Raw genomic sequence first — 46,018 nt, 5'->3', positions numbered from 1 at the left:
GCGATTAACGCAATAAATGTGAACGTGCTGTCATCCGGTCTTAGGATACAAGCCACCCCCGCGAATCCAACCGCTACTGCAAGTAAGCTATAACGCCCCGCTCGTTCACCTAACCAGAGTAAGCCGATGAGCGGCATAAAGAATGGACTCGATAACTTAACCAGAAAGGCTTCTGTTAACGGCATATGGCCTAAAGCCCAAAAGTAGCAATACATGGCGGAAACACCCACTAATCCGCGCATGAGATGCCAGTGCCACACTTGCGTATACAGAAGCTTTCGCCCTTGTTGTAGCACGAGTGGGGCGAGTACGACTAATCCGGCGGCATTGCGGAAAAATACGATCTGTTCGGTGGATAGGGTGTCCGACAGATATTTGATCATGCCGCCCATTACCGCCAGTAATGCTTCGCCCATTAATAGAAATAGGGCGCCCTGACGGAGTTGATGTTGATGCACGTCGTGTCCTTCATACTGAGAAATTTGACCTATGCTGCTCTTGTGAAATCAAGCCGAAGTCACCATATACGCTAAAGTAGCGAGCAGTTTGCGTGGTGCATTATACGTCAGTAGTCGTTCAACTTGCTCTGGATCAATACGGACAAACATTAGAAATTCTAAACTTTTATCGATGGTAACTTGAATTTTATTAAAGCGACCGCATCTTAGCGTTAACAGAATTGAATCCCGAGAATGGGGAGCAGGAGACACATTATGCGTATGGATCGTTTAACAACTAGCTTGCAAAACGCTTTAGCTGAGAGCCAAAGCTTGGCATTGGGCCAAGATCACAATCAAATCGATACTGTGCACGTACTGTTGGCATTGTTAGAGCAGCCCAGTAGTTCCGTTAAAGATGTGTTGCGGCGCTGCAGCGTCAACGTGCCAGAGCTTGAAAAAATCTTACGTGGTGTTTTAAAAGATCAGCCGCGCGTCAGTAGCCCAGACGGCAATATTCAGATCGCGCCCGAGTTGGGTCGATTGTTGAATTTGGCCGATAAAGAAGCGCAAAAGCGCGGTGATCAGTTTGTATCAAGCGAACTCTTTTTATTGGTTGCTTTGGGTGATAAGGGTGCCACAGGACGAACCTTGGCCGAGGTTAAACTAACATCGGATGCGATTGCTAAAGCCATTACCGAAATGCGAGGAGGCGAATCCGTGAATGATGCCAATGCCGAAGACAATCGTCAGGCTCTGGGCAAGTACTGTATTGATCTCACCGAGCGCGCAGAAGCCGGAAAGCTCGATCCTGTGATTGGTCGTGATGATGAAATTCGTCGCACCATTCAGGTATTGCAACGTCGTACCAAAAACAACCCAGTATTAATTGGTCAGCCGGGTGTTGGTAAAACAGCTGTCGTTGAAGGCTTAGCGCAACGTATTGTGAATGGTGAAGTGCCTGAGAACCTTAAAAATAAGCGCATTTTGTCGCTGGATATGGGGTCTTTGTTAGCGGGTGCTAAATACCGTGGCGAATTTGAAGAACGCTTAAAGTCGGTACTTAAAGATGTGCAGAAAGAAGAAGGGCGCATCATTCTCTTTATCGATGAATTACACACCATGGTCGGTGCCGGTAAAGGTGACGGCGCAATGGACGCGGGTAATATGCTGAAGCCTGCCTTAGCGCGTGGCGAATTGCATTGCGTTGGTGCAACGACATTGGATGAGTACCGCACCTTTATCGAAAAAGATGCAGCCTTAGAGCGTCGTTTCCAAAAAGTGCTGGTGGATGAACCAACCGTAGAAGATACCATTGCCATATTGCGTGGCTTAAAAGAGCGTTATGAAGTTCACCATGGTGTACAGATTACCGATAGCGCGATTATTGCCGCCGCGAAATTATCAACCCGTTATATCGCCGACCGTCAATTGCCCGATAAAGCCATTGATTTAATTGACGAAGCCGCGTCGCTGATTCGGATGGAAATCGACTCAAAACCACACGATATGGATAAGCTCGAACGTCGCTTAATTCAGCTTAAAATTGAGCGCGAAGCATTGCGCAAAGAAAAAGACGATGCGGCTAAGCAACGCTTGTCGGATCTGAATGAAGAAATTAATAAAGCAGGTCGTGCGTACGTCGAATTAGAAGACGTTTGGAAAAAAGAAAAAGCCTTGCTCGAAGGCGCTAGCAAATCAAAAGAATTGCTCGAACAAGCACGTATTGAAATGGATGCTGCGCGTCGTATCGGTGATTTACAGCGTATGTCTGAGCTGCAGTACGGCACAATTCCGGAGTTGGAAAAACAGCTTGCTACCGCGAGTGAAGCCGAGGCTTCAGGCAGCCAAGAATTTACTTTATTGCGCAACAAAGTAACAGAAGACGAAATTGCAGAAATTGTTTCTAAATGGACCGGCGTGCCAGTCAGTAAAATGCTTGAAGGTGAGCGCGAAAAATTATTGCGTATGGAGTCTGTGCTGCATGACTCGGTTGTTGGCCAAGATCAAGCCATTGCCGCGGTATCGAATGCGGTAAGGCGCTCGCGGGCAGGCTTGTCAGACCCTAATCGCCCTAACGGTTCCTTCTTGTTTTTAGGACCAACTGGCGTGGGTAAAACGGAATTATGCAAAGCGTTAGCGAATTTTATGTTCGATAGCCGCGATGCCATGATTCGTATCGATATGTCGGAGTTCATGGAAAAACACTCGGTTGCGCGTTTAATTGGTGCTCCTCCAGGTTACGTTGGCTATGAGGAAGGCGGGCATTTAACCGAAGCTGTGCGCCGTAAGCCGTATTCAGTGATTTTGTTGGATGAAGTTGAAAAAGCACATCCGGATGTATTTAACATCTTGCTGCAGGTATTGGATGACGGTCAGTTAACCGATGGGCAAGGTCGTAAAGTCGATTTTAAAAATACGGTTTTAGTAATGACCTCCAACTTAGGTTCGGATGTTATTCAAAGCATGTTTGCCAATGAATCATACGAAGCAATGCGCGATGCCGTAATGGAAATTGTGGGTACACATTTCCGCCCAGAATTTATTAATCGCATAGATGAGGCCGTGGTTTTCCATCCACTAGAAAAATCGCAAATTCGTGGTATTGCCGACATTCAGCTGCAGTTGCTGCGTGATCGCTTGAAAGACCGCGATCTCGGTTTTGAAATGTCGGATGGTGCGATCGAACGTTTGGTGGAGGTTGGTTACGACCCTATATTCGGTGCTCGACCACTCAAACGTGCGATACAGCGATCGATCGAAAACCCACTGGCTCAGGATATTCTCGCTGGTCGGTTTATGCCGGGCAGTACTATTGTCGCTGAGGTAAAAGATAGCGAGCTGGTATTCACTAGTCGTTAACATTTGTTAAGGCTTGATTTGGAGGCCAGCCCTAAGCCCGATATACTGCGGCAACTTCACAACCAATTAGTGAAGTTGCCGTTTTTATTTGGGGGAAGGCAATATGACAAGACTCATGAGTCTAGTGTCAGGGATGGTTTTTGCCGCAACGGCAGTTATGGCAGGGTGCGCGGGACAGCCTGAACATATTAATATGCCAAATAATGCGGCTATGCATTGTGTGGTAATGGAAAGCGTCGTGGTGGTGGATGGTAAGCTGACTATTGCAGCCGGAGAAAGACCAACACCCGGCTATAGTGTCGAGTTGAGTAAGCAGCAGCGTGAAGATGGGGATCTCACGGTCGAGTATTTTATTGCGACGCCACCACCGGGGCGAATGTTACCTCAGATGATGACCAGCCCTTGCCGTCGCATCGAACTACCGCACGACTGGCATAGTATTACGGTGGTTAATCGTGATACGAGTCAGCAATGGGTGTTTGAGCATCCTTAAGCACAGCGATAAAAGGCAGCCTTATGGCGATTATCCTCGGTATTGATCCGGGTTCACGTTTAACCGGATTTGGTGTGATTAATACGGTTGGACAACGGATAGAATACATTGCCAGCGGATGCATTCGTACTGGGACCGGCGATCTTGCCGACCGTTTGAAAGTCATATTTGAAAGCGTCACCCAGCTGGTCGAATTGCATTGCCCGCAGCAATTTGCCATTGAGCAGGTGTTTATGGGGAGCAATGCCTCGTCTGCTCTTAAGCTAGGGCAAGCTCGGGGTGTCGCTATTGTGGCGGCTAGTATGCAAAATTTGCCAGTACACGAATACGCACCGCGCACGATTAAGCAGGCGGTAGTGGGTACTGGTGCCGCTGACAAAGAACAAGTGCAACATATGGTTCAACGGTTGTTAAAACTTCCTGGTATTCCTCAAGCCGATGCCGCCGATGCCCTAGCCATTGCGATCTGTCATGCACATACCACTGCAAGTTTAATCAGCCAAGCTGGGCTTACCCAATTTCGTCGTGGTCGGTCGCGTTAATCGAGAGCAAAACTCAATGATGCGTTGAGTCTCAGCGTCTTTTGCTGATAGGCTAGCCGCTTTCAGTCATCCCTTCGTTGTGTCGTCATCATGATCGGTCGTTTACAAGGTTTTATCATTGAGAAGCAAGCGCCAGAGCTGCTTATTGATGTTCATGGCGTGGGCTACGAAGTCCAAGCGCCGCTATCTACTTTCGCAGTACTGGGAAAGCTAGGTGATCCTGTCATCCTTTATACCCACCTCGCGATTCGCGAAGATGCTCATCAGTTGTATGGATTTAGCGATAAGAGCCAACGCAGTCTCTTTCGTACCTTGATTAAGGTGAGTGGCGTCGGTCCAAAACTGGCTTTAGCTATTTTGTCAGGAATGGACGTCAATGCATTTGCGCGTTGTGTGCATCAAGAAGACATTTCGAGTTTGACCAAATTGCCTGGTGTTGGCAAAAAAACCGCTGAACGCTTAATTGTTGAAATGCGTGATCGTTTAATTGAATGGCAAGCGCCAGCGCCGCTATGGGCGGCGGTTGAACAGAATGAGCAAGCGGGTAAAAACCAACTACTGCAAGAAGCTGAAGGTGCTTTGGTTGCTTTAGGCTACAAGCCTCAAGATGCGAGCAAGATGCTTATGAAAGTGGCGGATACCTGCACCAGTGCTGAAGATATGATTCGCCAAGCTCTGCGCAACACCTTAGGTGGCGCATGATAGAGAACGATCGATTCATTGCCGCAACGCCATTATCAGGTGAAGAGCGCGTAGAAGAGCGTCAAGATCGCGCGATTCGTCCGCGTATGCTCGCCGACTATATCGGTCAGCCTATTGTGCGTGAACAGATGGAGATCTTCATCGGAGCCGCTCGCGCCCGTGGTGAAGCGCTCGATCACACTTTGGTTTTTGGTCCTCCTGGGCTAGGCAAAACCACCTTGGCTAATATTATTGCCGAGGAAATGGGCGTACAAATTAAATCGACTTCTGGGCCAGTGATGGAGAAAGCAGGCGACCTCGCTGCCATGCTGACCAATTTAGAGGAGGGTGATGTTTTATTTATCGACGAAATTCATCGCTTAAATCCAGCGGTTGAAGAAGTTTTATACCCGGCAATGGAAGACTACCAACTGGATATTATGGTTGGCGAAGGTCCATCGGCACGTTCGATAAAAATCGATTTGCCGGCATTTACCCTTGTGGGAGCGACAACGCGCGCGGGGTTATTAACATCTCCTCTGCGTGATCGCTTTGGCATTGTGCAGCGTTTAGAGTTTTATAACGTTGATGATTTGAGCCATATTGTTGCGCGTTCGGGGCGTTTAATGGAGCTAGAGCTCGATAACGCAGGAGCGCGTGAAATTGCTCGTCGTGCTCGTGGTACTCCGCGTATCGCCAATCGCTTGCTGCGTCGAGTGCGGGATTATGCCCAAGTAAAAGGCACGGGAATTGTTGATCAAGATATCGCCAATGCGGCGTTAAACATGCTCAATGTCGATGCTCAAGGTTTTGATCACATGGACAGACGCTTATTGCTTACCTTGATGGAAAAATACGATGGTGGTCCAGCGGGTGTAGATAGCCTTGCAGCATCCATTGGCGAAGAACGCGATACCATCGAAGATGTGCTTGAGCCGTATTTAATGCAGCAGGGATATATCACGCGCACGCCGCGTGGTCGTATCGCCACTAAGCTTGCGTATTTGCATTTTGGTCTCGATTTACCTAGCCGTTTTAACTCGGAATCGAACGATGTTTGAATGGCCGTTACGGGTATATATCGAAGACACAGATGCCGGTGGTATTGTTTATTACGCCAATTACCTCAAGTTTTTTGAGCGTGCTCGTAGCGAGTGGTTGCGTAATATCGGATTCGATCAACAAGTTTTAATGCGAGACGCTATTCGTTTCGTGGTGCGCGAAGTGAATGTGAAATATCGTCAGCCAGCTTTGCTGGATGATGAAATCATCGCGACGGTTGAAGTCGCCGCGCTGGGAAAAGCGAGTATGACATTGAACCAGCGCATTGTTCGCCGGTCGGATAACCAGAGCCAGTTATCCTCTAGTGAGCAGATGTTAGCCGAAGGTTCGGTCAGTATTGCCTGTATAGATGAAAACGGACGCCCTAGGGTAATTCCTAAGGATGTCGCCCAACAAATTTCAATGACAGTGACAACTCAGGAGTCGTCGTGAACGAATCGATGTCTATTTTTAATCTGGTGATGAACGCAAGTTTTGTCGTCCAGCTCGTTATGTTAATGCTGGTGGTTGCCTCCGTTGTCAGTTGGGTCGTAATTGTGCAGCGTACGCGTTTGTTATCTGCTAACCGTCAACAAAATCTTGAGTTTGAAGAGCGTTTTTGGTCGGGTGTTGATTTCAACGAGCTGTATCGTGATTGTCAGCAAAGTGCAGTGCCGAGTCCGATGGAAACCGTGTTTATGGTGGGCTTAAAAGAATTCGGCAAAATGCACAAGCAAAATAACAGCGATCCAGAGACCGTAATGGCGGGAGTGCAGCGCGCCATGCGTGTTGCTATTACGCGTGAAAGTGAAAACTTAGATAACAATCTTTCCTTCTTGGCGACGGTTGGTTCAACCAGTCCGTATGTTGGTTTGTTTGGTACAGTGTGGGGGATTATGCATTCGTTCCAAGGGTTAGCCAGTGTTAAGCAAGCGACGATTGCTACGGTTGCGCCAGGTATTTCAGAAGCCTTGGTTGCAACCGCCATGGGTCTTCTTGCTGCTATTCCAGCCGTTATTTTTTACAACCGTTTTGTATCTCAGGTCGACAAAATGGTGAGCAATTTGCACATCTTCGGCGATGAGTTTTCTTCATTGTTATTCCATCGCTTGCATAAGATTCAACAATCAGCACGCGCAGGAGCAGCGGAGAAGTCGTAATGGAAACTATGCAGCCTGCACAAAAACGCCGCCCAATGGCGGAGATTAATGTTGTTCCTTATATCGATGTCATGTTGGTGTTGCTCATTATTTTTATGGTGACGGCGCCGATGCTGGTGCAAAGCGTCCCCGTTGATTTGCCGGACGTAGACTCTACGCCAACAGAAATTGACCCAGACGACAGCACCATTATTATTTCGGTTAATGAACGTGGTTTGTATTTTATTGAGCGCGATGAGGCAACGCCCAAAGCGATGACATTGGCTGATGTAACAAGCTATGCCGACAAAGTTCATAAAGCGACGCCCGCGACTCGCGTATTAATACGTGGCGATGAAAAAGTACCCTATGGACGCGTAGTGTCGCTGATGGGGGGACTGCAAGCTGCAGGTATTAATAACGTTGGTTTAATTACTGAAGCGCCAGATCCACAGGCGCGACCATAGTATGAGCTGGAAAAGCCCGAACAGCTATCATCTGCCCGTTGTTGCAGCCGTATTGATTCATGCTTTTGCAGCATTCTTGCTGGTGGCTGAGTGGCGACGCAGCGAGCCTCATGTGCCAGAGCCTGTTCCTCAGCATCTTATTGCCAATGTCGTGCAGACGGAAAATCAGGCGGTAAAGCAGCGTGAGAAAGAACAGCAGAAGAAAATGGATGACAAGGCTAAGCGTGAAAAATTAGCCCGAGAGAAAGCTGCAAAAGAAAAGGCGGCCAAAGCGGCCCAGGAAAAGGCTGCCAAGGAAACAGCGCAGAAGGAAAAAGCTAGCAAAGAGAAGGCTGATAAAGCAGCGAAAGAAAAAGCGAATAAAGAAAAGCTAGCGAAGGAAAAAGCAGCAAAAGAAAAATCTGCGAAAGAGCAAGCGCAGCGTGAAAAGGCCGCTCAAGCGGCAGCCGAGCAGGCTTTACTAGAGCAAATGGCGCTAGAAGAAGCCTCTGCTGAAATGGCTCGGCAAGAAGCGGCTGCTAAAAAGGTCGCTGATATCGAAAGGTCGAAGCAAATTGCTGCCGATAGCCAAACTCAGATTCGCTTAAAAATCGAATCTGTTTGGCAGTACCCGCCAGCCGTGCAGCCCGATCAAGAAGTGATTATGAAACTGGTTTTAGTACCAACCGGGCAGGTGATACAAGCCCAAGTGGTTAAAACCAGTGGCAATGCCGCGCTGGATCGCTCGGTGGAGCAGGCGATATACAAAGCGTCGCCGCTGCCAGTGCCGCAGGATATTCGAGTTTTTGAACAGAATTTCCGTACATTTACAATGAAATTTAGACCGGAGAATGCGTCGTGGTAAAGCGTTATAGTTGGTTGTTGTTTTTGTTTGTGATCAGTACTGCACGAGCTGAGTTGGTTATTGAAGTAACCCAAGGTAAGCAAAGCGCGATTCCGATTGCTGTTGTGCCATTTGAATGGGCTGGCGCTATTGCGTTGCCAGAAAATATTAGCCAGATCGTTACCAATGATTTGGCAAGTTCTGGTTATTTTAAAACACTGTCTAGCGCTTACATGATTAGTCAGCCGACGGAAGTCGCCGATGTTATCTATGCTGACTGGTCGCGGCTGAAGCAGGATTTTGTCGTCATTGGGCGCGTTACCGCTGCTGAAGGTGGGTATGCCATTGAATTTCATGTACTCGATGTTCATCAAAAGATTGAATTACTACGCCACCGTGTAAAGGCCACCGCAGGTCAGCTGCGTGATTTAGGCCATTATATTAGTGATTATATCTTTAAGCGCTTAACGGGTATTCCTGGTGTTTTCTCAACTAAGTTGGTCTATGTCACGACCAACCGCGAGCGTACCGCGTTTAATTTGAATTTCGCTGACGCCGATGGCGCCCGCGAGCAACTTATTTTTAAATCTAAGCAACCGATTATTTCTCCTGCGTGGGCGCCTGATGGTAAAAAAGTGGCTTATGTCTCTTTCGAAAATGGTCGCAGTGAAATCTACTTTCAAGAGCTAGCAACGGGTAAACGAGAGAAGGTAGTAGCCTTCAGTGGGTCGAATAGCGCGCCATCATTTTCCCCTGATGGAACTAAATTAGCCTTCGTTCAGTCGAAGCTTGGTAATCCAGATATTTACGTCATGGATTTGAACACCCGTAAGGCAACTCGTATGACGAGCCATTATGGTATTGATACTGAGCCACAATGGTTAGCCGATGGACGCCATATTGTATTTACGTCCAGCCGAGCAGGTGGTCCACAGATTTACAAACTGGACACTAAAGACCAGTCGGTTGAGCGGATTACCTTCAAAGGCAGTTACAATGCTCGTGCACGAGTGACCGCGGACGGTCGTAAAATGGTATTTGTGCATGGTAATGGCGATTCATTTCATATCGCATCTCAAGATTTAGAAACGGGAACGGTAAGAATATTAACGACAGATACAAATTTGGATGAATCACCTAGTGTTGCACCTAACGGAAGTATGGTAATTTATGCCGCAAGTGAATCAGACCGCAGTATTCTGGCCGCTGTATCCGTGGATGGTGAAGTGAAATTTCGTCTTCCTTCAAAGTATGGCGACGTTCGGGAACCAGCGTGGTCACCCATTTTAAAATAATCTCCTCTTAACTACTCGATTAGGAAATCTGTCATGCAAACAACAGCACTATATAAAGCTTTGGGTTTGGCCTTTGGCGCTCTTTTGGTTACTGCTTGCGCAAGCAAAGGTGACATGGAAGAAGGCGCGGGTTCTTCAATGACTGCGACTGAACAACAAGCGAACGAAGCGGCTGATGACGCAGCAACTCGTGGTGTTGAAACTGCCTCTCTTAGCGGCGAAGCTTTGCAAGCAGAAGCAAACGCCAAACTAATGGAAGTAACTGTTTTTTACTTCGATTTTGATCAAACTACGATCAAGAGCGACAGCAAAGCAGCATTATCTGCACACGCAGCGTATTTAGCGGCTAATAAATCAGCTCGCGTTGTATTAGAAGGTCATGCTGATGAGCGCGGCACTGTTGAATACAACCTAGCTCTTGGCGAGCGTCGTGCAATGGCTGTTCGTCGTTACTTGTTGGCTAACGGCGCTGCAGCTGGTCAATTAGAAGTTGTTAGCTTTGGTGAAGAGCGCCCAGCAATGATGGGTCATGACGACAAGAGCTGGTCTAAAAACCGTCGCGTTGAAGTGAAATACCAGAGCCGTTAATGAATAAAACAGTCCTCACACTGGCGCTGGTCGCTTTTGCGGCCGCCGCAAGCGCTGATGACGACTGGGTTTCGGTTGGTGCTACCCGTGTGGTAGCACCCGCTAGTTCGAGCCCCGTCGATACAACTCAAAGAAATTTTTCTCCTTCCATCCCCCAGTCCGTTGCCACTCCGGCAGCAGATAATACTCTTGTTTCGGAACTGCTGACTCAGATAGAGCAAATGCAGGAAGAGATAGCGATGTTGCGTGGTCGAGTGGAAGAGCAAGACAATCAAATTCAAACCATTCAGCAAGAGCAGCAAGATCGTTATTTAGATCTTGATCGTCGTATTGCTGCGCTGATGGTTGCAGACCCCGTTATTGATGATGTGCCTAAAGCCACCACTTCTGGGTCGAATATCGTACCCCCAACGACAAGTGTTACGCCTAGTGATGCGTACAAGGCTGCGATGACACTGGTACGCGAAAAGAAATTCTCGGAGGCGGGTGCCGCGTTCGATGCTTTCGTCAGCCAGTATCCCAGCGATCCATTAGTGCCAAACGCTCGATATTGGTCGGGTGAGGTGAATCTGGTGGGTGGCCAACTTGATCGCGCGGCAGAGCGTTTTCGCACTGTGATCAGTGATTTCCCTGATAGCGCTAAGGCGGCTGATGCAGCTTATAAGCTCGGTGTTACTATGCATCGTAAGGGTAACGATGAGCAGGCCCGCATTTGGCTGCAGCAAGTGATTGATCGCTACACCGGACGTGCAGATGGCACAGTGTCGTTAGCCAAGTCTTATTTAGGAAAAATTGGCCAAAAAACGCCATAATTCCTCAAATTTTTGGGCGATTTACTCGTTAATCGCGCACCTCAATTCCCCGTAATTCCTTGCCTAAGTCCCTGATAGTGAAACTTATTTTAAAAAAAGTCTTGCGGCTTTCTAAAAATTAAGTATTATATGCGCCTCTTCCGGGTCGTTAGCTCAGTTGGTAGAGCAGTTGGCTTTTAACCAATTGGTCGCTGGTTCGAATCCAGCACGACCCACCACTATTATCCTCTGTGTATAATTAGGGAAACGGAAGATCTAAGTTGCTGAATTTGTTGATCTTTTAATTTATTTTGTTAAGATGCACAGCAGCTAAGGGTCGTTAGCTCAGTTGGTAGAGCAGTTGGCTTTTAACCAATTGGTCGCTGGTTCGAATCCAGCACGACCCACCACTTATTTTTAAAGGGGAGAAAGTTTACTTTCTCCCCTTTTTTTTATTTGCACACCCCTGGCTTTTATTTGTTTAAAACAGTCTTGTGATAAAATGCGACGGCCTTTCTCAGCGTCATGTTTTGCTGAGATGTTGAGTTTAATGATGCGAGAGCACTATGTCTGTTGTTACTAATGAGCAATTGATTGTCCGCGATTTCTGGGCAAAACCTTCCGGTGATATGGACCCAGCGTATCGTGACGCCTTGATTCAAGAAATCCGTGAATTGTTAGTAAAAGAAGATGCCGTTATCGTCGCTCATTACTATACGGATCCTGAAATTCAAGCCTTGGCAGAAGCAACTGGTGGTTGTGTCTCAGATTCTCTCGAAATGGCGCGCTTCGGCGCTCATCATCCCGCTAGTACCTTATTGGTGGCTGGTGTGCGTTTTATGGGTGAGACTGCGAAAATTCTGAGCCCAGAGAAGCGCGTATTAATGCCAACTCTAGAAGCTACTTGTTCTCTTGATATTGGCTGTCCTGTTGAGGATTTCTCTGCTTTTTGCGATCAGCACCCCGATCGCACAGTCGTAGTGTATGCCAACACATCGGCAGCAGTGAAAGCTCGTGCCGACTGGGTGGTGACTTCTAGTATTGCATTGGACGTTGTTAATCATTTGAAAGATCAAGGCGAGAAATTAATTTGGGCGCCTGATAAGCACTTGGGTGATTATGTTGCCCGTGAAACCGGTGCCGATATGCTGCTTTGGGATAGTGCTTGTATCGTACATGACGAATTCAAAGCAAAAGCATTGGAAGATCTAAAGCGCGTTCATGCGAATGCGGCTGTTTTAGTTCACCCTGAGTCTCCCAAGGCAGTAGTGCAAATGGCCGATGTTGTCGGTTCAACCAGCCAGTTGATTGCCGCTGCTAAGAATTTGCCAAATGACACTTTGATCGTTGCGACTGATAAAGCCATTTTTTATAAAATGCAGCAGGCGGCTCCGGATAAATTGTTAATCGAAGCGCCAACAGCAGGCAATGGAGCAACATGTCGCAGTTGTGCTCACTGCCCTTGGATGGCGATGAACGGTTTAGAAAATATTCGCGATGTATTAAAAAATCACGACCAAGAAATTATTATTGAAGAGTCCTTGCGCCAACAGGCGGTGGTGAGCTTGCAGCGTATGTTGCAGTTTCATCCAGTGCCTGTGGTCTAATCGCTTTTTCTTTTTGTTGAGAGCTCCTGCATCACCCATGCAATTATTGCAGTGATTTAGGGCTTTCAGTCATCGCTTTTAAGCGTTCTTTGAGCGCTGCCTCCTGATAAAAATCATGACGTTTACGTGCTTCTAACAGTGCCACATTCATCTGCTTTAATGCGTTGCTGCGCTGTCCGCTAAAATACAAATATTCGGCTAAGGCTCGATGCGCAACAATAGGTTGATTGGCCTTGTAGGCAACGGTGCTGAGTTGCTGCCAAGCACTTGGCTCGGTTGGGTAGAGTTCGGTTTGTTTGCGTAGTAATTGACTGGCTTCCGTCGCGCGTCCGGCATCGACCAGTAACGGTGCGTAAGGTTTGACGAGAATGCGATCATTGGGATTAAGGCGTAAGGCATTGCTTAATACTTTGATGGCTTGATCATTCTTGCCGCTGAGTGCGAGCAGGCGTGCTTCTAGCGCTATGGTTGCACTATGTTGGCGCCAAGGGGCTTCTATTTGTTCAATCTGAACTAGGCCTTTGTCGGCGTCACGATTGTTGAGGTAGATATTGCCGAGGCTGTAATGTAAAGCCGCGTTTTTAACGCCGGTTGTTCTATCTAGCTCTTGCATAAATTGTTCTTCTGCCTTGCTGTCTTTTAGCTGATAGCGGCGGCGCGCATCATTGCGTAACACGCTAAATTCGAAGCTGGCTAAGCGTGGTCTAATAGGATATTGCTCAGCACGGTTGGCGGCATCGGAAACGCGGCTAGAAGTAATTGGGTGAGTCAGTAAAAACTCGGGTGGCGCTTCGCGGTAGCGGTTGGCGTTAAGCATAGCTTCGAACATACTTGGCATCGCTTGTGGATCTAAATCAGCTCCGGCTAATGTCAGCATGCCTAAACGATCGGCCTCGCGCTCAAAATCACGACTATATGCCAGTTGATTCTGTATGCTAGCGGCTTGGCTTGTAACCAATCCTGCAAAGCCTGCATCGGGGTTATTGGTAGCGATTAATAAAATACTCGCCAGTAGAGTCGCCAGAGCAATGGGGTCGCGACGTTCTGCATTTTCGATTTGGCGCGCGAAATGGCGTTGGCTTAAATGAGCAAGCTCGTGTGCGAGCACCGCGGCTAATTCGTCGGTGTCGTTGGCGTACAGAAAAATACCGTCATTGATGCCGACGATGCCACCAGGCACGGCGAAAGCGTTTAATTCGGGGCTATCGACAACTATGAATTCTAAATCCATTTCTCGTAGTGCACTGTGCGGTACTAAGCGATATATGAGATCTTCGAAGTAGGTGAGCACTAAGGGATCGTCTAAACTGGCGGCTTGGGAGCGAAGCTGCCTTAACCATAAGCGGCCAAGATCATGTTCTTGCTGCATGGAGACGTAGCCAGAGGCTCGGTCGCCTAGCGCGGGGAGTTCGCTGTCGGCAACACTGATGGAGGAACCCACTAGCAAACCTGCGATCAGACTGATCGTTCGAACATTCAAGAAGTCGTTCCTAAAAATGATACGTTGTTTAGACACAAACCTTAGTAAGAGTTCGCATAGAATATCGCGTTCGGACGGTAACGTGCATAGCGCTCTGGCGGCACTTCCGTATAATGCACAGCCCAGTTTGGCAAAAGGTAGTAAAGGTGTCTAATTCTATTGCGTCTACTGCTCAATTGGATGCTAGCGAGTTGATGTGTCCTATGCCGCTGTTAAAAACAAAGGTGGCTCTGCGTGATCTTGCTTTGGGTGAGGTGCTTCATGTCATTGCTACCGATTCTGGTAGTTGGCGTGATATTCCACGATTTTTGCAGTTGAGTGCGCACGAACTATTGGCTGCAACCGATGTTGATGGCCGTTATGAATTTTGGATTAAGAAGGGAGCTTAACTATGTTGAAGGTCGTTCGCGGCTGGATTGACCGCTATTTTTCGGATGAAGAAGCCTTGTTGTTGCTTTTCATCATCGGCGGTTTACTGCTCCTAATTATGGCCTTGGGTTCTGTGCTGGCGCCGTTTTTAACGGCAGTGGTAGTGGCTTATCTTCTTCAGGGCGCGATGAATTTATTTAAAAGGCTCGGATTAGGGCATTTATCGGCCACGGTGGTAGTGTTCCTGTTATTTTTATCAATTTTGCTGACGCTGTTGCTGATTATTTTGCCTGCCACTTGGAAACAAACCACAGAGTTCTTTTATGAACTACCGCGTATGGCAACGAAAGGGCAGGAGTTGCTTATGTTGTTGCCGGAGAAATATCCAGACTTAGTAACGGTGGAGCAAGTTAAGATTTGGACTCAGCAAATTCGTGATGAGCTAGCTTCGATTGGACAATTGGCACTGACCTTTTCGCTAACAGGCATTACTGGCGTTATGGGGCTGCTCATATATTGCGTTCTGGTCCCCATTTTAGTTTTCTTCCTGTTGAAAGATTCCACCAAAATCGTGCAGTGGTGCACTGCATTTTTGCCAACTAAGCGCAATTTATTGAATAACGTTTGGGCTGAAATGGATGTGCAGATTGCCAATTACATCCGTGGTAAAGCGGTTGAGATCATTATCGTCGGTGGTGTGAGTTACGTCGCGTTTGTCATTATGGGAATCAATTATGCTGCACTCTTGGCGATTGGCGTCGGCTTATCGGTATTGATCCCATACATTGGTGCGGCAGTCATCACCGTTCCCATTGCGCTTGTTGGCTATGTGCAGTGGGGTTGGACCAATGATTTTATTTATCTGTTAACCGTATATGCCATCATCCAAGGTTTGGATGGTAACGTGCTAGTGCCTTTGTTATTTTCAGAGGTAGTCAATTTGCATCCAGTGGCCATTATTGTTGCTGTTCTCGTTTTTGGCGGTCTTTGGGGCTTTTGGGGCGTCTTTTTTGCCATACCATTGGCGACTTTATTCAAAGCAGTGATACGAGCTTGGCCTGCAGGCACAACGAACGCGCCAGTATAGAGTAACTGACTTGTCACATAATGGTTGCGCCAGTAGTATTGCGCCTCTGAATTTTTCGCTCTTCGCGACCCTTTTTATTGGGAGTAGTGTTTCATGATTACCGGCAGTATTGTTGCGTTGGTTACCCCTATGCATGCCGACGGCCAAGTAGACTGGCAAAGTCTCGATCGCCTAGTTGATTTCCATATAAACGAAGGTACAGACTCTATCGTTGCTATGGGAACTACCGGCGAGTCGGCCACTCTGACAACAGAAGAACACATCAGTGTTATTGAGGCCGTGGTCAAAAAGGCTGCGGGTCGTCGTCCTATTATTGCAGGTACTGGGGCGAACAATACCGCTGAAGCGATTGAGTTAACCCAAGAAGCAAAACGCGTCGGTGCGGATGCTTGCTTGTTGGTGACGCCTTATTACAACAAACCGCCGCAGCGTGGTCTGATTAAACACCATGAGGCCATTGCGGCTGCAGTTGATATTCCACAAATTTTGTACAACGTACCTGGCCGCACAGCGATTGATATGCTGCCAGAAACCATTGCCGCGTTAGCGGATGTTGAGCAAATTATCGGAGTTAAAGAAGCGACTGGTGATTTAGACCGTGCGCGTAAGCTGATTGATCTGGTTGGTGACCGCTTGGCGGTATACTCAGGCGATGACGAAACAGCCTACGAACTGATTTTATTGGGTGGTAAGGGGAATATCTCTGTTACTGCCAACGTTGCGCCGCGACTAATGCATCAACTTTGTATGCTGGCATTGGACGGCAAAGCCGATGAAGCGAAAGCACTTAATGATTCATTGATGTCTTTGCATAACGCTATGTTTGTTGAAGCGAATCCAATTCCAGTGAAGTGGGCTCTAGCGCGCATGGGATTGATGCAAAATGGCATTCGTTTGCCTCTGGTTGAATTGGATGAACGTTTTTATCCAAAAGTGGAGCTGGCTCTGTCGGCTCTCAAACTGATTTAACGGAATACTATGCGAACTCTTTTCCTGCTTGTGCTGGCATCTCTAAGTGGATGCAGCTGGATGTTTGGTGACACTTTCCGTGACCGAACCAACGATTACCTGAAGGCAGAGGAAGCGCCTAGCACTCAGTTACCTGCGGAGATGGCTCCTTTGGTGGAAGATCGTTTTGCTATTCCTGATGCTCCGCAATCCGAGAAGTTAGCGAGCAGCGAAGAACCAAAAAAGTTTAAGGTGCCAAAACCGGATCCAATGCCTGATGAAGCAGCGATGGATGATGAGTCTGCGACGTTAAGTCAGTACCGTGATGACAGTTTGAATCCGCGTCTTGAGCGAGACGGTGCTGGCAGCCAGATTTTGCGTCTAGACAGCGGCTTTGCTAACGCATGGTCGAAAGTTGCGGATGCGTTAACTGAAACCTCCTTTAAGCTATCGGATCTTAACCGCAGTGTGGGTACGTATTATCTTGAACTGCCAGCACCTGTTGCGGAAGATGCCGAGAAGAAGAGCTGGTGGGGACGTTTGTGGAGTAGCGACGAGCCAGAGTTTGTGACTTACCAACTGAAGATGAATCGTGCCCGTTTGGGTGTGTATTTATCCCTCTTGTTGGATACCGAAACTTTGGCAGATGATGCTCTGACCAAAGAAGTGCTGACTGAGATTAAAATCCAGCTAACAAAGTGAAATACGCGTCGTTAGGGAGTGGCAGCAAAGGAAACGCCACGATAGTTCAGCAGGGTGATGTGTGCGTACTGGTCGACTGTGGCTTTTCTAAGCGCTCACTAATGCAGCGCTTATTAGAGGCTGATGTCGATCCAGCGCAGTTGCGCGCCTTATTTGTTACTCATGAACACGGTGACCACGCACGCGGGGTTGTTGCTGTTTGTGACCATCTCGATATTCCTTTTTATGCATCCTTTGGTACTGCCCGTAAAATGGATTGGGTTGGCCATGAGCGTTGGCGTTGCATTCGAGCCGACGAAGCTGTTCGTATTGGTAACCTCGAAATTATCCCTGTTGTTGTTCCTCATGACGCTCAAGAGCCACTACAATTCGTTTTACAGAATGCAGATGGACGCAGGCTTGGTATACTATCGGACCTTGGCTCCCTGACACCGCATTTGGTGGAGGTTTATCAGGGCTGTCATGGCTTACAAGTTGAAGCAAATCACGATTCTCTGCTATTGCAAACAGGGCCATATCCCCCGAGTTTGCGTGCTCGTGTTGCCGGTGCATTTGGTCATCTTAGTAATGAGCAATGTGCAGAATTTATACGACGGGTAAACTGGCCCGGCTTACGCCACATAACGGCAGGGCATATCAGTGAAAAGAACAATGACCGATATTTGGTAAGCCAAGTATTGGCAGAGGCAATCGGTTGTGAGCCGCACGAAGTGACACTGCTCGAACAAGATATGATATCCCCGTGGTATCACCTCAATGACCAGTAATTATTGACCAGTAACGAATTTTGAAATCATTTCCGGAGAACCCCATGGAAAAGCGCGAATTACTCTACTCAGGTAAAGCAAAATCTGTGTACACCACAGATGATGCGGACTACATGGTATTGGAGTTTCGTAATGACACCTCTGCCTTCGACGGTAAGAAAATCGAACAGCTTGATCGCAAAGGCATGGTGAACAATAAGTTCAACGCCTTCATTATGACCAAGTTGGCAGAAGCGGGTATTCCAACTCACTTTGAAAAGCTATTGTCCGACACCGATTCACTCGTGAAGCGCTTGGATATGATTCCTCTAGAGTGTGTTGTCCGCAACGTCGCTGCCGGAAGCTTAGTGCGTCGTTTAGGTGTTGAAGAGGGTGTTGATTTAGTGCCGCCAACATTTGAATTATTCTTAAAAAATGATGCGCTGGGTGACCCTATGGTTAACGAATACCACGCGCGTTCATTTGGTTGGGCGGAAGAAGAAGAGCTCGATAAAATGAAAGAGCTGACCTTTAAAGTGAACCAAGTGTTAAAAGCTTTGTTTCTTGATGGTGGTATGTTGTTGGTCGACTACAAGCTTGAGTTTGGATTGTTCAAAGGTGAAGTAGTGTTAGGTGATGAGTTCTCTCCAGACGGTTGTCGTTTGTGGGATAAAGAAACTCGCGAAAAACTCGACAAAGATCGCTTCCGCCAAGGTTTGGGCAATGTGATTGAATCGTATGAAGAAGTTGGTCGCCGTATCGGTGTTCAATTCTGATCGAACGTTTAATAAAATCTTAATCATTTGTGGGCAATATAAGGCCCGCAAATGATTGGCAAAGTTTCCAGTTGTGTGCAAACTAAGGCAACTGGTTTAGACCGGTTCCGTAGGAACAGATCACAACAATAGGAATATTCTGATGAAAAAGACGGCCATTGCAGCCTTTATCGTTGCGCTAGCACCCGTTGCATCCCACGCAGATTTATTGTTCACCGTTGGTGCGAAAGCCAGCGTATGGAACGCCGAACCAACAGGCCAAATTGACGATGGTATCTCCGTCGACAGCAGTAATAACGGTTTAGGGCTAGATTCAGAAAACGGTACTCAGTTATCGGTATTTTTTGAACACCCAATCCCTATGCTACCGAATATCAAGTTGAAGCAAACCAGCTTAGATCTTTCTGGTAACGGAATTCTTGCTACTAGTTTTAATGGTCAAGTGTATGCTGGCAATGTAGAAAGCGATCTAGATCTATCTCACACTGACGTAACTCTGTACTGGGGTTTACCTTTACCTCTGCCATATATCGACATTAATTTTGGTGTGACTGGCCGTATGTTTGATGGCTATGCAGAAGTCAGAAATACCACGGCAGGCACTGAGCGTGTTGATGTAGATGCCACCATTCCTATGGTTTACGGCGAAGTAAAAGTGGATACGCCTTTCGGTATTTATGCTCAAGTTGATGTGAATTATATTGGCTACAGCGGTAATACTCTGTCAGATATTTCTTATGGTTTAGGTTACGACCTTCCAGTGCCAATTGCGGATATCGGCCTAGAAGCCGGCTACCGCTCTTTAAGCATGAAAACAGATGAAGATTTAACTGACATCGCAACGGATGTTGATGTGTCTGGTCTTTATTATGGTGCTTCGGTTTCAATCGGTTTTTAAGATTTGAAGCGAGCTAAAAAAACCGACGTTAACGTCGGTTTTTTTATGCCCATAATTTTTCAGTAAAATCTTTGGAATATTAAATAGTTAATAATGAACTTGATTTATTAAAGTGCATCTCGGACAAATTCGGCCAGAATGTTATCAGTATCACGATTGCCAATAACAATGCTGATCACATCGGCTCGTACTCCATGGATTGCATGCTTGCGATAATTGGAGTCTAAATAACAACGATCAAGAGGGCAAAAGCGGAAACCTATTTGCATCGAGAGTGAACGGCTGCTGGTTTGTGGATAAGCAACTTCTGGTGGAACATGCCAGCTGATGTCATCAAATAAGCCTGGCTCCCAGCGCCAGCTATTTTGCAAAGTAACCAATGATTCGTAATCTTTAAAGTTAAGAACAGCAGCGACCCAGCGTTGCCCGTCTTCGCGCTCAACCAGCTGAGCCATTTTATTTTCTTCTTTTTGATCTTTCAAAGTAAATTCAAGTACCGACTTAGCTTTTTGCCCAGGCTGATATAGCGCGTTTTCGTCGGGAAATATCGGGCTATACACTTTGCTGCTAGGCAAGTTTCGCATACCAACAATGGTGAAACTTTGTTTGTCTTCGCCATAATTGTAGCGAGCTGCTTGAAGTTCAAATTCAACGAAGTAAGTTTTGCCTGCGGTTAGTTGGGCACCGCGATTCTCAAACAATGATGTGATGTCGATACTGGTTAAATTACGATCATTTTCCCATGCGTTGTGGGCGTCGTTAAGGCGAGTTTGAATACGAGTGTCGCGTTCGGCTGCAAGTTTTTGTGTCTCTCGAGCTGCTTCTTCAGCTCGTTGTGCCTCTAGCATTTGTAGGCGGCGGAGCTCGGCTGTTGATTGCCCACTGCAGCCAGCAATAAATACAAGTATTAGAGATAGGGAAATACTACGTAGCATGGTGTGTCCTTAATATTTTCTTTTGCTGAGATTATACCTGTTCTTAACGGTTGTGGGTTTTAAAGACGAAGATCTTTATAAGATATCTTCTTTTTCTTTGTTGTCGTGCCTAAGCAGCCAAACGGTGGACAAAACTTTAAGCATATGACACGCTTCAGCGTGGATTAAATGGTCATGGTGATTTGCGTGCGATATCTATTTATTGCTTTAGCAACCTTGTTAGTGGCATGTCAGCCATCGAATATGGCCGACGTCCCTGATAAAGAGTTGCGCCAGCGTAATTATAAATGTGCAATGGCTAGTGGGCTTTCGCCTGCGGAAATCCAAGTGTGTAAAAACATTCGACGCGAATGTGATGAACGTGCCAGTAAAGGTAATTACGTCTGTTAAGGGTTGTCGTCTAGAGTCTGCAAACAATCCTTTACGTTTATGGCCATAACCGCCGTAGGAATTGCTGCTTGGCTGTAGTAGGGTACCTGCCTTTATAATCTCTTCTTCAGGAAAGAAACATGAAATTATTGAAAATGGCTCCAGCGCTATTGCTGGGTACTGTGTTATTGACCGGTTGTGGTCAGGAGGAATCTGTGAAGTTAGAAAATGCCGCTGATCAGGCAAGTTATGGTGTAGGCCTTAACATCGGTCGTCAATTGTCTCGCGAACCATTTGAGATGAATGCTGAAGCTGTTATTACTGGTATTCGTGATGCGATTGGTAACGTAGAGCCAAAGCTGAATGAAGAGGCAATTCAAGCTGCCTTCCAAAAAATCACTGAAGAACAAGAGCGTAAGCAACAAGCATTGAATGATGCTGCTGCTAAAGTTGGTCAAGATTTCTTAGCTGAAAACGCTAAGCGTGAAGGTGTTAAAACTACTGAATCAGGTTTGCAGTATGAAGTGCTTACCGCTGTGGCTGAAGGTGAAATGCCAGCAGCAACAGACCAAGTACGTGTTCACTATCACGGTACTCTAATTGACGGTACTGTATTTGACAGCTCTGTAGAGCGTGGCGAGCCAGCTCAATTTCCAGTAAATCGTGTAATTCGCGGTTGGGTTGAAGCTTTGCAAATGATGAAAGTGGGTGATAAGTGGAAGTTGTTTATTCCTGCTGATCTAGCCTACGGTGCACAAAGCCCAAGCCCTAAAATTCCAGCTAACTCTGCTTTGATTTTTGAAGTTGAGTTGTTGGAAATCGTTGGTAAAGAATAATTTCTTAACTACGATAACAATAAAAATGCCTCCTTTTGGAGGCATTTTTATTGATGTGCGATTCGTGTAGACGTTAAGTCAGTGACTCGCTTGCAGCATTTTCGCTGTCGATAAGGGCATTGGTCGATGTTTGGTGTAATCCACAATTTTGCAAATGTGAGACAGTTTTTTTTAGCGTAGCCAATTGTTTTTCGTTCAGTGTTTGTTGGTGCTGGCAGCGACGACATTCAAATGTTTTGCTTTGCAGCAAGACAGATGCAGGGTTTGAAGTATAGAAGCTACATTCCGGGCAAGGAATAGGATATTGAACAAGAGGAGCAACAGAAGACATAACAGTAGCCACAACAGAATGATTTGTTGGGAGCTATTTATACACGATTTTGGAATGATTTTTAAGACTAACTGAGCAGAATGTCAGTTGTAATAAGTTGGTCGGGGTAGAGAGATTCGAACTCCCGACATCCTGGTCCCAAACCAGGCGCGCTACCAGACTGCGCTATACCCCGAATTTGCTGCTTGTTGGCTCCCCGAGTTGGACTTGAACCAACGACCAATAGATTAACAGTCTACTGCTCTACCGACTGAGCTATCGGGGAACTTCGTAACAGCGAGACGTATATTACGTAGCGTTTCGTTTTTCGTCAATGCCTTTTTTTGATAAAAAACGAAAAGCTGGGGCCGCATAGAGTAAATAATTAAGTTCTGGGGGGAATAGGCGATTCGCCCCAGAACTTCTGTCTATTTGTGGCTGCCCCACCTCGTTCGCTGGGTAGCGATTCCGATTAGCCTTTCTTAAATACGTTGTTGTAAACGTAGTTCGTTGCTTCAACAAAACCGTCGATGCTACCGCAATCAAAACGACGGCCTTTGAATTTGTAAGCGAGTACGCAGCCGTCTTGAGCTTGCTTCAGTAGCGCATCGGTGATTTGTACTTCGCCGTTCTTGCCTGGTTCGGTGTTCTCGATAAGCTCAAAGATATCTGGCGTTAAGATGTAACGTCCGATAATGGCTAGGTTGCTCGGCGCATCTTCTTTGGCTGGTTTTTCAACCATGTCGGTAACACGATACAGACCGTCTTTCATGTATTCGCCAGCGATCACACCGTACTTGTGTACCTCATCTTCAGGTACTTCCTGGATCGCTACGATAGAACAGCGGAACTGCTTGTATAGCTTAACCATTTGCGCCAATACGCCTTCTTCGCCTTCGTCAACAACACATAGGTCATCGGCAAGAACAACGGCAAAAGGCTCATCGCCCATCAGATAACGACCAGAAAGGATGGCGTGGCCTAAGCCCTTCATGTGGTTTTGACGTTTGAAGGCAAATTCGTTTTCGTCGATCAGCTTACGAATAGAGGTCAGCAGCTCTTCTTTGCCGCTACCAGCGATTTCGCGCTCTAACTCATAGCTAATGTCGAAGTGGTCGGCAATGGAGCGCTTACCGCGACCAGTGATGAAGCCGATACGGTTTAAACCAGCTGCCGCCGCTTCTTCAACGCCGTACTGCACCAATGGTTTGTTGACGATTGGTAGCATTTCTTTAGGCATAGCCTTTGTTGCAGGCAAAAAACGTGTGCCATAACCGGCAACAGGGAACAGGCATTTGCGAATCATATTTTTCTATCCTTGTCTGATACAGATGAGAAGGTGGAGTCTGCATAGATTATGTCAGATTTGTTGCGGTTTTACGTCAACCCTGAAGGGCGTTTCCCGTCACTAACAGCTCTAATGCTAAAACGTGCGTGCATTATATCAGCATCGCGCTGATTCACTATGGTGCAAAGATAATGCCGACGGTATAGAACCTGCTTGTCTACACTAGTAATACGACTATTTTGTGACAGGCGTTCGGTCGCGGGGCAACCCAAAGCATGACGTGGTCTACAGAGGCGTCAAATGGTACTAGCAGACTTGGCATGGACGTGACAGGATCATGGAAAGACGTTTTAGCACCATTAAGCAATTAGATTGAGGCGAGTTGTTATGGCGGCGCCCTGAAATTGAACAGCGGAGGTGAACGATGCACATTAATGCACCATATGAGCTGGTGTTATTTGGCGGGCTTGGAGATTTAGCATTACGCAAGTTAATGCCGGCGTTGTACCTATTGTACCGAGATGGTCGTTTACCTAAAGGGCGTATTTTTGCAGCTACTCGCCAAACACTAGAGCGCGAAGATTTTTTAGGGCGAATCGAAAAAGCACTCAAGTCACATCTGCCGCCGGAATATCTAGAGTTAGCAACTTGGGAAGGTTTTAGTGAATGCCTTCATTGTTTGACCATTGATCTCAATAGCTCGCAAGGCTATCTCCATCTCGCTCAGACGCTGGGCAGTGATGATCCAAATCGTGTTTATTATCTAGCCACAGGTTCTGATCTTTACACTCCTATTTGTCAAGGGTTACACAATAGTGGGTTGATCAAAAGTAACAGTAAAATTGTTCTCGAAAAGCCAATTGGCCATGATTACGATTCAGCATCCGCCATTAATAAGATTGTTTCTGAATATTTTGAAGAATGTCAGATTTATCGGATTGATCATTATTTAGGCAAAGAGACGGTGCAAAATCTGATGGTGTTGCGCTTTGCCAATTCATTGTTTGAGTCGCAATGGAATCAGCATTATATCGATCATATACAAATCACTATTTCAGAATCTATTGGAGTAGAGAAACGCGCCGAGTTTTATGAGCAAGTCGGTGCTATGCGCGATATGTTTCAAAATCACTTGTTGCAGCTCTTGTGTATTACCGCCATGGAGCCTCCAGCCCGATTAGATCCGGACTCTGTACGCGACGAAAAAGTAAAAGTATTACGCGCCTTAAAACCGATTGTTGGCAATCACATTAGCGATAACGTGGTGCGCGGCCAGTACGATGCCGGTGTTGCTGATGGCAAGCCAGTACCACGCTATCGTGATGAACCGGGTGTGCACCCTAAAAGCATGACCGAAACCTTTGTCGCGGTAAAAGTCGAAATTGATAACTGGCGCTGGGCGGGTGTTCCTTTCTATTTACGCACGGGCAAGCGTCTGGCTGAGCGGGCCTGTGAAATTGTGGTGCATTTTAAAGAAATACCTCATTCAATATTTCCATTGCAACATAAAAGTACCATGGCTAATAAATTGGTGTTTCGCCTACAGCCGGATGAAGGCGTAAGATTAATGTTGTGCGAAAAACGCGTAGGCCCTGGCATGAATGTGCGGCCAATGAATTTAAGTTTAAATCCTGCAAATCATAAGCAAACCCGAGTACCAGAGGCGTACGAGCGGTTATTGTTCGATGTACTGAGTGGTAATGCGACTTTATTTTTACGCGATGACGAATTGTTAGAAGCGTGGCGTTGGGTTGATCCTATTTTAAGTTACTGGGAGGAAATCGAACAACGTCCAGAACCCTACACCGCCGGCTCTTGGGGGCCAGCTGCAGCCACATTGCTGTTAGCGAAAGAAGGGCGATTATGGGACGAAAATAGCTAAATATGCTGTGTATATCGTAACTTTTAGAAGCAGCTGAGGAGTTTAGAATGAGTGGTAATAGATTTGAAAGTTCGGATGTATTAGCAAAACAATTGGCGGATGATCTTGCCGAGCGCATGGCTGAAGCGATTGAAGTCCGAGGCCGAGTGTGTATCGCCGTGAGCGGAGGGAGTACGCCAATTCGCTTTTTTGAAGAACTATCCACACGAGATATCCCTTGGCAAAAAGTATTAATTACGTTGGTTGACGAGCGTTGGGTTGATGAAGATAACGCCGCGAGTAATGCTCGGTTAGTGCGAGAGCATTTATTGAAGAATAACGCTGCGAGTGCCTACTTTTTACCCTTAAAAAATCGCGCGAAGGATCCGGTCTCTGGGTTTATGGAGTGCGAAAATAAATTACATGAATTGATGGTACGCCTAGATTTTGCTGTATTAGGTATGGGTAACGATGGGCATACAGCTTCTTGGTTCCCTGATTCCGATGCCTTAAGTAAATGTCTAAACGAAGGTGGTGCTGCTTGGTGTTGTCCGGTCATTGATGAGCCTATTGAACTTCCGCGTATGACACTCACATGGGGTCTTCTGTCTAACTGTCGTCACCTGTATCTGCATTTTGAAGGTGCTGATAAAAATGCGGTATATGAACAGGCAACGGAAAGAACAGAGCGCCAAAACATTGCGGCAATGCCGGTAAGAACCTTGCTGTACCAATCTCAAGTGCCTTTGAGTATTTACAGGAGTGAATAATGCATCCCGTTATTGCTAGCGTCACCGACCGAATTAAACAGCGTAGCCGACAAACGCGTGCTGCCTATCTGCAGCGTATAGCGGATGATTTAGCCAATGGCCCTGTGCGAGGGCAGCTGAGTTGTACTAATTTAGCTCATGATTATGCTGCCGCCCCAGATAACGACAAGCTGATTTTAAAGTCGAGTCACCGCGGTGCAAATATTGGGATTATTACTGCCTATAACGATGTTTTATCAGCCCACGCGCCGTACCAAGGTTACCCCGATATATTGAAACGAGCCTTGCTCAAGGCTGGGCATGTTGGCCAAGTAGCCGGTGGGGTTCCTGCAATGTGTGACGGTGTTACGCAAGGACAAACCGGTATGGAGTTGTCCTTGTTCAGTCGCGATGTCATCGCCATGAGTACCACTATTGCGTTGTCACACCAAGTTTTTGATGGCGCTTTAATGCTCGGTATCTGCGATAAAATCGTTCCCGGTTTATTAATGGCGGCGTTACGCTTTGGTCATATCCCTGCGGTATTTGTTCCGGCTGGGCCGATGCGCAGTGGTATTAGTAACCAAGCTAAAGCAAAAGTAAGACAGGCATTCGCTGCTGGAGATGTCGGCGAAGAGGAATTGCTCGATAGCGAAATGAAGTCTTACCACAGCAGTGGTACCTGTACTTTTTATGGCACTGCAAATTCTAACCAAATGCTGATGGAAATTATGGGATTGCAATTGCCGGGATCATCATTTGTGAATCCTGATGATGCTTTACGCCAGCCATTAACCGAATTAGCTGCGCAGCGCGTAAGCGAAATAACGGCATTGGCGCCCGATTATATTCCGATAGGGCAAATGGTGGATGAACGTACCATAGTCAATGGTATTGTCGGCTTACTGGCGACCGGCGGCTCAACGAATCATAGTATTCATTTAATCGCCATTGCGCGCATGGCTGGTATTCAAATCGACTGGCAAGATATGACAGATTTATCGGATGTTACGCCTGCTTTGACGCGAGTTTATCCCAACGGAAGTGCGGATATTAATGCCTTTCATCAAAGTGGTGGCATGGCATTTTTAATGCGCGAACTCGCGGATGCTGGACTACTTCATACCGATGTGAAAACCATTATGGGTAATGGATTACACCACTATTTTCAAGAACCATGGCTCGACGATCACGGCGTTATTCAATGGCGTCCGGCCGTCAGTGAGAGCTTAGATTTATCGGTGTTAGCCCCCGCACATGCGCCGTTTATGCGCGAGGGTGGAATGAAGCTAGTGCACGGTAATTTAGGCCGCGCCATGATGAAAGTATCGGCGGTTCCTGATGATCGTTGGATTATCGAAGCGCCTGCCCGGGTATTTACTGATCAAGAGCAAGTATTGGCAGCTTATAAAGCAGATCAATTAAATTGCGACGTTATTGTTGTGGTTAAAGGGCAAGGGCCTCGGGCAAATGGTATGCCGGAATTGCATCAGCTGACCCCAGCACTCACTAACTTACAAGATAAAGGCTTTTGTGTTGCTTTGGTAACCGATGGACGATTATCTGGGGCGTCAGGGAAGATTCCTGCCGCGATACACCTATCCCCTGAGGCTCTCGTTGACGGACCTCTGCACATGGTCAAAGACGGCGATGTTATTCGCTTAGATGGACATGCAGGAACGTTAAACGTATTAACCGAAGACTTCGCACAAAGGGATATATCAGCCTTTGCGCCTTTGGATGTGAGCAGTTCAACGATGGGTGTGGGCCGGGAATTATTTACGGTATTTCGTCGCAACGCCGGTTCTGCCGACGAAGGTGCGATTAGCATAGGATGGGAGTGAAGGATTATGTGGGATTTATGGTTAGAGCGCGCAAAACCTGTGATGCCAGTTATCGTTATTGATGATTTAGAAACGGCCGTTCCTATGGCTCAAGCCTTGGTCGCAGGCGGGGTTCGATTATTGGAAGTTACCTTGCGTACTGCGCACGGATTGGAGGCCATCAAAGAGATTAAAAACGCGGTGCCCGAAGCTATCGTCGGTGTCGGGACAGTGACCTCAAGTAAAGATTTAGAGAATGCTCTAAAAGAGGGCGCAGAGTTCGCCGTAAGCCCCGGATTTACCCGTGATATTTTAGCCTGCGCGCGCGAGTGGGGCGGTCCATTTTTACCCGGTGTATTGACGCCGACTGAGGTTATGCAAGTTCGTGATGCGGGATTTATGTGGCAGAAATTCTTTCCAGCAGCAGCGGCTGGAGGCGTGGATATGCTGAAATCCTTAGGTGGGCCATTTGCCGATGTGCGTTTTTGTCCGACCGGTGGGATTGGCCCTGAAACCTATCACGATTATTTAGCTTTAAAAAATGTCTTTGCCGTGGGAGGAAGTTGGTTAACGCCGAAGGAGGCAATGTCGGCACGAAACTGGCAAGCCATCAAGACTATCGCTATAGCTACCTAAGGATGTTGAATGTCAGATGCTGCGCTCGGACAGTTCGCTTACCGTTTAAAACGGATTTATGGAAACTCAACAGACGTCGATGCTCTCGCTAACGACCTCCTGCGTGTCTGCCAAAACTATGTTGAAGCAAATCAGCGCACGCTACTCCAAGTGCCGACCAGTGCAGATTCTCCACGCTGGTCTGAGCAAGACGTTATTCTAATTACTTACGGCAATAGCATTCAGGCGCCCGGAGAGGTGCCTATGCAAACACTAGCCAAATTTTTGTATGAGCGCTTGTCCGGAACGGTAAATGCCGTGCATATTTTGCCATTTTTCCCTTACAGTTCGGATGATGGTTTTTCGGTAATCGATTATCGCCAAGTCAATCCGGAATGGGGTACTTGGGATGATGTTGCGAAGATTACAGCGTCGTTTGATTTAATGGCAGATTTGGTAATTAACCATTGTTCGCGTGAAAATTTATGGTTTGTTGATTACATCGGTAACCATGAACCGTATTCGGAATACTTTATCGAGGTTGATCCAAGCACAGATGTGTCTTTGGTCACTCGCCCAAGAAATACGCCGTTGTTGACCCCTGTGCATACGCATCGAGGTGTTCGCCACGTATGGGCGACCTTTAGTGAAGACCAGATTGATTTGAACTTTGCGAATCCCAAAGTCTTGCTCGAATTTATTCAGATTTATTTGTTTTATATTGAGCGCGGAGCACGCTTTATTCGACTTGATGCTGTGGCCTTTTTGTGGAAACAAATTGGCACGCGTTGTTTGCATTTGCCGCAGACTCATGAGGTGGTAAAACTGCTGCGTGATGTTGTCAATTTTGTTGCTCCTGAAGTGGTGGTAATCACCGAAACCAACGTCCCCGTTGTCGAAAATCTAAGTTATTTTGGTGATTCTGATGAAGCCCATATGGTGTATCAGTTTGGTTTGCCGCCTTTGGTATTGCACGCTTTAAACCGAGGTAACTCATCATTCCTATCGGATTGGGCGGATTCAATTCCTGTGCTGCCAACAGGATGTACATACTTAAATTTTACGGCATCGCATGACGGTATTGGGGTTCGACCTGTGGAAGGCATTTTACCTGAACGTGAGGTGCAAGATTTAATCGACTGCATGCACCGTTTCGGTGGCTTCGTGAGCATGAAAGCGAATAGCGATGGCAGTGAAAGTCCTTATGAAATAAACATTACATTGTTCGATGCTTGTATGGGGACAAGGCGCGGGGTTGATCACTTTCAAGTTCAGCGCTTCTTGTGTTCACAAGCTATTATGTTGGCGATGCAGGGCATTCCTGCGCTGTATATTCATAGCTTTACCGCATCTGCGAATGACTTAGCTCATGTTGAGCAGACAGGGCGTACACGATCAATTAATCGTAAGGTCTGGGATAAAGATGAGCTGGAATATTTGTTATCGAATTCGGTAACGGCTCAAGCGGAAGTTTTTCATGAGTTGAGTCGCATGATTCGAGTTCGACGTGCGCAGCCAGCTTTTAGTCCGGATGCTCGCCAAGATGTGGTGAAAATCAACTCCGACGTATTTATTTTAAAGCGTACGAGTGTTGACGGTGTGCAGCGTATCTATGCTATATCGAATGTGACGGAACGGATTCTTAAATTGCCCTTAGCGGCACTGGGATTTTTAGAAAATGGATTGATGGATATTCTTGCGTTGGAACCAACGACTTTGATTGACGAGCTAGTCTTGTATCCGTATCAAACGGTTTGGCTTACTCAAAGTGCTTAGGCCATAAAAAAGGCAGTTGCGCTTGTTAACGACGACTGCCTTTGACGACATGAGTTAGTTCATGCCGTGCTATTACCAATATCTTAACTTAGTAGCTCTTCTTGGGCGCTTGTTACTTGAGGCTTCTTCTCTTCAATTTTCTTTGTACGAAATGGCTCGACGAGTTGCTGCCAGTAGTTGTGTAGTGGGTAGTCGGTTTCATCACCTAAACCAATTTTAGTTGGCATATCTCGATCTCGCGGTAAATAGAATGTACCAAACAAGTGATCCCATATGGTGATTATTGAGAAGTTTTTCGCTTCTGACATTTTGGTCGAATGGTGCCAGCGATGATTCTCATTGGTCGCGAAGATGTAGTTAAACCAGCCGTGACGCAGATCGACGTTCAAGTGAGTAACAGTACTTAAGACTGAACCAATAATCGATGCCGCGATGAAAGCTTCATGGCTAATACCGGTGAGCATCATAAAAAATAGTGGGATGTAGCGGCGGAACATGGCATCCACGGGATGCACACGATACGCATTCATAAAAGTTACTCGATGCGCACAATGGTGAATGGCATGGAAGTTCCAGAAGAACGGAATTTCGTGTGCCATGCGGTGAGTAACGTAGAAAAAGAAGTCCATAATCAACAGGCCGAGTGCTACCTGAGCCCAGTATGGAAAACTAGCTAAGCCAAATTCAGCATCGAGAATGCCATAGTGGATCAACAAGCTGGATGAAGACAGGGCAAAAACAACACCAACACCCCAAGTTTGGATGGTGTTTACGACAGCAATCGTCACAGAATTTGAAATGATATCCGTCATCAACTCGTTTTTTTCTAACGGTGCTTTCACCTTAGGAGCAATTAACTGGAAGGCTAAGCTTACAACATAGAATGGCAGTACAAAGTATAGGAATAACTTACCCATGTCGTCGCCGATTAGGTATATTGCAACGAAAGCCATTACTAGTGAGATGTAGGTAAACGTTCGGCTTAGTAGCCAATGAAGTGCTTTCATCGCTATCTCCGTGGTAGTTAATAGTTATTATTTTGTCAGTCTATCGTATCTGATGACTTTAATAATAAGATTAAACAGGCCAAGTTGGCGCTTCGCGCTTGGAGGAGAGGGAATATAAGAATGTTGTGCTAAAAAGCCGATCCTTGGCTTGAATTGATACAAATAATTGAAGGCTAAAGATCGTCCTCATCGTCCTCATCGTCGTTGAGTCTTTCTTGGCGCTCTTGCTCCTCCGCTAGTACCGCTTTGATCTCTTCCAATACAGCATCGACGTCGGCTTCTTCCGTTGGCCCATCAAAGTGCCCGGTGAGTTCAATATCTGGATGCAGTTCACCTTCCTCGTACAAGGCCCACATCTCTTTTGCATATTGAGTATCCAATAGTTCCGGCGCGAACTGTCCGTAGTAACTACGGATCTTATTCACATCGCGAGCCAGCATGGCCTCCGCATTGTTGTTCGCAGCAGCATCCACGGCTTGCGGAAGGTCGATAATAACTGGGCCATATTCGTCGACTAAAATATTGAACTCGGACAAATCGCCGTGAACGATACCAACGCACAGCATACGAACTATGTATTCAATGACTACTGCATGATCTTCAATGGCTTGCTCGGCCGACATAGTCACCTCGCCGAGGCGTGGAGCGACATAGCCCTCTTCGTCGGTTATTAGCTCCATCAGCAGTACGCCATCGATACAGGCATAAGGCGTTGGAACTCTAACGCCAGCGTCGGCTAATTTGTAGAGAGCATCGACCTCGGCGTTGTGCCAGGTCGCTTCTTGTTGCTTGCGACCAAACTTAGAGCCTTTTTCCATCGCTCGAGCACGACGGCTGTTGCGTGTTTTTCGTCCTTCTTGGTACTGAGCAGCTTTTTTGAAGCTGCGTTGGGCGGCCTCTTTATATACTTTCGCGCAGCGAATTTCAGAGTCGCTACGCACAACGTATACATCGGCTTCTTTACCGCTCATAAGGCGGCTAATAACTTCATCGACAAGGCCTTCGTCGATTAGGGGCTGGATTCGTTTCGGAGTTTTCATGTCGCCTTTTTACAGGATTCCTAATAAAAAATATACGTCCAGTAGGGATACTGTATGTCGCTCAGAGTGGAAGTGTGGACTGATCAGCAAACAAGGCCGCATTATATCGCAGCCTTGTGTGATTTTGCCCTAGGCGTTGTCTTCTTCAACCGCTTCGTAAATACGATCGAGAATGTCTGGTACCGCTGATATTACTCGGTTCCAGCTAGGGATAAAGGGTGTTTCCATCGGATTTGCTAAGAAATGTTCTCCAGCATTCATGATGTTTTCTGCAAACAGCTCTACCGCTTTTTCTTCGCTATGACGATCAACGGTTAGTCCATTCATGCGCGCATCATTATAGTAGGTTTCAATAAAGTCTAGGGCAATACGGAAATAGGTCGCTTTGATACTGCGGAAGGTTTCGGTACTGAACACTTCACCTTGGGTCGCAAGTTTACGGAAAATAGCTTTACAGATGTCGGTGCTCATTTTCGACAAGCCTGCTGCTGCATCGTCTGGCGATAGAGGCTGGTGCTTGTGATCGTAGTTATCAGCGATATCAACCTGGCAGATACGATTGGTCGAGTAGTTACGACGCATTTCCGATAAAACGCCAATTTCCAAGCCCCAGTCACTTGGGATACGAATGTCGTTTAACACGTCGGCACGCATAGAAAACTCGCCCGATAATGGGTAGCGAAAGCTATCTAAATATTCTAGGAAGTCGAGCGACCCATAGACCTTTTTCAGCGCGCGAATCAATGGTGTCACCAGTAAACGGCTGACGCGGCCATTGAGTTTTTGATCGGCTATACGCGCGTAGTAACCCTTAGCGAACTCGTAATTGAAGCCAGGATTGGCCACAGGATAAATCAAACGGGCCAGAAGGCTACGATCATAGGTAATGATGTCGCAGTCATGCAAGGCGACGGATTCGGCGCGGCCCGATGCGAGCACATAGCCATAGCAATACCAAACGTTCCGTCCTTTACCTAGCTCGGTGGGAGCTAGGCCTTGTTCGGCCAACATGGCATCGAGCTTCTTCAGGCGGGGGCCGTCATTCCATAAAATGCGGTGGTGTTGCGGCAAGCGAGAGAAAAAATGCTTAGCATGTTCAAATTCCGCTTCGGTGGCGCGATCAAGACCAATCACAATTTCATTGAGATAAGGCACTTGGGTAAGTTCTGTAATGATATTATCGAGCGCTGGGCCTTCTAGTTCGGAGTACAAAGACGGAAGTACTAATGACATTGGTCGAGTTCGGGAAAAACTCATCAGTTCTTTTTCTAAGTCTTCTAACGGTCGATCGACTAAATTGTGTAGCGTAGTAATGATGCCATTCTGATAAAAATCAGCCACTGCGAGTCTCCTTCAGCAGTTGTTCTAATAGAGGTAATAGTGTCTGGTTCCAGCCTTTTGGACCATGGCTAGTTGCATACAGCACAGCACTATTATTTATTTTAAGTGTCGATTTTTTGCCTGGAATAACAATCGGATAGTCGGCCGCTTCTAACATGGCGCGGTCGTTATCGCTGTCACCCAAAGCAATTACAATAGGGTTAGCTTGCCACAATTCTTGATAGTGGTGGCGAAAAAAGATTACGCCTTCGGCTTTATCAACTTGCGACATAACGTGAAGAAAACGTCCCCCTTCGAGAAGTTGTAATTTGTGTTCTGCAAGAGCTAGCTTGAATGCTACTAATTCAGCGTCGCTCCCTTGCCATAGAATGGGCTCTGTACCGTCGCGGGATTTCGCACTGTGCGCGTCTTCTATGGAAAGTCCTGTTAGTGCCGCAACTTCTGTTGCTGGCATATCGTTGAAGCCACGAAAGTGACAACCTTGCTGGCGTAGCTGGTGTAGCACTTTCAAAATAGCGGAATAGCGTAGACCAATGAACTCGGTGTTGTAGCCTTTCCCTTCGGTTTTGGGAATGAATATAGCACTGCCGTTTTCGCACACGAATGGATCATGGTTATCTAACGTTCGTCTTAATTGATATACCTCGTTGTAGGTTTTACTGGTGTTGAAAATTAACGGAATCTGATGGGTGTGCAGCCAATTTAGTGCAGGTTTGGCTGCCGCTGTGCTGTAGTTATCATGGTCCAACAGTGTTCCATCCAAGTCGGTCATGACCACGATTGGTAGGGCAGGACGAATGGATTCTTCTATCATGCAAGCCTCCCGTCAGTCTGTATCACGCTGTCGACACAGTGCTGATGATTGATGGTGAGTACTACATCAGCATAACTCGGAAGTGAACTTAATGCCTCCTCTGTTAGTCGCTGATAGTGTTGGATAAAGCGTGCTAGGGCTATTTCATCCAAGCGGCGGTCTTCACCGTTTCCGCGATGATTTCGAATATTTTCTTCTTCTTGTTGTGCGCGCCAGCGACTCACTGCTCTCATATCCGGTACCTTCAGCATGACTAATGTATCAATGGTATTGAACCAGTCATGGTAGTGACCTTTCAGTTGCTCGTTAACCCAGCGTCTCCAGTGTCCGCCTATGTCTTCTTTTTCCTCTAAGTCGTTAATAGGCTGTTCTAGTTCTAGTTCCGGAACCGCTTGGCAGCCAACACACCATCCTTCAAATAGAATCATGTCGATGGGACCTTCTATTTCATGCCATTGATCTTCCGGTAAGCGATCATCGGATACCTTATCAAACGCCGGAATGGTGACTGTATGTTCTGCGGTTAAACGACGTAATTTGCCGAATAGGGTTTGTCCTAATGCATAGTCATGCGTACCCGGTACACCTCGAGTAATTAATAGCGGATGAACGGTAGCAGCTAGTTCTTCGCGTTCGGCACGCGTAAGGTACAAATCGTCAATTGAAACTATCGCGACGTTCCAGTTAAAGGCTTCTTTATAGATTTTGGCTAAGGCTAAACTGAGAGTGGACTTTCCTGAACCTTGCCCGCCATGAATGCCAACAATGGGCGGCAGCGCTGCATATCGCTTCTTGCTAGCGAGCCATCCTGCAAGCGGCAGCCAAACCTCTTGCCATTGGCATAACCAAGTCTTCGGAAAGTTACTCAAAACGACACTGGCTTGATCCAACAAGGCCAGATCTTCGGAGTCTTGGGCTAATTCCGCAGGCCAAAGGTTTTCATTTGTTTTCATAGTGACTGTCCGTGACGGTTTCCCTATTGATACTTCGGACTTGCAGTCTCTGTGCCAGTACTCGCCGTCCCGTCGGCTTCATGCGATCATGGCGTTTAATAAATTTAGGTTAGATTGTTGATGCATTATATTGGTGCCTGCAATGATTAACCGATACGTTTGCACTTAATTGGTGCGAAAGGAGTGTTGGTATTATGCAATGTGTTGCTTATCAGGGGACTCAGGGTGCTTATTCGCATTTAGCATGCAGTCACGTTTTCCCAGAATGGGAAGCCGTTGCTTGCGAAGACTTTTTCTCTGCGATGAATATGGTTAGCCAAGGTTTGGCCGACCGCGCCATGATTCCGCTGGAGAATTCTACGGCTGGGCGAGTGGAAGAAATCTATCGCCTGATACCTAAAACCCAATTGTTTGTTACTGCCGAGCATTTCGAGCCTGTGAATCATTGCTTGCTAGCCCTACCAGGTGTTCGATTAGAAGATATTCGCGAGGTGTCTTCGCATCCCCAAGCACTGGCGCAGTGTTATCAGCGTCTGCATGGCCTGAATATCAAAGCGGTAGCAGCTGTCGATACGGCGAAGTCTGCACAGTTATTGAGTCAGGGCAATAATCGTCAGGCAGGCGCTATTGCATCTGCATTAGCAGGTGAGTTGTATGGACTCGATATCGTACAAGAGAACTTTCAGGACGTGACTGGTAATACCACTCGCTTTCTCGTCTTTAGTCAGCGAGAGGAACATCAAACCTTTATTCCTGATGCCAAGTACATCACCAGTTTATGGTTTTCTGTACGGAATATTCCGGCTGCTCTTTACAAAGCATTGGGCGGCTTTGCGACGAATAACGTTAACATGATCAAGCTAGAAAGCTACATGGATGGCGGCACTATGCACGCCAGTCACTTTCATGTGGATATTCATGGGCATCCTCAGCAAACCAACGTTGCTAATGCTTTAGAGGAGCTAGCGTATTTTGCGCGCGAGCTGAGAATTTTGGGTAGTTATCCCGCTCATAGTCACCGCAGCTGAGCGGCTTTCATTTGACATCAATAGATCAAATAAGGGGCGCTTGCTTGTTCGGTGACCACTGCTGACACAAGCGTTGGAGAGCTTCTTTGCGTATGGGCTTACTGACAATACCATCCATGCCGCTGTCTTTGGCTTGATTCTCTAGTTCGTGAGCAGGGTGGGCGGTTAATGCAATAATCGGCACTCTAGGCCACTTATTCTTGATTTCTACATTACGAATGTTAATAGTCGCCTCAAAGCCATCCATTACTGGCATTTCACAATCCATAAGAATTAAATCTGGCACTTCAGGGCTGTGGTGGTAGATATCAAATAGCTCATAGCCATTGTCAAATACGCGAAAGGTTACGCCTAAGTGTTTTAACAAGCCGCTGATTACTTTTTGATTTACAAAATTGTCTTCGGCAATCCATATAACAGGAGTTGATGGGTTTGAAACGTGCTCTTGAGTCTGAGCGTGCTTTTGTTTAAGTCGTAATAGAGCATTTAATAATTCAGTGGTGCGCAATGGGCGTTGCAATTGAATTTCGGAGGAGAAGCGAGACCAATATTCGTCGACTATTAACAGCGATTGGGTATAGCCGCGAGGACGATTGTCAGGAGAGTCTGTGACTAATACGGCGTTATCAGATTGAGGCTGACTTTCTGGTTGCATGCCTAACGCTAACAAAAAATCGTTAATAGTCCGCTGTTCAATTGGATTATTTAATTGTAGGCGGTAGTGACTATTGATTAATGACTGGGCATCTATTTCGTCGGCTGGTATGACATTAGGAAGATGAAAACGAAAACTAGACCCTTCTCCAATGCAGCTGTCGACTTGAATTTCAGCCCTCATTGCATCCGCTAAACGCTTACAAATAGCTAAGCCTAACCCTGTTCCGCCATGAGTACGAGAAGTGGAAATGTTAGCTTGAGAAAAACTATCGAACAACCGCGTAATATACTTTTCATCTATACCTATACCGGTATCTGTGACGGTTAAAATCAAATCATTGTTATTGATTTCTGCACTGACACAGACATGACCTTTTTGTGTGAATTTAATAGCGTTACTAATAAAGTTGATCAATATCTGCTTGAGACGTAGCTCATCAGCAACTATGGTGCGGAATAGGGGAGGATGAATGTTTGCGATAAGTCGTAAGTTTTTTTCGCGTCCTTGACGGCTATAGAGCATTAAAGCGTTATTAATGAGTTCGTGTAGATCGAGCGGCCGTTGTTCTATTTGAAGCTTACCTGACTCAATTTTGGAAAGATCTAGGATGTCATTAAGAATACTCAGCAGAGACTCTCCCGAATCAGCAATAGTATCAATATACTGGCGTTGTTGTTGGTCTAAACGTGTATGTTGGAGTAGTTCGACCATTCCCAGAACCCCATTCAGAGGGGTGCGGATTTCATGGCTCATCATTGCCATAAACGCTGATTTTGCGCGGTTATCGGCTTCACTTTGATTGCGATACTTTACGGCTTCTTGCAATCTTTTTTGCGAGTTTATCGATTCTTCTTGGGCTTTTAACATAGCGCGTTGGCTTTTAATTAAGGCCAAGCGTTGTTCGCCTAAACGCCAGACGATGGCAAGGCTGTGTATCAAAATTAGTCCGGCAGCACCAATATGTGATACGTATTGTAATGGCAGCGACATAGGAATAAATCCTTGCCTGCTAAGATCATGCAAGATGATTGCTAATGCCATTGAATAGAGGACGATGATATATAGTTTTCCGGAACCGCGTTGAGATAACCCAGCCATCGTCGTGACGATAATTAGAAGAATAGGAATGATTAGTGCCAGAGTCATCATCACAGAAATCGCGTCAGCGTAATCAGGTATCTGCGTTGCTATAATTGCAATCATTGATAAGGCGATGGCAAAATTTTTCATGGCCCTTATCACTTTTGGAAAACGAGACTTTGCGTCTAAAAACTCTGAAGAAAACAATGACGCAAAGAGAAGGCAGAACGACGACATAAAGATGGTAGCTCGTTCTTCAAACCAAGGGGAATCTGGCCAAATATAGCGGTATCCCATACCGAATAAGGCAATAAAGAAAATGGTGTAGCTGGATAAAAAAGAAACAAAATACAGAATATAACGACGCCGAATCGCAATGTAGAGAGCAAAGTTATAGATGCCGATAGCAATTAAGAAACCAACATAACTTCCCAGTACTATGTCACGATTTTGTGAGTGATTCCTTAATTCAGTTTGTGTCCATAAACTGAGTGGGAATTGCAACATGCCGGAGTTCTCAATACGAAAGTACAGGGTGTAATTACCTGTGTTTGAGAAGTCTAAGGGTACCTGAAATTCAAGATCATTAACTAAGCGCTGCTCATAAGGCAAGTGGTCACCCAGCTCGTATTGTCCTATGAGAGTGTCGTGATGAAATACCAATACATCCAGTTTATCGATCAGTGCGTAACCAATTAAGGCCGACCACTGATCATAAGAATTAGGAACTTCGATTTGAAGACGATACCAAAGGGGATGACGTGTGATGCCAGGGTTAGGGATTTGTGCCGTTTGGGGTTGCCAATCGAATACCTGCTGATGGATATCCAGCGCACTAGTTAACGGAATGACTTCTTCCCAAGAATCCAGCTCTCGCCCCAACAAGCTGCCAGAAATACTCGATTCCAGTATGAGAGCCTGTGCCGGTGCCGTTGCAATGAACAGTAATAAAACAAACAGCACAAGTGGCATTCGAACTTATCTCGGTGAAATTGATACTCCCATCAGTTTATAGCCTGCTCGTGTCGGTGTCATTGTTTAGACCGGTGCAATCCACTCGATATTGATAGCGGATCAGCGATGGTTATTGCTATTGCTATTGCTGTGCTTTTCTTTGATTCGAGCGATAACTACCGGGAGTTACCCCAGTCCATTTACGATATGCTCGTTGAAATGCACTGCTCTCAGTAAAGCCAAGGTAATCTGCGATATCTCGTATGCAGGTATCACTTTGCGCAAGCAAGCGTGAAGCCTCTTGTTGGCGAAAAGCATCTTTCAATTGCTGATAGGATATTTGTTCTGTTGCGAGGCGACGTCTTAAGGTTGCAGCCGATGTTCCGAGAGCATTCGCTGCTTGATTAAGGTTAGGTAAGTTATTTGGCTTCGACTGTTGCAATAGCTTACGTATGCGTCCAGTCATGCTTTGATGCGGATTCGGCCGTGCTAGAAAGTCGGCAGGTGAGTGCTGTAAAAAGGCGCGCAAACTGGCTGGCGTTTGAATAATGGCTAAATCCAAAACTCGTGCGGGAACAATTAAAGCCGTCGAATTGGCATCAAAGTTAATCGGTGTGGCAAAAACGGTTTGATACAAAGCGGCGTGCTGAGGTTTAGGGTACGCACAGCTTACCGATAGTAGTGGAATACCTTGCCCTACTAGCCAGCTGCTAAAGCGATGCCATACGGCGAGTAAAGATTCACTGAGAAAACGATCCGGATCGAAAGTAGGGTTATGCTCAATGACGATACGGGCAAGGTGCTCGCTCTTTTCGATGCGTATACCGGGTGCACCAGCCACTAAGCTATAAAAACGCTGTGCTCTGTGTAAGGCATGATCAAGTGAGGTACAAGAAATAACGGCCTTCGTCATCATCGCAAACGTACCAAATCGAACGGGAGTAGGTGATAAGCCCATGCACTCGTCGTTGCAATGTTTCCATATAGCAATCATTAGGCGGCTGTAACTTTGGGCATCCAACCCTGCATTATGGTTGTCTAGAGCATGGGCACTTAGTCCCGCTAAGCCCAATATTTGTTCACGGCTAAAACCAAAATGAGTTGCACCGCGAAGTGGTGGGTCAATAAATAAGCGAGAAATTACTTGGGCAGACATAACGCACAGTGGTGATTAATTAAGTGCGCTACTTTAATTCCTGTTGATAAAAGCCACAATGGCCTTTATGGCCAAATTAGTTGGGACGGTGCTGATAGAGGGTTGTTTGATTGCGGCCACTTTCCTTTGCGTGGTAAAGCGCTTTATCTGCGCATTGTAACCATTCATGAGCACTATGAGTGTCTTTTGCTAATGACGCCACACCAAAACTAGCCGTTATTTTTGGGATATTGTCGTCGGCATTTCCGGAGTTCAATAATAATACTGCACGGCGCAGTTTCTCTGCCATCGCCTTTGCTTGCTCACCGTTTTGGCCTGGAAGTAGTAACCCAAAGACTTCCCCGCCCAGGCGCGCTGATAAACGTAGACCAACGGCTTTTTCGAGTAATTTTCCAATATTACTGAGCACTTGATCACCTTGCTGGTGGCCATAGTGACCGTTGTAAGTGCGAAAATTATCTAAGTCGAAGGTCACTAAGCTGCACTCATTTCCGGCTGCTTGGCATTCGTTAAATTGCTGTACTAACTGAGGTTCCCAACCAGCGCGATTCCATAAACCCGTTAACGGGTCTTTGCTTTGAATGTCGGTCAGTGTCTTATTCGCATTTTTCACGTCGGCGCGACTAACGGCAATATCGGTTACGTCATAAATAATGACGCAAATATGATTTACCTGCCGGTCGAGTGATTCGAGCGGAATGATACTGGTATTTTGGAACATAAGCGCTGTACGCCCAGTAATTGGCCGTGAGTTTTTAAAGCGAAATAAGTAAGGGCGCTGTTCCCAAATGGTAAACGTTCGAGTTTTCAGTTGAAATACCGGTTCGGATTTTTGCCGAAACCAAGCCTCAGGAATTTCTTCAAATAATTTAAAGAGATTCTGTCCTTTGGCCTTCTGTGGACTGATGGCGCTATGACTTTCCATAAAGCCATTCCACACATGGATGTTGTATTCGCGATCTAACACGACTAGCCCAACATCAATATTTTGTAGAATATCCATCAGCCAATGGATATCACCGATTTCAATATGGGTTTCGCTCATGCATTAGTCCAATAAGAAATCAATTTTTTGATTGAGACGCGCTACAGAATCTTCGGTAAACAGTAATAGCAAGTCACATTCAATGTTCACATGTTCGATGGTGTAGTGGATTTCAATCGCTAGCGTGCGTTGCCATTGTTGATTACCACTTTTTAAGATGTCATCGACCTTACAGTGCTGCCCCAAAACAACAGGATGGCCTTGGGTAAAGTGAATTTCTAATTGTTCGCCAATACCATGAGTGCAGGCACCAATTAAAATTGAACTGACATCCATCAATAGCTCTAACTCGGCTTGGCGCGTCAGTGGCCCGGTGTAACTCATGAGTTTGGCCAGATCGGCAAAACTAGTGTCGTTGAATAGTAGCAATGCCTCACCAGCAATTCCGGAACCAATGAATCCTTGACATACTGCAGAGACTGCTGAATCGGTTTCGGCATCTTGAATTGCCATATGCAGGTCGCTGCATTCAATAATATTGACCCTTGGAATGGGCAGCACGACATAGGCGTCTAGCAATCGTGCTAGGCGATCGGCAGCTTGCCCCATCGCAACATTGGTTAATTCCTGATAACAGTCGCGTTGATCTTCGTTGAGTATTTCGTGCGCAGCACTCATATCAAGCCTCAGTCATAATGCCGTACTCAACCAGCACTTGGCGGGCCTTGTCGGCATCTATGGGTTTCTTGATAAAGGCCATGGCACCGAGTTTGCGAACTCGCTCTTGTGCATCAGGTTGAATATCGCCAGATACGACTATAACCATTGCCGGTAAGTCGCGTTGTCGGATGGTTTCGAGCACACCATAGCCATCTAGATTCGGCATCGTCAGATCAAGAAATACCACTTCACCGAGCCCTTTACTGATGGCTTCTACACCTTCAACACCGTCACAGGCGAAATGAACTTCGACATCCCAGCCACTCGGAATGGCTCGTGCCATTTGTTTACGGGCAAAACTGGAGTCGTCACAAATAAGTACGTTGATCGTCATAGATTGGATTCAAAGTTGCAAAAGCATGAGTAAGTAATAGTTGCCCGTAGGCAGATGGGCAACTTTATTATGGTAACTTTTTGCAGTCTGTAACGACTATGAATCGTAAGTTTGGAGTAGGCCTAAGAAAGAGTACGTCAATTTGCTAGTCACGGCGGTCATAAACTACGACGAGCTGGCGACTTAGGGCGAGCAGGGTGCCATCTGCTGAGAAAATACGCGCTTCTGTATGGGCGTAGCCACCGTAGGCCTCGCGTATGTCAGCTTCGATGGCGGCTAAAGCCAGTACTGTAGACATTCCACCAAACGTCGTTTTACCTTGTCCCCACGATCCATCTAAAATGATATCTGCCTGTGTTTCTGCGGCTTGATAGTAATGATCAAATCTTTGCATGTGTCGTACTCATTCACTGGGTCTGGTTTTCGATAACCCGTATTGAAGCAATAAAAATAAGCATAAGGCTAGTAGTGACTACATTGCTCAGATGGAAAAGATTGTTCTGAGCATTTATGTTATTCATCGTGTGCGTTTTGCTCATTGTGATCAAAGGAAATTCGGGTATAACGACCCATATCTAAAGGTCACCATTTGCGCCACCACGATTCTTCTAACGGAGAACTGCTAGTCTGGTGCAATAACGCTTATTGGTGCTAGCCCGCATTGTCGGAGTAATTATGAGTAATATGCAGGAAAAACATATCGCCAATACGGAGAAAGCGGCTCGCTTCTTATCCGTGTTACCCCATTGTAAATTACTAGGAATGACCATTGAGTTTGTTGATGATCAAATCTTGGTGATGCGCTTGCCTTACAGCCCAATTATCGTTGGTAATCCATTAACGGGTACGGTGCATGGCGGCAGTTTGACGACCTTAATGGACACCGCTTGTGGTACTGGCGTATTCACTTTTTTGCCTGGACATGAGCTATGCCCGACACTGGATTTGCGGGTTGATTACATGAAAGCCGCGACGCCAGGTTTAGACTTATTTGCCGTGGCAAAAGTGACGCGAATTTCTAGCAGTGTGGTATTCACCCGTTGCGATGTCATTCAAGGGAAAACTTACGCGGAAGCTGTTGCCAATGCAGAATCTGAAGGCTCGACCGGTGATCTAGTAGCAACCTGTGCCGCCGCCTTTATGCGTATAGGCCAAGCGATGGGGACAGCGAAATCGGGGGATACAAAATGACATTTGAACAAGTATTAACGGCTGCGCGTAATAATAAAGATTATCGTGCCCTGATAGAATCCATCCCTTATGCTCAGTTGATTGGTTTACAACCGGTTGATCAAAGCCAGCGCACAGATGGCTTCAGTGCACCGCGATTTTATTTACCCAAAAACCCGAATAATATTGGCAACCCGATTTTACCCGCCATACATGGTGGCGTCATTGGTGGCTTTATGGAAATGTCAGCGTCGTTGCATTTATTGATGACGATGGACAGTTTGGCCATGCCGAAAATTATTGATTTTTCACTCGATTATTTACGTGCGGGCCGACATCAAGATACTTATGCTGAGTGTCAGGTTTGGCGTCAAGGTAATCGCGTGGCAAACGTCGCGATTACTGCTTGGCAAAACGATATTGATCAACCTATTGCCACGGCGCGTGCGCATTTTCTATTGGTGTAAAGGATTATCAATGAGTGTTTCGTGCTCCTAAATTAGGGGCTTGTTCAACTTCCAAGGTCGTCGTACACTCCAAGCTCAACTCTGTCGGGGTGCCTGATCGGTTTTTTTAAACCACACAGGCTGAGATCGCAATTGCGGGTCCCGTTGAACCTGATCTGGTTAGTGCCAGCGTAGGGAACAGAAGTCAGCACAAAATCGTTTGGTTATTTTCTTAAATAACTTTGCGTGTGCACTCGCTGTTGTCAGTTCTTGGCATTACTACGGCGAGTCCCTTCTTTCTTCGTCGCTGCTGCGCCTGATCCTTTAACCAAGGAATCGAGCATGGCTAAACAACAATCTGAATACTCATTAGATACATCTGTACACTTACGGGATGCGCCGCTATCCAATCAATCTTTTCCGGGATCTCATAAGGTATATGTGGAAGGCGATGGTCGCTCTCATAATGTGAGAGTAGGTATGCGTGAGATTGAATTAAGTCCGACAATTCATGCGAATGGACGAGTAGAGTTCAATGCCAAACTACGTGTTTACGACACCTCTGGTCCATACACCGATCCAAAACAAACAATGGACGTTTACGCAGGACTGCAACCACTACGAAATGATTGGATTGAGAACCGCGGCGATACTACCGAACTTCAGCAATCGACGTCTGTATACGCTCGCCAGCGCGAGAAAAATATTGCACTTGAGGCGTTACGCTTGCATCGTCGTCGGCAGTCGCGGCGAGCAATTTCTGGCGCTAATGTTAGCCAGATGCACTACGCACGCCGCGGCATTATTACTCCCGAAATGGAGTATGTAGCGATCCGCGAGAATCTCGGGCTTAGTTATCAAAGTTTGGAACAGGCCAAATCTGAACATCACTCAGGCCAGTCGTTTGGTGCCTGTATTCCCACCATGATTACCCCCGAGTTTGTGCGCTCCGAAATTGCCGCAGGGCGCGCGGTGCTGCCATGCAATATTAATCATCCCGAAAGCGAACCTATGATTATAGGTCGTAATTTTCGCGTTAAAGTGAACGCTAATATTGGTAATTCAGCAGTCACATCTTCTATTCCTGAAGAAGTCGACAAAATGATTTGGGCAACTCGCTGGGGCGCGGATACGCTAATGGATTTATCAACCGGCGATAATATTCATGAAACCCGCGAGTGGATTATTCGCAATTCTCCAGTGCCTGTTGGCACAGTACCTTTGTATCAAGCTTTAGAAAAAGTGGGCGGTATTGCCGAAGATTTAACGTGGGAAGTATATCGCGACACGCTCATCGAGCAAGCAGAGCAGGGGGTGGAGTATTTTACCATTCATGCGGGTGTTCGCCTTGCATTTATACCAATGACGGCGCAGCGTTTAACCGGCATCGTGAGTCGCGGCGGTTCTATTATGGCAAAGTGGTGTTTAGCTAATCACCAAGAATCTTTTCTTTATACTCATTTTGAAGATATCTGCGCCATTATGAAGGCCTATGATGTGAGCTTTTCATTGGGGGATGGTTTGCGTCCTGGGTCCATTGCCGATGCTAACGATGAAGCGCAATTTGCAGAGTTACGCACGCTAGGTGAACTAACGAAAATAGCGTGGAAACACGACGTTCAAACCTTTATCGAAGGTCCAGGTCATGTGCCGATGAATTTAATTCGTGAAAACATGGAGGAGCAATTAAAGCATTGCCATGAAGCACCATTCTATACGTTAGGACCACTGACCACTGATATCGCTCCTGGTTACGACCACATTACCTCTGGGATTGGCGCGGCATTAATAGGTTGGTATGGCTGCGCCATGCTGTGCTACGTCACACCTAAAGAACATTTAGGATTGCCCAATAAAGAAGACGTAAAACAAGGTTTGATTACCTATCGAATTGCAGCCCATGCTGCTGATTTGGCAAAAGGACATCCGGCAGCACAGTTGCATGACAACGCAATGTCCAAAGCACGTTTTGAATTCCGTTGGCAGGATCAGTTTAAC

47 protein-coding genes, 4 tRNA genes and 1 riboswitch are annotated in these 46,018 nt (G+C 46.5%); of the genes, 33 read left to right on the top strand and 18 right to left on the bottom strand.

The window, feature by feature from the left end; genetic code table 11:
• The coding region (locus UXZ23_RS11425; RefSeq protein ID WP_320820697.1) for a DMT family transporter at positions 1 to 458 on the bottom strand (458 nt) is incomplete at its 3' end.
• 255 nt (positions 459 to 713) lie between these two features.
• Here UXZ23_RS11425 and clpB point away from each other — a divergent pair.
• From clpB to nadA, 15 genes are all read left to right on the top strand, one after another.
• A complete protein-coding gene (clpB, locus tag UXZ23_RS11420) occupies positions 714 to 3,299 on the top strand; it encodes an ATP-dependent chaperone ClpB (RefSeq protein WP_320820696.1) in 2,586 nt (861 codons plus the stop codon).
• A gap of 103 nt (positions 3,300 to 3,402) precedes the next feature.
• The gene (locus UXZ23_RS11415; RefSeq protein WP_320820695.1) at positions 3,403 to 3,792 is read left to right on the top strand and encodes a protease complex subunit PrcB family protein; all 390 of its coding nucleotides are present in this window, start codon (positions 3,403 to 3,405) and stop codon (positions 3,790 to 3,792) included.
• 23 nt (positions 3,793 to 3,815) lie between these two features.
• Complete coding sequence (ruvC, locus tag UXZ23_RS11410; protein ID WP_320820694.1) at positions 3,816 to 4,334, top strand: crossover junction endodeoxyribonuclease RuvC; 519 nt, start codon at positions 3,816 to 3,818, stop codon at positions 4,332 to 4,334.
• 90 nt (positions 4,335 to 4,424) lie between these two features.
• Complete coding sequence (gene ruvA / locus UXZ23_RS11405; RefSeq protein ID WP_320820693.1) at positions 4,425 to 5,036, top strand: Holliday junction branch migration protein RuvA; 612 nt, start codon at positions 4,425 to 4,427, stop codon at positions 5,034 to 5,036.
• Complete coding sequence (gene ruvB / locus UXZ23_RS11400) at positions 5,033 to 6,076, top strand: Holliday junction branch migration DNA helicase RuvB (RefSeq protein WP_015487269.1); 1,044 nt, start codon at positions 5,033 to 5,035, stop codon at positions 6,074 to 6,076. The genes ruvA and ruvB overlap by 4 nt, the downstream gene beginning before the upstream one ends.
• Complete coding sequence (gene ybgC, locus UXZ23_RS11395; RefSeq protein WP_015487268.1) at positions 6,069 to 6,509, top strand: tol-pal system-associated acyl-CoA thioesterase; 441 nt, start codon at positions 6,069 to 6,071, stop codon at positions 6,507 to 6,509. The genes ruvB and ybgC overlap by 8 nt, the downstream gene beginning before the upstream one ends.
• Before the next feature lie 8 nt (positions 6,510 to 6,517).
• Entirely contained in the window at positions 6,518 to 7,216 is a 699-nt protein-coding gene (gene tolQ / locus UXZ23_RS11390) for a protein TolQ (protein ID WP_320820698.1), read from the top strand.
• Positions 7,216 to 7,662, top strand: coding sequence for a protein TolR (tolR, locus tag UXZ23_RS11385; protein WP_075273228.1), 447 nt, complete (start codon positions 7,216 to 7,218; stop codon positions 7,660 to 7,662). The genes tolQ and tolR overlap by 1 nt, the downstream gene beginning before the upstream one ends.
• 1 nt (position 7,663) lies before the next feature.
• Positions 7,664 to 8,506: a cell envelope integrity protein TolA gene (tolA, locus tag UXZ23_RS11380; protein WP_320820692.1), complete on the top strand. Its 843-nt coding sequence runs from the start codon at positions 7,664 to 7,666 to the stop codon at positions 8,504 to 8,506.
• Positions 8,500 to 9,780, top strand: coding sequence for a Tol-Pal system beta propeller repeat protein TolB (gene tolB, locus UXZ23_RS11375; protein WP_320820691.1), 1,281 nt, complete (start codon positions 8,500 to 8,502; stop codon positions 9,778 to 9,780). The genes tolA and tolB overlap by 7 nt, the downstream gene beginning before the upstream one ends.
• 33 nt (positions 9,781 to 9,813) lie before the next feature.
• Positions 9,814 to 10,368 (top strand): peptidoglycan-associated lipoprotein Pal, encoded by a 555-nt coding sequence (gene pal / locus UXZ23_RS11370; RefSeq protein WP_320820690.1) that lies wholly within the window; start codon positions 9,814 to 9,816, stop codon positions 10,366 to 10,368.
• Entirely contained in the window at positions 10,368 to 11,180 is an 813-nt protein-coding gene (gene ybgF, locus UXZ23_RS11365) for a tol-pal system protein YbgF (protein WP_320820689.1), read from the top strand. Before pal ends, ybgF begins: the two co-directional genes overlap by 1 nt.
• 142 nt (positions 11,181 to 11,322) lie before the next feature.
• Positions 11,323 to 11,398: transfer RNA gene (locus UXZ23_RS11360), tRNA-Lys, on the top strand.
• Between the two features lie 95 nt (positions 11,399 to 11,493).
• Positions 11,494 to 11,569, top strand: a tRNA-Lys gene (locus tag UXZ23_RS11355).
• Positions 11,570 to 11,725: 156 nt separating this feature from the next.
• On the top strand, positions 11,726 to 12,766 hold the full coding sequence (gene nadA / locus UXZ23_RS11350; RefSeq protein ID WP_320820688.1) for a quinolinate synthase NadA: 1,041 nt from the start codon (positions 11,726 to 11,728) through the stop codon (positions 12,764 to 12,766).
• Positions 12,767 to 12,809: 43 nt separating this feature from the next.
• On the opposite strand, the gene UXZ23_RS11345 is transcribed toward nadA, so the two are convergent.
• Positions 12,810 to 14,246: a M48 family metalloprotease gene (locus UXZ23_RS11345; protein ID WP_320820687.1), complete on the bottom strand. Its 1,437-nt coding sequence runs from the start codon at positions 14,244 to 14,246 to the stop codon at positions 12,810 to 12,812.
• Positions 14,247 to 14,392: 146 nt separating this feature from the next.
• Between UXZ23_RS11345 and UXZ23_RS11340 the strand changes: the two genes are divergently transcribed.
• From UXZ23_RS11340 to UXZ23_RS11310, 7 genes are all read left to right on the top strand, one after another.
• Positions 14,393 to 14,635: a sulfurtransferase TusA family protein gene (locus UXZ23_RS11340; RefSeq protein ID WP_320820686.1), complete on the top strand. Its 243-nt coding sequence runs from the start codon at positions 14,393 to 14,395 to the stop codon at positions 14,633 to 14,635.
• 2 nt (positions 14,636 to 14,637) lie between these two features.
• Positions 14,638 to 15,702, top strand: a complete 1,065-nt coding sequence (locus UXZ23_RS11335) for an AI-2E family transporter (protein ID WP_320820685.1) — start codon at positions 14,638 to 14,640, stop codon at positions 15,700 to 15,702.
• Between the two features lie 93 nt (positions 15,703 to 15,795).
• Entirely contained in the window at positions 15,796 to 16,671 is an 876-nt protein-coding gene (gene dapA / locus UXZ23_RS11330; RefSeq protein ID WP_320820684.1) for a 4-hydroxy-tetrahydrodipicolinate synthase, read from the top strand.
• A gap of 60 nt (positions 16,672 to 16,731) precedes the next feature.
• Positions 16,732 to 17,352, top strand: a complete 621-nt coding sequence (gene bamC / locus UXZ23_RS11325) for an outer membrane protein assembly factor BamC (protein WP_320820683.1) — start codon at positions 16,732 to 16,734, stop codon at positions 17,350 to 17,352.
• Positions 17,349 to 18,119 (top strand): MBL fold metallo-hydrolase, encoded by a 771-nt coding sequence (locus tag UXZ23_RS11320; RefSeq protein WP_320820682.1) that lies wholly within the window; start codon positions 17,349 to 17,351, stop codon positions 18,117 to 18,119. The genes bamC and UXZ23_RS11320 overlap by 4 nt, the downstream gene beginning before the upstream one ends.
• Positions 18,120 to 18,163: 44 nt before the next feature.
• Positions 18,164 to 18,874 carry a phosphoribosylaminoimidazolesuccinocarboxamide synthase gene (gene purC / locus UXZ23_RS11315; RefSeq protein ID WP_320820681.1) on the top strand — a complete coding sequence of 237 codons (711 nt, stop codon included), beginning with the start codon at positions 18,164 to 18,166 and terminating at the stop codon, positions 18,872 to 18,874.
• 142 nt (positions 18,875 to 19,016) lie between these two features.
• The gene (locus UXZ23_RS11310) at positions 19,017 to 19,772 is read left to right on the top strand and encodes a TIGR04219 family outer membrane beta-barrel protein (protein WP_320820680.1); all 756 of its coding nucleotides are present in this window, start codon (positions 19,017 to 19,019) and stop codon (positions 19,770 to 19,772) included.
• Positions 19,773 to 19,879: 107 nt separating this feature from the next.
• On the opposite strand, the gene UXZ23_RS11305 is transcribed toward UXZ23_RS11310, so the two are convergent.
• A complete protein-coding gene (locus UXZ23_RS11305; protein ID WP_320820679.1) occupies positions 19,880 to 20,707 on the bottom strand; it encodes a hypothetical protein in 828 nt (275 codons plus the stop codon).
• Positions 20,708 to 20,893: 186 nt separating this feature from the next.
• On the opposite strand from UXZ23_RS11305, the gene UXZ23_RS11300 reads away from it, so the two are divergent.
• Together UXZ23_RS11300 and UXZ23_RS11295 are read left to right on the top strand one after the other, a co-directional pair.
• Positions 20,894 to 21,097, top strand: a complete 204-nt coding sequence (locus UXZ23_RS11300; RefSeq protein ID WP_320820678.1) for a hypothetical protein — start codon at positions 20,894 to 20,896, stop codon at positions 21,095 to 21,097.
• A gap of 134 nt (positions 21,098 to 21,231) precedes the next feature.
• Positions 21,232 to 21,912: an FKBP-type peptidyl-prolyl cis-trans isomerase gene (locus UXZ23_RS11295; RefSeq protein WP_414491470.1), complete on the top strand. Its 681-nt coding sequence runs from the start codon at positions 21,232 to 21,234 to the stop codon at positions 21,910 to 21,912.
• Between the two features lie 73 nt (positions 21,913 to 21,985).
• Here UXZ23_RS11295 and UXZ23_RS11290 read toward each other — a convergent pair whose 3' ends face one another.
• From UXZ23_RS11290 to galU, 4 genes are all read right to left on the bottom strand, one after another.
• Positions 21,986 to 22,243: a hypothetical protein gene (locus UXZ23_RS11290; RefSeq protein ID WP_320820676.1), complete on the bottom strand. Its 258-nt coding sequence runs from the start codon at positions 22,241 to 22,243 to the stop codon at positions 21,986 to 21,988.
• Between the two features lie 98 nt (positions 22,244 to 22,341).
• A tRNA-Pro gene (locus UXZ23_RS11285) sits at positions 22,342 to 22,418 on the bottom strand.
• A gap of 14 nt (positions 22,419 to 22,432) precedes the next feature.
• Positions 22,433 to 22,508: transfer RNA gene (locus tag UXZ23_RS11280), tRNA-Asn, on the bottom strand.
• Between the two features lie 186 nt (positions 22,509 to 22,694).
• Positions 22,695 to 23,528 carry a UTP--glucose-1-phosphate uridylyltransferase GalU gene (gene galU / locus UXZ23_RS11275; protein ID WP_320820675.1) on the bottom strand — a complete coding sequence of 278 codons (834 nt, stop codon included), beginning with the start codon at positions 23,526 to 23,528 and terminating at the stop codon, positions 22,695 to 22,697.
• Positions 23,529 to 23,934: 406 nt separating this feature from the next.
• Here galU and zwf point away from each other — a divergent pair, with 406 nt between their 5' ends.
• From zwf to UXZ23_RS11250, 5 genes are read left to right on the top strand one after another with little or no spacing between them, the layout of a single operon-like run.
• Entirely contained in the window at positions 23,935 to 25,392 is a 1,458-nt protein-coding gene (zwf, locus tag UXZ23_RS11270; protein WP_320820674.1) for a glucose-6-phosphate dehydrogenase, read from the top strand.
• A 47-nt stretch (positions 25,393 to 25,439) separates the two neighbouring features.
• A complete protein-coding gene (gene pgl, locus UXZ23_RS11265) occupies positions 25,440 to 26,141 on the top strand; it encodes a 6-phosphogluconolactonase (RefSeq protein ID WP_320820673.1) in 702 nt (233 codons plus the stop codon).
• Positions 26,141 to 27,964: a phosphogluconate dehydratase gene (edd, locus tag UXZ23_RS11260; protein WP_320820672.1), complete on the top strand. Its 1,824-nt coding sequence runs from the start codon at positions 26,141 to 26,143 to the stop codon at positions 27,962 to 27,964. The genes pgl and edd overlap by 1 nt, the downstream gene beginning before the upstream one ends.
• A 6-nt stretch (positions 27,965 to 27,970) precedes the next feature.
• Positions 27,971 to 28,579, top strand: coding sequence for a bifunctional 4-hydroxy-2-oxoglutarate aldolase/2-dehydro-3-deoxy-phosphogluconate aldolase (eda, locus tag UXZ23_RS11255; RefSeq protein WP_320820671.1), 609 nt, complete (start codon positions 27,971 to 27,973; stop codon positions 28,577 to 28,579).
• A gap of 9 nt (positions 28,580 to 28,588) precedes the next feature.
• A complete protein-coding gene (locus UXZ23_RS11250) occupies positions 28,589 to 30,334 on the top strand; it encodes a sugar phosphorylase (protein WP_320820670.1) in 1,746 nt (581 codons plus the stop codon).
• A gap of 83 nt (positions 30,335 to 30,417) precedes the next feature.
• Here the strand turns inward: UXZ23_RS11250 and UXZ23_RS11245 are convergent, their stop codons facing one another.
• The 5 genes from UXZ23_RS11245 to UXZ23_RS11225 all read right to left on the bottom strand — a co-directional run bounded on the left by UXZ23_RS11245 (position 30,418) and on the right by UXZ23_RS11225 (position 35,489).
• Positions 30,418 to 31,341 carry a sterol desaturase family protein gene (locus UXZ23_RS11245; RefSeq protein WP_320820669.1) on the bottom strand — a complete coding sequence of 308 codons (924 nt, stop codon included), beginning with the start codon at positions 31,339 to 31,341 and terminating at the stop codon, positions 30,418 to 30,420.
• A 173-nt stretch (positions 31,342 to 31,514) separates the two neighbouring features.
• Positions 31,515 to 32,381 carry a PA4780 family RIO1-like protein kinase gene (locus UXZ23_RS11240; RefSeq protein WP_320820668.1) on the bottom strand — a complete coding sequence of 289 codons (867 nt, stop codon included), beginning with the start codon at positions 32,379 to 32,381 and terminating at the stop codon, positions 31,515 to 31,517.
• Positions 32,382 to 32,510: 129 nt separating this feature from the next.
• Positions 32,511 to 33,722, bottom strand: a complete 1,212-nt coding sequence (locus tag UXZ23_RS11235) for a hypothetical protein (RefSeq protein ID WP_015487237.1) — start codon at positions 33,720 to 33,722, stop codon at positions 32,511 to 32,513.
• Entirely contained in the window at positions 33,715 to 34,536 is an 822-nt protein-coding gene (locus UXZ23_RS11230) for an HAD-IIB family hydrolase (protein ID WP_320820667.1), read from the bottom strand. Before UXZ23_RS11230 ends, UXZ23_RS11235 begins: the two co-directional genes overlap by 8 nt.
• Positions 34,533 to 35,489, bottom strand: coding sequence for a hypothetical protein (locus UXZ23_RS11225; protein WP_320820666.1), 957 nt, complete (start codon positions 35,487 to 35,489; stop codon positions 34,533 to 34,535). The genes UXZ23_RS11230 and UXZ23_RS11225 overlap by 4 nt, the downstream gene beginning before the upstream one ends.
• A gap of 194 nt (positions 35,490 to 35,683) precedes the next feature.
• Here UXZ23_RS11225 and UXZ23_RS11220 point away from each other — a divergent pair, with 194 nt between their 5' ends.
• Entirely contained in the window at positions 35,684 to 36,517 is an 834-nt protein-coding gene (locus UXZ23_RS11220) for a prephenate dehydratase (protein ID WP_320820665.1), read from the top strand.
• Between the two features lie 25 nt (positions 36,518 to 36,542).
• Here UXZ23_RS11220 and UXZ23_RS11215 read toward each other — a convergent pair whose 3' ends face one another.
• The 6 genes from UXZ23_RS11215 to UXZ23_RS11190 form a co-directional block, all read right to left on the bottom strand.
• Entirely contained in the window at positions 36,543 to 39,227 is a 2,685-nt protein-coding gene (locus UXZ23_RS11215; protein WP_320820664.1) for a 7TM diverse intracellular signaling domain-containing protein, read from the bottom strand.
• 124 nt (positions 39,228 to 39,351) lie between these two features.
• The gene (locus UXZ23_RS11210) at positions 39,352 to 40,365 is read right to left on the bottom strand and encodes an AraC family transcriptional regulator (RefSeq protein ID WP_320820663.1); all 1,014 of its coding nucleotides are present in this window, start codon (positions 40,363 to 40,365) and stop codon (positions 39,352 to 39,354) included.
• A gap of 76 nt (positions 40,366 to 40,441) precedes the next feature.
• A complete protein-coding gene (locus UXZ23_RS11205; protein WP_320820662.1) occupies positions 40,442 to 41,410 on the bottom strand; it encodes a sensor domain-containing diguanylate cyclase in 969 nt (322 codons plus the stop codon).
• Positions 41,411 to 41,413: 3 nt separating this feature from the next.
• A complete protein-coding gene (locus UXZ23_RS11200; protein WP_320820661.1) occupies positions 41,414 to 42,028 on the bottom strand; it encodes a histidine kinase in 615 nt (204 codons plus the stop codon).
• A 1-nt stretch (position 42,029) separates the two neighbouring features.
• Complete coding sequence (locus UXZ23_RS11195; RefSeq protein ID WP_320820660.1) at positions 42,030 to 42,404, bottom strand: response regulator; 375 nt, start codon at positions 42,402 to 42,404, stop codon at positions 42,030 to 42,032.
• A gap of 145 nt (positions 42,405 to 42,549) precedes the next feature.
• Positions 42,550 to 42,798 carry an acyl-CoA thioesterase domain-containing protein gene (locus tag UXZ23_RS11190; protein ID WP_320820659.1) on the bottom strand — a complete coding sequence of 83 codons (249 nt, stop codon included), beginning with the start codon at positions 42,796 to 42,798 and terminating at the stop codon, positions 42,550 to 42,552.
• Between the two features lie 281 nt (positions 42,799 to 43,079).
• Between UXZ23_RS11190 and UXZ23_RS11185 the strand changes: the two genes are divergently transcribed.
• The 3 genes from UXZ23_RS11185 to thiC form a co-directional block, all read left to right on the top strand.
• On the top strand, positions 43,080 to 43,595 hold the full coding sequence (locus UXZ23_RS11185; protein WP_320820658.1) for a PaaI family thioesterase: 516 nt from the start codon (positions 43,080 to 43,082) through the stop codon (positions 43,593 to 43,595).
• Positions 43,592 to 44,041, top strand: coding sequence for a PaaI family thioesterase (locus UXZ23_RS11180; RefSeq protein WP_320820657.1), 450 nt, complete (start codon positions 43,592 to 43,594; stop codon positions 44,039 to 44,041). The genes UXZ23_RS11185 and UXZ23_RS11180 overlap by 4 nt, the downstream gene beginning before the upstream one ends.
• A gap of 75 nt (positions 44,042 to 44,116) precedes the next feature.
• Positions 44,117 to 44,235, top strand: a riboswitch (TPP riboswitch).
• Positions 44,236 to 44,362: 127 nt separating this feature from the next.
• Positions 44,363 to 46,018, top strand: a 1,656-nt coding sequence (thiC, locus tag UXZ23_RS11175; RefSeq protein WP_320820656.1) for a phosphomethylpyrimidine synthase ThiC, incomplete at its 3' end; no start/stop codon positions are given.

The organism is Thalassolituus sp., from assembly GCF_034111725.1.
In the GTDB taxonomy this organism is placed as follows: Bacteria; Pseudomonadota; Gammaproteobacteria; order Pseudomonadales; family Oceanobacteraceae; genus Thalassolituus.
This window is presented reverse-complemented; position numbering and strand designations above follow the sequence as displayed.

Excerpts from the sequence above, each read along its gene's own strand:
- clpB (WP_320820696.1), top strand. The coding sequence starts at position 714 with ATGCGTATGGATCGTTTAACAACTAGCTTGCAAAACGCTTTAGCTGAG.
- UXZ23_RS11415 (WP_320820695.1), top strand. The coding sequence starts at position 3,403 with ATGACAAGACTCATGAGTCTAGTGTCAGGGATGGTTTTTGCCGCAACG.
- ruvC (WP_320820694.1), top strand. The coding sequence starts at position 3,816 with ATGGCGATTATCCTCGGTATTGATCCGGGTTCACGTTTAACCGGATTT.
- ruvA (WP_320820693.1), top strand. The coding sequence starts at position 4,425 with ATGATCGGTCGTTTACAAGGTTTTATCATTGAGAAGCAAGCGCCAGAG.
- ruvB (WP_015487269.1), top strand. The coding sequence starts at position 5,033 with ATGATAGAGAACGATCGATTCATTGCCGCAACGCCATTATCAGGTGAA.
- ybgC (WP_015487268.1), top strand. The coding sequence starts at position 6,069 with ATGTTTGAATGGCCGTTACGGGTATATATCGAAGACACAGATGCCGGT.
- tolQ (WP_320820698.1), top strand. The coding sequence starts at position 6,518 with ATGTCTATTTTTAATCTGGTGATGAACGCAAGTTTTGTCGTCCAGCTC.
- tolR (WP_075273228.1), top strand. The coding sequence starts at position 7,216 with ATGGAAACTATGCAGCCTGCACAAAAACGCCGCCCAATGGCGGAGATT.
- tolA (WP_320820692.1), top strand. The coding sequence starts at position 7,664 with ATGAGCTGGAAAAGCCCGAACAGCTATCATCTGCCCGTTGTTGCAGCC.
- pal (WP_320820690.1), top strand. The coding sequence starts at position 9,814 with ATGCAAACAACAGCACTATATAAAGCTTTGGGTTTGGCCTTTGGCGCT.
- ybgF (WP_320820689.1), top strand. The coding sequence starts at position 10,368 with ATGAATAAAACAGTCCTCACACTGGCGCTGGTCGCTTTTGCGGCCGCC.
- nadA (WP_320820688.1), top strand. The coding sequence starts at position 11,726 with ATGTCTGTTGTTACTAATGAGCAATTGATTGTCCGCGATTTCTGGGCA.
- UXZ23_RS11335 (WP_320820685.1), top strand. The coding sequence starts at position 14,638 with ATGTTGAAGGTCGTTCGCGGCTGGATTGACCGCTATTTTTCGGATGAA.
- dapA (WP_320820684.1), top strand. The coding sequence starts at position 15,796 with ATGATTACCGGCAGTATTGTTGCGTTGGTTACCCCTATGCATGCCGAC.
- bamC (WP_320820683.1), top strand. The coding sequence starts at position 16,732 with ATGTTTGGTGACACTTTCCGTGACCGAACCAACGATTACCTGAAGGCA.
- purC (WP_320820681.1), top strand. The coding sequence starts at position 18,164 with ATGGAAAAGCGCGAATTACTCTACTCAGGTAAAGCAAAATCTGTGTAC.
- UXZ23_RS11310 (WP_320820680.1), top strand. The coding sequence starts at position 19,017 with ATGAAAAAGACGGCCATTGCAGCCTTTATCGTTGCGCTAGCACCCGTT.
- UXZ23_RS11305 (WP_320820679.1), bottom strand. The coding sequence starts at position 20,707 with ATGCTACGTAGTATTTCCCTATCTCTAATACTTGTATTTATTGCTGGC.
- UXZ23_RS11295 (WP_414491470.1), top strand. The coding sequence starts at position 21,232 with ATGGCTCCAGCGCTATTGCTGGGTACTGTGTTATTGACCGGTTGTGGT.
- UXZ23_RS11290 (WP_320820676.1), bottom strand. The coding sequence starts at position 22,243 with ATGTCTTCTGTTGCTCCTCTTGTTCAATATCCTATTCCTTGCCCGGAA.
- galU (WP_320820675.1), bottom strand. The coding sequence starts at position 23,528 with ATGATTCGCAAATGCCTGTTCCCTGTTGCCGGTTATGGCACACGTTTT.
- zwf (WP_320820674.1), top strand. The coding sequence starts at position 23,935 with ATGCACATTAATGCACCATATGAGCTGGTGTTATTTGGCGGGCTTGGA.
- pgl (WP_320820673.1), top strand. The coding sequence starts at position 25,440 with ATGAGTGGTAATAGATTTGAAAGTTCGGATGTATTAGCAAAACAATTG.
- edd (WP_320820672.1), top strand. The coding sequence starts at position 26,141 with ATGCATCCCGTTATTGCTAGCGTCACCGACCGAATTAAACAGCGTAGC.
- eda (WP_320820671.1), top strand. The coding sequence starts at position 27,971 with ATGTGGGATTTATGGTTAGAGCGCGCAAAACCTGTGATGCCAGTTATC.
- UXZ23_RS11250 (WP_320820670.1), top strand. The coding sequence starts at position 28,589 with ATGTCAGATGCTGCGCTCGGACAGTTCGCTTACCGTTTAAAACGGATT.
- UXZ23_RS11245 (WP_320820669.1), bottom strand. The coding sequence starts at position 31,341 with ATGAAAGCACTTCATTGGCTACTAAGCCGAACGTTTACCTACATCTCA.
- UXZ23_RS11240 (WP_320820668.1), bottom strand. The coding sequence starts at position 32,381 with ATGAAAACTCCGAAACGAATCCAGCCCCTAATCGACGAAGGCCTTGTC.
- UXZ23_RS11230 (WP_320820667.1), bottom strand. The coding sequence starts at position 34,536 with ATGATAGAAGAATCCATTCGTCCTGCCCTACCAATCGTGGTCATGACC.
- UXZ23_RS11225 (WP_320820666.1), bottom strand. The coding sequence starts at position 35,489 with ATGAAAACAAATGAAAACCTTTGGCCTGCGGAATTAGCCCAAGACTCC.
- UXZ23_RS11220 (WP_320820665.1), top strand. The coding sequence starts at position 35,684 with ATGCAATGTGTTGCTTATCAGGGGACTCAGGGTGCTTATTCGCATTTA.
- UXZ23_RS11215 (WP_320820664.1), bottom strand. The coding sequence starts at position 39,227 with ATGCCACTTGTGCTGTTTGTTTTATTACTGTTCATTGCAACGGCACCG.
- UXZ23_RS11210 (WP_320820663.1), bottom strand. The coding sequence starts at position 40,365 with ATGTCTGCCCAAGTAATTTCTCGCTTATTTATTGACCCACCACTTCGC.
- UXZ23_RS11205 (WP_320820662.1), bottom strand. The coding sequence starts at position 41,410 with ATGAGCGAAACCCATATTGAAATCGGTGATATCCATTGGCTGATGGAT.
- UXZ23_RS11200 (WP_320820661.1), bottom strand. The coding sequence starts at position 42,028 with ATGAGTGCTGCGCACGAAATACTCAACGAAGATCAACGCGACTGTTAT.
- UXZ23_RS11195 (WP_320820660.1), bottom strand. The coding sequence starts at position 42,404 with ATGACGATCAACGTACTTATTTGTGACGACTCCAGTTTTGCCCGTAAA.
- UXZ23_RS11190 (WP_320820659.1), bottom strand. The coding sequence starts at position 42,798 with ATGCAAAGATTTGATCATTACTATCAAGCCGCAGAAACACAGGCAGAT.
- UXZ23_RS11185 (WP_320820658.1), top strand. The coding sequence starts at position 43,080 with ATGAGTAATATGCAGGAAAAACATATCGCCAATACGGAGAAAGCGGCT.
- UXZ23_RS11180 (WP_320820657.1), top strand. The coding sequence starts at position 43,592 with ATGACATTTGAACAAGTATTAACGGCTGCGCGTAATAATAAAGATTAT.